The organism is Moorena producens 3L (genome assembly GCF_000211815.1).
GTDB lineage: Bacteria > Cyanobacteriota > Cyanobacteriia > Cyanobacteriales > Coleofasciculaceae > Moorena > Moorena producens.
In genome coordinates this window covers 313,069-358,919 of the sequence record NZ_GL890825.1, presented here as the reverse complement: position 1 = coordinate 358,919, position 45,851 = coordinate 313,069, and the positions used below count along the sequence as shown (strand labels likewise).

36 protein-coding genes (1 of these 36 running past the window's edge) are annotated in these 45,851 nt (G+C 43.8%); 22 read left to right on the top strand and 14 right to left on the bottom strand.

Annotation, left to right across the window (positions count from 1 at the left end; genetic code table 11):
* Positions 1-301 precede the first annotated feature (301 nt).
* Together LYNGBM3L_RS42775 and LYNGBM3L_RS04280 are read left to right on the top strand one after the other, a co-directional pair.
* Entirely contained in the window at positions 302-553 is a 252-nt protein-coding gene (locus LYNGBM3L_RS42775) for a hypothetical protein (RefSeq protein WP_154659672.1), read from the top strand.
* 120 nt (positions 554-673) lie between these two features.
* Entirely contained in the window at positions 674-1,126 is a 453-nt protein-coding gene (locus LYNGBM3L_RS04280) for a pentapeptide repeat-containing protein (RefSeq protein ID WP_008179508.1), read from the top strand.
* 426 nt (positions 1,127-1,552) lie between these two features.
* Here LYNGBM3L_RS04280 and LYNGBM3L_RS04275 read toward each other — a convergent pair whose 3' ends face one another.
* The gene (locus LYNGBM3L_RS04275) at positions 1,553-3,544 is read right to left on the bottom strand and encodes a mechanosensitive ion channel domain-containing protein (protein WP_081431843.1); all 1,992 of its coding nucleotides are present in this window, start codon (positions 3,542-3,544) and stop codon (positions 1,553-1,555) included.
* A gap of 78 nt (positions 3,545-3,622) precedes the next feature.
* On the bottom strand, positions 3,623-4,207 hold the full coding sequence (locus LYNGBM3L_RS04270; RefSeq protein ID WP_008179504.1) for an FHA domain-containing protein: 585 nt from the start codon (positions 4,205-4,207) through the stop codon (positions 3,623-3,625).
* 435 nt (positions 4,208-4,642) lie between these two features.
* On the opposite strand from LYNGBM3L_RS04270, the gene LYNGBM3L_RS04265 reads away from it, so the two are divergent.
* The 4 genes from LYNGBM3L_RS04265 to lnt all read left to right on the top strand — a co-directional run bounded on the left by LYNGBM3L_RS04265 (position 4,643) and on the right by lnt (position 11,182).
* Complete coding sequence (locus LYNGBM3L_RS04265) at positions 4,643-5,560, top strand: branched-chain amino acid transaminase (RefSeq protein ID WP_008179497.1); 918 nt, start codon at positions 4,643-4,645, stop codon at positions 5,558-5,560.
* Positions 5,561-5,789: 229 nt separating this feature from the next.
* Positions 5,790-7,634, top strand: a complete 1,845-nt coding sequence (locus tag LYNGBM3L_RS04260) for a tetratricopeptide repeat protein (RefSeq protein ID WP_008179495.1) — start codon at positions 5,790-5,792, stop codon at positions 7,632-7,634.
* A 385-nt stretch (positions 7,635-8,019) separates the two neighbouring features.
* Positions 8,020-9,252: a glycosyltransferase family 39 protein gene (locus LYNGBM3L_RS04255; protein ID WP_008179494.1), complete on the top strand. Its 1,233-nt coding sequence runs from the start codon at positions 8,020-8,022 to the stop codon at positions 9,250-9,252.
* A gap of 67 nt (positions 9,253-9,319) precedes the next feature.
* Positions 9,320-11,182, top strand: a complete 1,863-nt coding sequence (gene lnt / locus LYNGBM3L_RS04250; RefSeq protein ID WP_008179492.1) for an apolipoprotein N-acyltransferase — start codon at positions 9,320-9,322, stop codon at positions 11,180-11,182.
* A gap of 70 nt (positions 11,183-11,252) precedes the next feature.
* Here the strand turns inward: lnt and LYNGBM3L_RS04245 are convergent, their stop codons facing one another.
* From LYNGBM3L_RS04245 to LYNGBM3L_RS04225, 5 genes are all read right to left on the bottom strand, one after another.
* Positions 11,253-11,909: a YqiA/YcfP family alpha/beta fold hydrolase gene (locus tag LYNGBM3L_RS04245; protein WP_008179490.1), complete on the bottom strand. Its 657-nt coding sequence runs from the start codon at positions 11,907-11,909 to the stop codon at positions 11,253-11,255.
* Between the two features lie 24 nt (positions 11,910-11,933).
* A complete protein-coding gene (locus tag LYNGBM3L_RS04240; RefSeq protein WP_008179488.1) occupies positions 11,934-12,398 on the bottom strand; it encodes a Spy/CpxP family protein refolding chaperone in 465 nt (154 codons plus the stop codon).
* A 21-nt stretch (positions 12,399-12,419) separates the two neighbouring features.
* On the bottom strand, positions 12,420-12,776 hold the full coding sequence (locus LYNGBM3L_RS42770) for a hypothetical protein (RefSeq protein ID WP_008179486.1): 357 nt from the start codon (positions 12,774-12,776) through the stop codon (positions 12,420-12,422).
* 83 nt (positions 12,777-12,859) lie between these two features.
* The gene (locus LYNGBM3L_RS33620) at positions 12,860-13,195 is read right to left on the bottom strand and encodes a hypothetical protein (RefSeq protein WP_008179484.1); all 336 of its coding nucleotides are present in this window, start codon (positions 13,193-13,195) and stop codon (positions 12,860-12,862) included.
* Positions 13,192-13,809, bottom strand: coding sequence for a sigma-70 family RNA polymerase sigma factor (locus tag LYNGBM3L_RS04225; RefSeq protein ID WP_044492254.1), 618 nt, complete (start codon positions 13,807-13,809; stop codon positions 13,192-13,194). Before LYNGBM3L_RS04225 ends, LYNGBM3L_RS33620 begins: the two co-directional genes overlap by 4 nt.
* Positions 13,810-14,569: 760 nt before the next feature.
* On the opposite strand from LYNGBM3L_RS04225, the gene LYNGBM3L_RS04220 reads away from it, so the two are divergent.
* The 6 genes from LYNGBM3L_RS04220 (at position 14,570) to LYNGBM3L_RS04195 (ending at position 24,744) form a co-directional block, all read left to right on the top strand.
* On the top strand, positions 14,570-16,750 hold the full coding sequence (locus LYNGBM3L_RS04220) for a GumC family protein (RefSeq protein WP_229414294.1): 2,181 nt from the start codon (positions 14,570-14,572) through the stop codon (positions 16,748-16,750).
* A 378-nt stretch (positions 16,751-17,128) separates the two neighbouring features.
* The gene (locus LYNGBM3L_RS04215) at positions 17,129-18,802 is read left to right on the top strand and encodes an alkaline phosphatase family protein (RefSeq protein ID WP_008179478.1); all 1,674 of its coding nucleotides are present in this window, start codon (positions 17,129-17,131) and stop codon (positions 18,800-18,802) included.
* 540 nt (positions 18,803-19,342) lie between these two features.
* A complete protein-coding gene (locus LYNGBM3L_RS04210; protein ID WP_008179476.1) occupies positions 19,343-20,590 on the top strand; it encodes an O-antigen ligase family protein in 1,248 nt (415 codons plus the stop codon).
* Entirely contained in the window at positions 20,587-21,681 is a 1,095-nt protein-coding gene (locus LYNGBM3L_RS04205; RefSeq protein WP_008179474.1) for a glycosyltransferase family 2 protein, read from the top strand. Before LYNGBM3L_RS04210 ends, LYNGBM3L_RS04205 begins: the two co-directional genes overlap by 4 nt.
* 617 nt (positions 21,682-22,298) lie before the next feature.
* Entirely contained in the window at positions 22,299-23,189 is an 891-nt protein-coding gene (locus LYNGBM3L_RS04200; protein ID WP_008179470.1) for a sulfotransferase domain-containing protein, read from the top strand.
* A 250-nt stretch (positions 23,190-23,439) separates the two neighbouring features.
* On the top strand, positions 23,440-24,744 hold the full coding sequence (locus LYNGBM3L_RS04195) for an oligosaccharide flippase family protein (protein WP_008179467.1): 1,305 nt from the start codon (positions 23,440-23,442) through the stop codon (positions 24,742-24,744).
* 494 nt (positions 24,745-25,238) lie between these two features.
* Here LYNGBM3L_RS04195 and LYNGBM3L_RS46955 read toward each other — a convergent pair whose 3' ends face one another.
* On the bottom strand, positions 25,239-25,505 hold the full coding sequence (locus LYNGBM3L_RS46955; protein WP_143764187.1) for a hypothetical protein: 267 nt from the start codon (positions 25,503-25,505) through the stop codon (positions 25,239-25,241).
* Positions 25,506-25,784: 279 nt separating this feature from the next.
* On the opposite strand from LYNGBM3L_RS46955, the gene LYNGBM3L_RS04185 reads away from it, so the two are divergent.
* The 7 genes from LYNGBM3L_RS04185 (at position 25,785) to LYNGBM3L_RS39665 (ending at position 33,505) form a co-directional block, all read left to right on the top strand.
* Positions 25,785-27,020 (top strand): glycosyltransferase, encoded by a 1,236-nt coding sequence (locus LYNGBM3L_RS04185; protein WP_044492195.1) that lies wholly within the window; start codon positions 25,785-25,787, stop codon positions 27,018-27,020.
* A gap of 303 nt (positions 27,021-27,323) precedes the next feature.
* On the top strand, positions 27,324-28,247 hold the full coding sequence (locus LYNGBM3L_RS04180) for a sulfotransferase family protein (protein WP_008179461.1): 924 nt from the start codon (positions 27,324-27,326) through the stop codon (positions 28,245-28,247).
* 144 nt (positions 28,248-28,391) lie between these two features.
* Complete coding sequence (locus LYNGBM3L_RS04175; RefSeq protein ID WP_044492252.1) at positions 28,392-29,456, top strand: glycosyltransferase family 4 protein; 1,065 nt, start codon at positions 28,392-28,394, stop codon at positions 29,454-29,456.
* Between the two features lie 340 nt (positions 29,457-29,796).
* Entirely contained in the window at positions 29,797-30,963 is a 1,167-nt protein-coding gene (locus LYNGBM3L_RS04170; RefSeq protein ID WP_229414292.1) for an endo-1,4-beta-xylanase, read from the top strand.
* A gap of 141 nt (positions 30,964-31,104) precedes the next feature.
* On the top strand, positions 31,105-31,701 hold the full coding sequence (locus LYNGBM3L_RS04165) for an IS607 family transposase (RefSeq protein ID WP_008179455.1): 597 nt from the start codon (positions 31,105-31,107) through the stop codon (positions 31,699-31,701).
* Positions 31,702-31,730: 29 nt separating this feature from the next.
* Positions 31,731-33,203 (top strand): zinc ribbon domain-containing protein, encoded by a 1,473-nt coding sequence (locus LYNGBM3L_RS04160; protein ID WP_044492192.1) that lies wholly within the window; start codon positions 31,731-31,733, stop codon positions 33,201-33,203.
* Between the two features lie 29 nt (positions 33,204-33,232).
* Complete coding sequence (locus LYNGBM3L_RS39665) at positions 33,233-33,505, top strand: hypothetical protein (RefSeq protein WP_131826936.1); 273 nt, start codon at positions 33,233-33,235, stop codon at positions 33,503-33,505.
* Positions 33,506-33,524: 19 nt separating this feature from the next.
* Here LYNGBM3L_RS39665 and LYNGBM3L_RS04155 read toward each other — a convergent pair whose 3' ends face one another.
* Positions 33,525-33,755: a helix-turn-helix domain-containing protein gene (locus tag LYNGBM3L_RS04155; RefSeq protein WP_008179453.1), complete on the bottom strand. Its 231-nt coding sequence runs from the start codon at positions 33,753-33,755 to the stop codon at positions 33,525-33,527.
* 948 nt (positions 33,756-34,703) lie between these two features.
* Between LYNGBM3L_RS04155 and LYNGBM3L_RS04150 the strand changes: the two genes are divergently transcribed.
* Positions 34,704-34,901 carry a hypothetical protein gene (locus tag LYNGBM3L_RS04150; RefSeq protein ID WP_008179452.1) on the top strand — a complete coding sequence of 66 codons (198 nt, stop codon included), beginning with the start codon at positions 34,704-34,706 and terminating at the stop codon, positions 34,899-34,901.
* A 391-nt stretch (positions 34,902-35,292) separates the two neighbouring features.
* On the opposite strand, the gene folE is transcribed toward LYNGBM3L_RS04150, so the two are convergent.
* The 3 genes from folE to accA all read right to left on the bottom strand — a co-directional run bounded on the left by folE (position 35,293) and on the right by accA (position 38,473).
* Entirely contained in the window at positions 35,293-36,015 is a 723-nt protein-coding gene (folE, locus tag LYNGBM3L_RS04145) for a GTP cyclohydrolase I FolE (RefSeq protein ID WP_008179451.1), read from the bottom strand.
* A 121-nt stretch (positions 36,016-36,136) separates the two neighbouring features.
* Positions 36,137-36,865 (bottom strand): SDR family oxidoreductase, encoded by a 729-nt coding sequence (locus LYNGBM3L_RS04140; RefSeq protein ID WP_008179450.1) that lies wholly within the window; start codon positions 36,863-36,865, stop codon positions 36,137-36,139.
* A 633-nt stretch (positions 36,866-37,498) separates the two neighbouring features.
* Positions 37,499-38,473 (bottom strand): acetyl-CoA carboxylase carboxyl transferase subunit alpha, encoded by a 975-nt coding sequence (gene accA, locus LYNGBM3L_RS04130; RefSeq protein WP_008179444.1) that lies wholly within the window; start codon positions 38,471-38,473, stop codon positions 37,499-37,501.
* A gap of 515 nt (positions 38,474-38,988) precedes the next feature.
* Here accA and LYNGBM3L_RS04125 point away from each other — a divergent pair.
* Both LYNGBM3L_RS04125 and LYNGBM3L_RS39660 read left to right on the top strand, forming a co-directional pair.
* The gene (locus LYNGBM3L_RS04125) at positions 38,989-39,849 is read left to right on the top strand and encodes a sensor histidine kinase (protein WP_008179440.1); all 861 of its coding nucleotides are present in this window, start codon (positions 38,989-38,991) and stop codon (positions 39,847-39,849) included.
* A 105-nt stretch (positions 39,850-39,954) separates the two neighbouring features.
* Complete coding sequence (locus LYNGBM3L_RS39660) at positions 39,955-40,113, top strand: hypothetical protein (RefSeq protein WP_154659671.1); 159 nt, start codon at positions 39,955-39,957, stop codon at positions 40,111-40,113.
* A gap of 36 nt (positions 40,114-40,149) precedes the next feature.
* Here LYNGBM3L_RS39660 and LYNGBM3L_RS04120 read toward each other — a convergent pair whose 3' ends face one another.
* Positions 40,150-41,073 carry a DUF6208 family protein gene (locus LYNGBM3L_RS04120; RefSeq protein WP_044492189.1) on the bottom strand — a complete coding sequence of 308 codons (924 nt, stop codon included), beginning with the start codon at positions 41,071-41,073 and terminating at the stop codon, positions 40,150-40,152.
* A 195-nt stretch (positions 41,074-41,268) separates the two neighbouring features.
* Positions 41,269-45,851: the 3' portion of a type I polyketide synthase gene (locus LYNGBM3L_RS46355; protein WP_063747918.1), read on the bottom strand. It continues 2,263 nt past the right edge of the window; the window shows 4,583 of its 6,846 coding nt (coding positions 2,264-6,846); its start codon lies off the right edge, out of view; it ends in the stop codon at positions 41,269-41,271.

Here is a 45,851-nt window from a genome sequence, read left to right as displayed (position 1 = left end):
GGCAAATGCGTAAGTCCTAATACTCAGTAAAGTCTGTTTTTTGCGTTCGCGTAGCGGCTCGTACCGAGCATCGCTTTTAGCGTGACCATTCGCGTAGCGTGGCCTAAAGGCCAAGGTCAATCGCAAAGTGCCCCAGAATGCGATCGCATAAGCGCGGAAGCTGAGGCCTTTGGGCCACGCTTTGCGAACGCTTCATCGCGTAGCGTGACAATCATGTCAATCGCTTCCCAACAGAATTCCGTAACTTATATACTACTTATTGAAATACGTAATCTGGGATAAACCTTTACCAAGATGACTCATGTCTGTCTATAGCAACGGGAACAGCGGATCTGGGAACAGCGGATCTGGGAGCAGGGAACAGGGAACAAAAATTCTCACAATTCATTTATGCTCTCAATATCCTTCTCTTGATGCATCGCTATTGCCTATTGCCTCTTGCCTCTTGCCTATTGCCTCTTGCCTCTTGCCTATTGCCTCTTGCCTATTGCCTCTTGCCTCTTGCCTATTGCCTATTGCCTCTTGCCTCTTGCCTCTTGCCTTAAAACCATAAGCAATCTCCCTCAAACCTTGCTGACAATTGCCCTATATTTACCTATTCACAACTCTCACAGAGATTGATATAGTTACCCTTGTCAGCAACTTTTAATCAAAAGGAGGATTAGAGCGATTCATGAAGTACTGCAAGTACTTTCTACACCTGGCAGCCTTTCTACTAGCACTAACTATTCTAGTGTTGCCTCTGCCAGCCCAAGCCCAAAGCGCTGCCACCATTAAAGCTACCTTTGCAAACACTGATTTAAGCGGTCAGGATTTATCCGGTCAAGACTTCCATAACGCTGTTTTTAGCAGTGTCAATTTACAGTCAGCCAACTTGAGCAATGTTAACTTTAAGGGTGCGAACATTACCAAAGTTAATTTCACTAATGCTAATCTACAGGGAGCAGATTTTAGCTATGCATTCATTAATGTATGTAACTTCAAGGGAGCAAATATTACCGGCGCTGACTTCACCTTTGCAATTTTGGATTCTAAGCAATACCGGGAGCTATGCAAAAATGCTTCTGCTACTAATCCCATAACTGATACTGGTGTTGATACTCGCTACTCTTTAGGATGTTATTGAAACTAATTTAAGTATTCAGCGGTCAGCGGTCAGCAGTCAGCGGTCAGCGGTCAGCCTTCAGCGGTCAGCCTTCAGTGGTCAGTGGTCAGTGGTCAGTGGTCAGTGGTCAGCCGTTGGCCTTTGCCTGTAAGTTAAAAGCTAATAGCACCTCAAGTAGCGTGCGCGTAGCGCTAATCGCTGATAGCTAATAGCACCTCAAGTAGCGTGCGCGTAGCGCTAATCGCTGAATGCTGATAGCTGAATGCTGATAGCTGATAGCTGATAGCTGAAAGCGCTAATCGCTGAATGCTGATAACTGAAAGCTGAAAGCTGATAGCTGAATGCTGAAAGCTAGATAGCTGAAAGCTGATAGCTGAATACTGAAAGCTGATANCTGATANCTGATAGCTGACCTTAATTCTCTTCTANATATAAACGGTAAAACAATTATTCATCTCGGAAAGGATGATCATCTGCAACATGATGAATAATACCTCGATTAATCAGTATCTGTCCAACAGTCACTGCGTCTTCCCGAGTAGAATTACACCGTTTTACCAACCAATCTACGGCTTCTGACCCCACAAAACAGCATCCATAGCTATTGAGACGATAGCGACGGTCTTTAATTTCCAACCCTCCTGGTTGACGCATTTCCTCGACCAAGGTTTCAATGTCCAGTGTTACCATATCCTCTTGCAAAGGAGCGGTAGGGTAAGAGTCTAGATCTACCTCATCCATCGGCTCTAGGAAACCTGAAACTAAGGAATCCTGGGTGGGCGGCTCAGACTGATACCCATTAGGAATATAGAGTTGGTTTTCTGGCGGTTTTGGCTGACGCTCCCCCAGCCAAGCCATGAGCAATTTCTCTAACTGAGGCGATCGCACATGGAGGTCCCGTTGAGGAAATGGTATATGGATATCATAGCGACGCAGACTTTTCTCAATCCGGTAGTTGAGGTCACTCTTGATTTTAGGCTGTCGCTTGGGGTCTCCAGTCCAGACCAACAGCTCAAACTTGAGGGAACTCTCACCAAATTCCTGAAACCAAACTTGGGGATAGGGCCTCAGTAACACTTCCGGGTGACTCTTGGCAGCTGCCAAGAGTGCCTTCTTGACCTGCTCCACATCAGAGCCATAAGCCACTCCTACTGGAATCTTGAGCCGGGAAATCGGGTTACCGTGACTCCAGTTAATTACCTCAGTTTCTAAAAAGCGGGCATTGGGCACAATTATTGTGACTTTATCCAACGTGCAAATTTCTGTACTGCGGGAACCAATTTGCTGCACAGTTCCCACTAAATCGTTTACCTTAATAAAATCCCCCTGTTGAATCGGTCGCTCTAGGGTGATAATTAAGCCACTGATAAAGTTGTTAGCAATATTTTGCACACCAAAGCCAATCCCCACCCCTAAGACACTAGCAAAAATGGTTAGGGAACTCAAATCCAACCCAGAACTTTGGAGTATGATAATCATGCCCAAAAACGTCAGGACATACTGGGTCAGGAGAGCAATCACGTCTTGCACCCCTGAATCAGCGCCAGTTTTACCCAAGATGTAATGCCTGAATAGCCTGGTGAGGGCACTAACCCCAAACCATAGCACAACGGTTAATACCACCAACAGCAGCACTTGGATCGCAGAATATTTGCTTTCTCCCGGACCAATTACAGGAGACTTGAGGAAGTTTAACAGTTCATAACGCCAACTGCGAACTTGGGGAAATAGATCACTAATAGTTAAGATAACTGTAGTCCACAGGATAACCTGTAAACCTAACAGGGCTGCCCCGAGAAATAATTTGGCTGGGTCGTGCCAAGGGAAAAAAGGAGAAGCGGGATTCCCTAGCCAGGAGGTCAGTTTCCGCAAGGCAAATTGCCTGAACAAGCGTAACAGCAAGTACAACAGGATTAACAACACCAGCACTATGCTTGTAAACCTTACTGCCTGACGACTATAATCTGGCATGCGCTGTTGTTTGCCCTGCCGGATTGCCCTTTCAATCAGCTTCTCCCATTTCTCGGCTTGCTCAAGAGGATCAGTATCAGGAATTTGATCTGCCTTGGTAATCGTGACTATAATGCGCTCGGTAAACTTGGTACGAAGAATCCCCTCGTTTTGCCCGACATATTCAATGTCCACATATTCAGGTTTTTGTAGAGATTTCACCTCCTTTGCTAACCGCTGATTGATCAGCTCGGCTCGCTCAGTAGCGCTAAAGTTGCCAGCGTTGCCCACTTGAAACAACTCAATACCATCCACCACCACAGGAGCTTTCTCCTTACCATTTGCCAAGAATTCCTGTGCTAAGGTAGAGGCTGGTAATAGGGTGAGCAGTAGGGTAAGTACACCTAGCAACACCAATCCCAAGCAACGCCGAAGCCTAGCTCTTGGGAAAGGGTTAATGGAAAATCGAACATTTAGAAGAGATTCCATAGGTTACGTTCTATTTAGCTCTCATTTTCCATAACTATTGAATCTCATGGCTAAAGTTGAGGTAACTAGTTGAGGTAACTAACTGTTGTGGACTACCCGTTCTAAATTTGTAGAGGAATCGTTTTTCTCATCTTGCATTCCCGGTTTTAACCCCTCCAGCAGACCGCTGACCACGAACCAAGTGCCGACTCCCATTATTAACAGTACCACTAAGCCAATCAACCAAACCACAGGTTTATTCTTGGGCAGAGAGTTGGTGACACTTTTCTCACCTAATAGACTCGTCTGGTCAAAGTTCTGTGCAGTGGCGTTGAGATCATTTTCCCGTTTCAAGGTCGCTGTAATTTTGTACGGACCAATCCGCAGGGTGTCCTTGCTTGAGAAAGGTTGAATACCAGAGCGAATCTTCCGCCCGTTAATAAACGTACCGTTGGCGCTGCGGTCAGTAATATAGAGTTGGGTATTAGCCACTGTGATCAGGGCGTGATACCGGGAAATTTCCTTGTCAAGAAGTACCAGATGAGACACAGATTGACCTGCTAAGTGTTCTGGCAAATGGTCATTTTCTCGACCAACAGCAATTGGCGGTCTCAGAACAGGTTTCTTTAACTCGCCCGTTTCTGGGTCTTCCCAGGTCAATTGAATATAAATCGGTTCAGCCAAGATTTCACTCCTTGTAACTGGAACATCGTGGATCAGTGCGGGTGCATCTCATCTTTGAAAATGTTCTGTAGGGTGCGTTAGGGGAGCTCGCCCTAATTTTCAGCCTCAACGCCCGGGTTAGGTTGCTGCCCGTAACGCACCATCGGGTCAAACAACAAAAGTGAGATGCACCTATCAGTGCTGAGTAGGTCAGTGGTGAGTGCTGAGTTTTGCTTAGCACATGAAAAAGTTTTTGTCAACCATACCCACCGATGCTCAGGGGATGATAACAAGGGTGAAAATTAGATAGGGTGTCCGGTGTAGGGTTTTGGGTAGGTCGTGGGGAGGAGCCAGTTCCTCCTGACGGGGTGACAAGAAGGCTAAACCCCATTGAGACCATGCTGTCAGCATCTCGTTAAACTGAGATAAATTAATCTTGAAGCACTGATTTTAACTATGCCTGATTTTTTGCCCATTGCTTACTTTCAGAACAAGTTTGTCCCTTTCGCTGACGCCAAAATTTCCATTGCTACCCATGCCTTGCACTACGGCACGGGAGCTTTTGGCGGATTACGCTGTCTCCCTGACCCAGAAAACCCACAGCAATGTTTACTGTTTCGGTTAGACCGCCATTGCCAACGCCTAAGTAATAGTGCCCGGTTATTACACTACAATTTACCTCCTGATAAAATCGAGACTATTATCGTTGAGTTTATCAAACAAAATAAACCAACTACATCGTTTTATATCCGCCCTTTTGTCTATACCTCAGATTTAGGAATTTCCCCGAGACTGCATAATATTGAAAAAGACTTTTTTGTTTATGGATTAGAATTAGGAGATTATTTATCTCCTGAGGGAGTTAGCTGTCGGATTAGTTCATGGTATCGACAACAAGACCAAAGTTTACCCTTGAGAGGTAAAATTAGTGGAGCTTATATTACCTCTTCCTTGGCGAAAAGCGAAGCAGTAGAGTCTGGCTTTGATGAAGCCATTATGATGAATTCTGAGGGAAAAGTATCGGAAGCTTCTGGGATGAATATCTTTCTGGTCAGAAATGGGCAGTTGATTACCCCTGGATTCGACCAGGATATCCTGGAAGGAATTACTCGGGATAGTATTCTAACCCTTGCTAAAGACATGGGCTTGCCAACTAGACAACGACCAGTGGATAAATCCGAACTATTTATTGCCGATGAAGTATTTCTGAGTGGAACAGCGGCAAAGATCACTCCAGTTAAACGAATCGAAAACTATCACTTATCTCCAAACAGACCAATAACTGAAAAGCTCAAGGATACCCTAGCAGCAATTACCGAAAATCGGGAACCAAAATACAAAGACTGGGTGTATACGGTTAAAATTAATAAATGAACTAAACGTCAGCATTCAGCCGTCAGCGGTCAGTCGTCAGCTTATTTTATTCAAAAGCACCGATCTAGTAGCGTGGCACAGGCTTCGACGCTGGGACTTTCCCCGTAGCGCATTAGCTGATAGCTGATAGCTGATAGCTGATTGCTTAAAATTAAAATTAAACTCCGGCTTATTGAACCTGTAAACCTGTAGCGACTTCTGGGATAGCGAGTAGAATCAAACCTCAACCATGAACAATCAACCGATAAATTCCGCAAACCCCTTAGGCGGTCGCTACAAAATCATCAGCAAGCTGGGAGCAGGTGGCTTTGGTCAAACGTTTCTGGCACAGGACTTGCACTTGCCAGGAACTCCCCAATGTGTGATTAAACAGCTAAAACCCCAGGTGACGGATCCTGAGTGTTTGGAAATTTCCAAACGCCTATTTGAGCGAGAAGCCCAAGTCCTCTACCAGCTGGGTAACCACGATCAGATTCCCCAGTTGCTGGCGCACTTTGAGGAAAATCACGAGTTTTATCTGGCGCAAGAATTTATTGATGGACAACCCCTCAACCAAGAAATCAGTCAGCCTTGGGAATCAAATCGAGTTATTGCTCTGTTGCAAGACATTCTACAAGTCCTAGTATTTGTCCATGAGCAACGTGTGATCCATCGTGATATCAAACCCCCAAACCTAATCCGCCGCCGCAAGGATGGTAGAGTTGTCATGATTGATTTTGGGGCAGTTAAGCAAGCTAGCACCCAGATTATCGATCCCGAAACCGGGCAAACCAAAACCATTGCTATTGGCAGTCATGGCTACACCCCCAAAGAACAGTTCGGTGGCAATCCCCGTTTTAGCAGCGATATCTATGCGGTGGGTATGGTAGGTATCCAGGCATTAACCGGAATTCATCCCAAGTTCCTGAAAGAAAACTCCGAAACAGGGGAAATCAACTGGCGCGATCGCGTCCAAGTTAACATCCAAGTTAACTCAGAATTAGCGGATATCCTGGACTGTATGGTGCGCTATGATTTCCGTGACCGCTATCCGACCGCAGTAGAAGCGTTGGCAGCAGTTCAGAGGCTAACTGCTGCACCAACAATAGCTATGTCTGCTACAGTTCCGGAAGAGACTGTTTCTGTTTCAGCAACATCAGCACAAACCCAGGCCAGATCAGAGATCATCCCAAGATGGTTAATGAAGCCTTGGTTGATGATTACTGTGTTAGCAGGGATGGGTATCAGTATTGCTGTGATCGGTACTAAGACTTTTCTAGTTCCCAAACCTGTCACTCAAACTGACAACATTAGCGATACCGTTGCGGAAACCTCGACCACCACCTCTGAGTCAAAACCTGCAACTCCAGCCGTAGTTAGCAACACCCCTGAAATTACTACTACCAGCTCAGTCCAAAAAACTATTCCCGAATCGGATACCGAATCAGCTGCAAAATCGGCATCCGACCCGGAAACACAACCAAAGGAAACACAACCAACTGCAACAGAATTAAACAGCCAAGGGGATAGCTTGCGGCAAGCAGGAAAGTACCAGCAAGCACTGATGACTTACGAAAAAGCGATTGGCCTATGGCCACGCTACGCGAACGCAAAGGACTCAAATTTAGCAGAAGCTCATTGGGGTCGTTGCTATAGCTTGAATTCCTTGGGCCGTACTCAAGAAGGACTGGCTGCCTGCGATCAAGCCCTTGCCCTTAAACCTGACTACCCCGAAGCATTGTGGAGTAAAGGTGCAGCTATCGAATCCCAAAATACCCCAACCGCCATAACTCTAGCGCTAACTTTATACGAGAAAGCGATCGCAATCAAGCCCGATTTTGCTGACGCCTGGATTAACCGAGGAGTAGCCCTCCATAAACTCGGTCGCTACAGGGAGGCCATAGAAGCATATAATCGGGCAATTAAACTCAATCCTAATTCTGCGGATGCTTGGAGTAATAAAGGGGCAGCCTTATGGGCCAAACGTGAATACGATCAAGCGATCGATTCGATGGAAAAAGCACTTCAAATCCAGCCGAATCACCCCAATGCTAAGAATCTGCGTCAGCAGGCAAGGGAAAAATTAGGCCGTTGATCACTCGGTAAAAATAAATATTCGATAAAGATCAGAGATTTATTTAAATATCTGATAAAGATTTTGGGTTTTGGTCCTAGAAACTGGAAAATCCTCTACTATTAGTTTTAATTACTTTTAATTGCTATTAAGCATTAGACCGGATAGCCCTAGGGATTAAATAGGAAAACCTAACACTTTAGCAAAGGGAACAGCGGATCACCGGAACAGGGAGTAGGGAATATGGCATCAAAATTATCTCAATTCCTACACGGATTGCTATTTCCCCTAATGCTCAAAACTAAATTCACAGAATACTAGGATTGCGCTCACAATCCCTAATTTTAATTAACTAATATTAGTGAAATCATACTACTTAACTAATTTGAATTAACTGTCCATCACCATGAAACTGAATACACCAGCACTTGGAATAAGAGCCAATTTGCTCCAGAAGTGGATGCCGATCGGCTTAATTTTACTAGTCGCTACTGGGTTGTACCTCTATCAACTCGGCACAGAGAGCTTATGGTACGATGAGCTATTTAGCATTAACAAAACCCAGAGTGGGATATCACTGCCTCCGAAGAATCTGACACGTCCCTTTTATTTCATGATTCTCCACATTTGGATGCAGTTTAGCACTAGCACCGTTTGGTTGCGTGGGCTATCTGTAATTTTTGGACTAGGCAGTATCTTCCTAATCTACCTGCTGGGTCGTCGCTTAGCTGGAAAGCCAGTTGGCTTGATTGCCGCCCTCTTACTAACCCTCTCGCCTCTGTTTATCAACCATGCCCAAGAGGTAAGGATGTACACCCTAATCCCCTTCTTAAGTTTAGGGGGTACCTTAGCTCTAGTTCATGCCCTTGAAAATCCCAGGTTTGCTGCCATCAACTGGTGGGCTGTGGCCAGGTTTCTAGCCCTGGTGACTACTCCCGTTAGTGTGACCTTGTTTGTGCCAGATCTGGTATTAATTGGATGGCAGTTCCGTAATCACAAGCGCCGATTATTTGCCTTTGGGATCAGGCTGCTGCTGATTGGGAGTTGTTGGCTTCCTTTGGTATCAGCAGTTAATGAGTCTTCCACTAAATTCCTCAAAGGTTGGGTTACACAGTACCCAAAACCCAACATTATCTTAATTATCTCTGAAGTCACCCACTTGACAGCTTTTTGGCCATTGAGACACTTACTAGGGTCAGGCATCAGTGCCAACGACCTGATGAAACAGCTCAATCAGCAGTCTATCATGGACTGGCTTGTAGAGCATGTGTTAACGTCAAATCTTGTACCTTTGCTATATTACATGGCATATACAGCCATGGCAATCGGCTTGCTTGCGATCGCTCTATTGAGCAGGCACCCCTCAACAAAACTCTGGTGGATTAAAGTGTGGGCATTATTACCTGCCGGATCTATCTTATTGATATCCTATGTTTCCAGTTCCATATGGAAAGCTCGCTATCTACTAATTGTATCCCCCTATTTCTTAATTCTTCTAGCAGCAGGCTTGATGAAAGTTTGGCGTTGGCAACGTCAGGTAGCTGTTTTAGTAACTCTGCTCTACGCTATAGCAGTGGGTAGTGGTCTAGTGCATTACTACACAACCTTGTATCGTGTAGCAGGTGGTGCGCCAACTTGAGATTTTATTTATATAGTTCATTTTGTCTATACATCGTTTACTATTACCATTAATCGGTGGCATCCTGATGGGACTGACACCATCACCAACAGAAGCTTGGCCCCTAGCGTGGATTGCCCTAGTGCCTCTATGGTTCATAGTAGTCAGGGGTCAGAGTATTCGTGGCAATGCTTTATCTGGTCTGATCTGGGGTATCGGTTATCATGGCTTAGCTCTATCTTGGATTACTGGTATTCACCCGATGGACTGGATGGGGGTACCATGGCTAGCTAGTATTGCGATCGCATTATTCTGCTGGATATTCATTACCCTGTGGGGAGCACTCCTAGTAGCTGTCTGGGCCATAGGAATCTCTATAACTCAATCAATTACAGCAAGTTTCGCCCCCCTAGCCCCCCAACTTTGCGGTGCGACCCGTGGCGAATTTAATTCGCCAACGGAAAGCGCACTGGAGGGGGAAATTGAGTTAAAGTCCCCCAGAATTGGGGGATTTAGGGGGCTTGCAGCTAAAGGTAGTGAGGTCAATTCATCTGAAAACCGCTGTAAATTCCCATCCACCAAAGCTACACAACAACGTGATCTAAATCCTGATCTAAATCGTGATCTAAATCTCCCTACCCCCACTCAAAACTATGTTCTTTTAACCTCCTGCTTGCGGGTTCTAATCGGTACAGGCTTGTGGTGTGGCATAGAAACCCTGCGGAGTATGAGTCCCCTGTACTGGTCTTCCTTATCCTATACCCAAAGTCCCCATAACCTGATAATTTTGCACCTCGGTCAATTATCCGGTCCAATAACAGTTACAGCAGCTATTGTCGCCGTCAATGGTTTAATAGCTGAAAGCGCATTAAAGGTTAGTAGTTTTAAAGTTAGCAGGTTGAACGTTGGCAGGTTGAACGTTGAAAGTGATCACAACAACCTACCCTACGGTAACGCCAAGGGCGAACAATATTCGACTCCTAAAAACCTCCAACATTCAACCCTTTTGGGTATAGCGATCGGATTATTAATCAGCTTACATCTGCTGGGATGGTTACTGTATAGTAAACCGATTGAGCAATCAAATGATTCTGCTATTAAAGTCGGTATTATTCAAGGAAACATCCCCAATGAAATTAAACTTTACTCCGCTGGCTGGCAGCGTGCTATAAAAGGTTACACTACTGGATACCAGACATTGGCAGATCAAAAGGTAGACGCAGTGCTAACTCCTGAAACTGCCTTACCTTTTCTTTGGGAAGAACAGGTTCGCACTCGTAGTTCTTTCTACTCAGCAATATTAGATAAAGGGGTATTAGTTTGGGTAGGAGGCTATGGGCAAATCGGGCGTAGCCTTACCAATAGTTTGTTTACTGTCACCGGTACTGGTGAGACCTTCAGCCGTTACGATAAGGTCAAATTAGTGCCCTTAGGAGAATATATTCCTTTTGAAGAATTCCTAGGACGTTTAATTGACCGACTATCCCCTCTTGATTCTCACTTAGCAGCAGGTAAGCCTGACCAATTATTAGAAACACCCTTTGGTCAAGCAGTGGTAGGAATTTGTTATGAGTCAGCTTTTTCCGAGCACTTCCGCTATCAAGCTGCCGCTGGTGGGCAGTTTATTATCACTGCATCAAATAATGCCCATTACAGTAATAGTATGCCTGCCCAGCACCATGCTCAAGATGTAATGCGCTCCATTGAAACAGATAGGTGGACAGTTAGAGCAACCAATACCGGCTATTCCGGTATTGTAGACCCCCATGGCAAAACAGTATGGCTATCGGGGATTAATACCTATGAGTTGCACGCAGATACGATTTATCGACGACAAACTCAGACGTTGTATGTGCGCTGGGGGAATTGGTTGACTCCGGTGTTATTAGGGTTAGGGGGAATTGGTTGGTTGGTGTTGGGTTGGTTTGGAGTTAGTGTTGGGTTGGAGTAGCTCACCCCTGAACCGACTAACCTACCCGACAAGGGACGCCAAAGGCGAACAACCCGACTAACCCTCAACCCTAAATATCACAAAATTCCCGAACTGCTGCCCAAATCAACGCCATCACGTCCCGCAAACCGTGTTCGCGTAGCGGCTCCAAAGGAGCATCGCTCTCCAATTCAACCAATTGCACCCAAGGGCGGGTACTGGCATAATCACGACTCGCCATGATAGGAATCACCTCATCATCGCACCCATGTAGAATCAGGGTAGGTACTTGTCGCCCTAGCTCCAAACCCTCATAATTACGGGCATCTTCTACAAACTGGTAGTGTAAGGGCAGCGAGCACTTTTCTCGGTAATGATAAATATCTAAATATCCCTCGTTCCGCCACTGATAGAGCTGTTCTGCTTCTAATTTGGGCAACCAATGGCCAAGGAAGCCAAATGCTGGTGCTAGTAGAACCAATCTTTTGATTTGTGGATTGTTTTGTGCTAAGTGTGCAGCGGTAAAAGCACCCAAACTAGAGCCGATTAACGTGACTGGTGTTCCATCTAAGGGCAGTAATGCTGCCACTTGACTAATCTGGCGACTTATGGTTAAATGATTAAAATCATCTTGATTAAGGTCAGGAATTGTTAGAAAGACATTTAGGCTAGCAAACCCTTGCTGTAGATACACCGCCTTGGCTGACTCAGGGCTAGAGGCAAAACCGTGTAGATAAATAAATTTCAAAATCCTTGTCCTTTGTGGTTCTCCCTAATCGGATAGAGGGTTTTGGTTGCGGCGCTGTCTCATGAATTGAGCAAACTCGATGCGTTGTTCAGGAGTCATCACCTCTCGCATCTGCAACATACTCTCAAGGTGTAACTCTCCTAGCTGCTGGTTCAATATTTGAACCTGTTGGTATTGAGTGCGGATAGTTTGTGTGTCAGCTGTACCCACCATCAACTCACCTAATTTATGCTTCGCTTGACTCACTTGCTGGCGAAGATCTATAATGGATTCTTCATACTCCAGCTTAATGGCTTTCAGCTGCTGCCTTTGCACCTGGTTAAGATTGAGTTGCCTCATTAACCTACTATGCCTACTCGATTTTGGGTGTTGTTGACCCTCGGGGCTGGGAATCAATTGAGAGGTTACAGGGTTGGAATTAGCTACAGCAGTGCAGCCAGTCAGGGTAACCATGAGAATTGACAAAATATAACCTGGACGTAACAGCATGGAAGTTACCTATAAATGTCTTTAATTTAAAGTTTGTAAGAAATATTGAAGGTTGTTCCCGTAGCGTGGCCGAAAGGCCAAGGTTGAAAGTTGAAAGTTGAAAGTTGAAAGTTGAAAGTTGAAAGTTGAAAGTTGAAGGTGGGTTGAAGGTTGAAGGTTGAAGGTTGAAGGTTGAAGGTTGAAGGTTGAAGGTTGAAGGTTGAAGGTTGAAGGTTGAAGGTTGAAGGTTGAAGGTTGAAGGTTGAAGGTTGAAGGTTGAAGGTGGGTTGAAGGTTGAAGGTGGGTTGAAGGTTGAAGGTGGGTTGAAGCTTGAAGGTGGGTTGAAGCTTGAAGGTGGGTTGAAGGTTGAAGGGAAAAAAAACACTTTTCCCTTGCCATAGCCTAGGCTAGAGCAAACCTTTTGACAGGTCAAACCTTATCCTCTATAGGTGATCCTGAGGTGATGGTTCCTACTATTTCATTTATTGTCCAGTATTGGCTAAGATCATCCAATCAGCTGGTGGAGTATGAATGACATTGCTCATCGATGTCTCTCCCACAACTCCATGCCAATTTTTCTCTAAGAAAGCTTCTAGAGTGGTTAAATTGTGGGTGCGGTAACCACTCCAAGCCATCAGTAAACCAACAGCGATCGCTGAGGGAAGCAACCAAAGCTCTGGTTTACGAGTAGGCGGTGGGGATTTAGCGATCGCATTGATAACTCGTTCCTCCAAGTCAAATGCTGCTGGTGGAGGACTAGGTCGATGTTGGCGCAGAAATGCTTGCCATTGTTGGTCATCAGGTTGAAACTGAGTCATGGCATCTCTCCTTGTTGTTGGATGATATATTTCCGTAGGGAAGTTCGAGCGTGGAAAAGACGAGACTTAACCGTTCCGAGAGCTATGCCCAAAATTTTAGCAACTTCCTTTTGTGGCAAATCCTCTAAATCATGTAGCACCAGCACAGCACGATGGTTCAAGCTCAGCTGTTGCATACCTTGTTGAATAATGTCCTGATAGTGCAACTGCATCAGATCAGGAGTGTAGGAGGATTTGGCATTTTTGAGGGGTAGATCAGCTGTGTCCTCTGGAAGTTGAAGGTTGAAGGCACGTTGCCGTTGCAATTTGCCCCGCTGATCCGATGCCACATTCCAGCAGATGCGGTAAAGCCAGGTGGAGAACTGTGAAGGTTGCCGTAGTTTTGGTAAGCCTTTCCAAACTCGTAGGAACACCTCTTGTACTAAATCATCAAGAGCATAAGCACCACATAGCTGATAGATAGTTGACCTGACGCGCTGCTGATAGCGTCGGTATAGTTGGCGAAAACTCTGCTGGTTCCCCTGTTGGCACTGCAATACCAACTCTGTGTCTGTGCTGGTTGTTTTTGCAGCAGCAGAATCTTCTTTGGAAGCCTGGGCTGATCTGACTGACAACTCTGGGTTCTCCCTCACCGCTTTGTTTTCCGATGTTATTTAGACTCACTGGCCAACAGAATGGTTCAATCTGGTAAAAGTTTAGCCAGAAATGGAGCCAGCGGGGTTAGGCTGACCGTAAGCATTCAGCTATCAGCGTGTCGCGTATCAGCTAATGCCCACGCTACACCGAACAGCCAAAGGCCTGTGGCCACGCTACACCGAACACTTTATGCCCATAGCGCACGCTGTCTTGATCCAAAGCGCGAGTGGGGGAAACCCCCGTGAGGCCACTGCATCGCTACTGTTCGCGCAGCACCTCAAGTAGCGCAATCGGTGTTTTTGAATAAAATAAGCTGACGGCTGATGGCTGACGGCTGATGGCTGACGGCTGACCGGGTTTGGGTTAAGTCAGAAGATAGAAGACTCAACAGCTCTAGGGATTGCTGGTCTTACTGACACAACAATCGGTCGCAAAACCCTACCCCCGTTGGCCCGATACCCGACACCCGGTCAGCCCCTTAACTTTCTTATGTTCACAAGAATCACGGAAAATTTGCATATATTTACCAACTCTTTAATGTCGAGTGACTTTTGATATGATTAAATTTTATTAGTATTTCCATATATAGGTTGCATCTAACCGATGGCAGGGTTGGTAGCTAATTCGCACCAATACCAAAAATTATTTTATTGTGCAATCTACCTAGGGGGAGCCCCTGAAGAACTTATGGAGTCTAGAAGTTCTATAGATCTCGATCTTAGCCAATACAAACTGCTATTGAAACGTCGTTGGCTGCCAGCAGTTGCTATTTTCCTATTTACAGTTATCTCAGCTGCCTGGTCTACCTTGTTTCTCAAGCCTTCCTATGAAGCTGAAGGAAAACTACTGTTTAAGATAGACCGAACCGCTTTCTTGACTGGGTTGGGGGAGGAAATTGACCAGTTACGCCCTCTGGTTGATGCCCAGAACCCTCTGAGTACTGAAGTTGAGGTGATTTACTCCCACCCGCTTCTGCAACAGATCATTGATCAACTCAACCTCACTGATAACGAAGGTCTACCTTTGCAACCGGAAGCCCTCAAAAGAAAGCTCACTGTCAAAATTGTGGGTGGCACCGATGTGGTTAGGCTTTCCTACAAGGGTAAGAACTCAGAAAAAGGGGCTGCGGTGATCAATCAATTAATGAGGCTTTATATAGAGAATCAGATCCTATCCAAAAAGTCGGAAGCAGCAAAAGCCCGTGAGTTTATTACTAACCAACTTCCTCAAAGTGAAGCCAATGTCAGGCAAGCAGAAGCTGCTCTACGGCAATTTAAGGAACGCAATCAGGTTGTATCCCTCACAGAAGAAGCCCGGTCTTTGGTAGCGGTGATGGCTGACTTAGACAGCCAAATTACTACAGTTCAAGCTCAACTTGAAGAAGCCAATGCCCAAGCTGCTGGCTTGAGAAACCAGGTCGGTCTTAATCCCCAGCAAGCAATTGCTATCAGTGCTCTGAGTCAGTCTACTTCAGTACAGGGCGTACTCCAAGAACTGCAAGAGGTTGAGCGGCAATTAGCGGTTTCGAAAAATCGTTACGGTAAAAATCACCCGATCATGATTCGGCTCACCAAGCAGCAACGCTCCCTCAGAGGTCATTTACAACAGCAGATTAATCAAATACTAGGCTCTCAAAGTCTGGCTGGTACTCAGATACAAATTACTCAAGGGCTTTTAGAAGTTGACCAGCTCAAACAAAAACTGATTAACGATTTTATTGAATCAGAAGTCAAACGTCAAAGTTTAGCAGAAGGATTATCAACTCTTGCTAAGGCTAGAATTGCCTATGAACAACGGGTAAATGTTCTTCCTCGGTTGGAGCAAACTCAGCAGCAGCTCGAACAACGAGTCCAAGCTGCCCGCTTGACCTATGAAACCCTGTTGAAAAATCTCAATGAATTAAAGGTCGCAGAAAACCAAGATACCGCTAATGCTCGCATCATTGAGCCAGCAATAGTCCCTAAAAAGCCCTTAGGTGATAAGAAAATAAAGGTGTTGGCTCTAGGGGTGATGTTGGGGGTCACACTGGCCACGACTGCTGTCTTGCTCTTGGAAATGAGAGACCGCTCTATAAAAACTCTCAAAGAAGTCAAGCAGTTGTTAAGATATCCTGTGCTAGGGGTGATTCCAGTTTTCAAGCACAAGAAGCTCTCCCGTCGTCGGGATGACCTATTTTTCGGAGGGGAATTGCCCGTAACAGAGCAGCCTCATTCCATGGTGAGTGAAGTCTACCGAATGATTCAAGCGAATCTGAAATTTCTCAGGTCTGATCACCCACTTAAAGTTATTGTAGTCACTAGCTCCGTTTCCAAGGAAGGCAAATCTACGGTATCAGCAAACTTGGCCGCTGCTATGGCTCAACTGGGGCGTCGGGTTTTGCTGATTGATTCCGATATGCGTCACCCCTGTCAGCATTATATTTGGCAAGTAATGAATGTGGCTGGTTTGAGCCAGGTACTGATTGGTGAAGTGCCTCTAGAGCTTGCCATCTGTAAAGCCATGGAAAATCTTGATGTTCTCACCGCTGGGGTAATGCCTCCTAATCCTTTGGCACTCCTGGATTCAAAGCAAATGGCTTCCCTGATTCAGGAATGTTCAACCCAATATGACTTTGTGATTATTGATGCCCCACCCTTACTTCTGACTGCTGATGCCCTTTGCTTAAGTCCAATGACTGATGGCATGTTGTTGGTGGCTCGACCAGGTGTGCTGGATTTCGCTAATGCTAATGTGGCTAAACAAATGTTAGATAGTTCCGGTCAGACGGTTTTGGGTTTGGTGGCTAATGGTGTCATTCAAAAAGATGAATCCATTGGTTACTTTTACCAGTCACAGGAATACTTCCATTATGGCTCAGTAAGAAGATTGGTACAGCGTCAAGCCCAGACTAAAAAAACCTCGAATGTTTCCCGGAGATGATTCAAAACTATGAATTATGAATACTCCCTATTCCCTAGACAAAAAAACACTATAAATTAATGATTGAATACCCTGGATCAATCCAGACTATAAATAGACTAAACACCTATTTTTTTATGAATTAATAAATAACTACTTAACTGATGAATATAGTGAGCAATTAAGCATTATTATTAAACTATCAAATCCGGTTAATTACTTACCCAACCAAATAGGATGTTTGGGAATAGGTAATTACTAATCAGTAATCCTAAACTAGATAATCATCAACTACCAATTTACCGATTAGTAATATTGATGATTAGTCAAGCCGACATGATCGTCATGCTTTTATAGATTAGGTTTACTTTTATCTAAAAAGTTATCTAAAAAACTATCATGAAAACCCCTGTAATTGCTATTGGACTGGATGCAGCTGACCCGCTATTGTTGGAGAATTGGATGTCCCAAGGACATCTGAAGACCCTCAACAAAATACGGCAACAAGGAATCTATGGTCGCCTGAACAATACCGTTAACTACAACAAGAAGACAGTTGAATTTTCCTCCACTGAACCCTTGTGGGTGATGTTTTCTACCGGTTGTTTACCAGATAAAACCGGTTTTTGGGATACGATAAAATTTTATCCAGACACTTATAAAGTAGTCTGCGACAAAATTTATAGTGGATACGATTATAAAGAATATAATCCCTTTTATGCCTTAGGGGATGACTACCGGGTTGCTGCCTTTGATGTACCAGTATCAGCACTGTCAGATCAAATTAATGGCTTACAAATTTTGGGTTGGGGGGGACATTATCCCTTTGTGCCAAGCCATTCCCAACCGCCGGAATTATTGCCCAATATTATTGCCCAATACGGCAAAAACCCAGTGCTCCATAAAGATAATGGTCGCTGGTGGGATCCAGTTTATTTTAAATGGATTCAGCAAGCTCTAAAAACTAGTATCTCCACCCGCTCAGAGATTTGTCGGGATTTACTTCAGCGTGAACCGTGGGACTTGTTCGTGACCGCTTTCGGTGAAACTCACAGTGCTGGTCATGACCTGTGGGACCGCAGCCAACCAGATCACCAGCTCTACCCTTACCAGAGCAAAAAGAATGGTAAGGCTGGAGACCCCATGCTGAAAATCTTTGAAGCGGTGGATGATGCGATCGCAAAAATTATCGCTGCTGCGCCTAAGGATGCCTATATCTTGTGTTTCGCAGTTCATGGCATGGCTGCCAATGTTACCGACTTGATGAGCATGATGTTCCTGCCAGAATTGGTCTATCGGTATAACTTCCCTGGCAAGTATGCCATTACTCCCAGCAAAATCGGAGTCACTCCCCCACCACCAATTACTCGTCCAATCCGCAACTCTTGGCCAGGGGAAGTATGGCGACAGATTTATGAACCCAATCCCATTAAGCAGTTGTTCAACACCTGGACCCATAAAGCCTTTTTACAATCTGGCCAGCACGGTTTACTCTCTCCTTATCCCCTCATGAAGCACAGAGTGCAATTGGGTTGGATGCCAGCTACTCTATATACTCCCCTGTGGCCCAAGATGAAAGCCTTTGCTTTACCGGCCTTTGCTGATGGACATATTCGCATCAACCTCAAAGGACGGGAACGAGATGGTATTGTTGAGCCTTCCGAGTATGATGCTCTGTGCGATAACCTAACAGACTTCCTTTATCGCCTTACCGATGGTAGGACAGGAGAACCATTAGTTAAACAAGTAGTGCGCACCCATAACGTAGCCACAGATGATAACCCCAAACTGCCAGATGCTGACCTAGTAGTCGTATGGCACGAGTGTCCCACAGATGTAGTGGATAGTCCTGATGTGGGACGCATTGGTCCAATTACCTATAATCGTCCTGGTGGTCACCGAGCCAGAGGCTTCTTGATGGCAACTGGACCAGGAATAACCCCAGGTTCTAGTTTGCCAGAGGCTCATCCTGTAGATATAGCCCCAACCATCTTGAGGTTGATGGGAGCACCGATTCCTGACTACTTTGATGGCAAATCTCTAGTTAGTCCGACTTTATCCATCTCAGCTTGACATATAAATCAACCCTAGGGATAGGGTTTCATTTCCCTATCTGGGTAATTCCTGAGCCTCTTAGATTCAGCAGGTTTAAGGGTGTAGATTCACTCTTAGCTGGCCAGATAATACTAACTTGAAACAATGCCATCCATTGCCCTAGTTCGCAAGTATAGGATTAACCCATTGAAATCCTATACTTGCAGATTTAGATCAGGTTTTGTATACAGGTTATCTTTTCACTAAAACAATTTTTGTATAAAGTAAGCTTTTGTAGAAAATAATCACTGCTTAATATCAAGTTTAGGAGTATTATTACTCTTAGGTCAGGGTTTAAAAAACCTGTGAAGTCAAGCAATATCATGGTTTTGAAATGCCATAATCGTGGCGAAACTTGCCTATTCCTTCCCCAGCAAGCTTGCTACATTTATATGGCTAGTTTCATTATACCACAAAGAAGCCTCCAAACATGATATAAGTTCTGAATTAGTAACTTTTTGCATATAACATTATGACTACAATAGTATACCTACAATTTTTTGCTATAAACCAAGGTTCATGAGAAAAATTTTGGCATTTTTTGAACCGATTTTCACTACTGTTTCCTTGGTGCTCTATTCAGGAGGAGTACTCACTGTAATTTTATCAGGAGGCAGAAGTGAGGGGGATGTCATACAAGAATTTGATTCCTCCCTCAGTAGATTGCTGTTCGTATTAATTTATCTCGTTACCTTTTTCCTCCTAACACTACGGTGGAAAAAGGTACTTTATGTCCTCAGTAAAGATAGGTGGCTGAGTCTGTTGGTGGGGATAGCAGTAGTATCTGTTTTCTGGTCTTCTGAACCAACAACGACTATCAACCGTGCTGTTGCCCTAATTGGCACAACCTTGTTTGGTGTTTACCTCGCCAGTCGCTACACCATGAAAGAACAGCTAGAAATGCTGGGTTGGGCGTTCGGAGTAGCAATATTGCTCAGTTTTCTGTTTATTGTGGCTCTGCCGAAATACGGGATTATGGGGGGAGTTCATGCTGGAACTTGGCGAGGAATCTACGTCCATAAAAATGTTCTTGGCAAAGTAATGGTGCCCAGTGCAGTCGTATTTTTGCTCCTAGCTATTCGGGGCAAAAAAAATAATTTACTGTTGTGGGGGGGGTTTGGCTTTGCCGTAATTCTTTTACTATTTACAACTTCAAAAACTGCACTGGTTAGTCTTATAATTATGTTATTATCTCTATATCTATACCGGATGTTACGGTGGCGATATTACTTACTGATTCCGGCTATATTTGCCATGACAACATTCGGAGGCAGCGTCTTAATCTGGTTGCTAGATAATGCAGACGCTTTGCTAGGTGCAATCGGTAAAGATGCTACCTTAACCGGTCGTACAAAGCTATGGCCCTTCGTGTTGGACATGATTGAGAAACAGCCGTGGTTCGGTTATGGCTATGGTTCATTCTGGAATGGCTTGAATGGTGAATCTGCCTATGTCTGGCGTGCAGTATTGTGGCCAGCTCCCAACGCCCACAACGGCTTGCTCGACCTATGGCTAGCTTTAGGAATCTTGGGAGTATTAATCTACCTAATTGGATTTAGTTTTAGTTTACTAAGAGCTATTGCTTGGCTTCGTGTAAGTAAAACATCAGAGAATCTCTGGCCATTATTGTTATTAACCTATACCGTGTTAGCCAATATCACAGAGACATCAGTGATGATACAAAACAATATCTTTTGGGTGCTATACACATCTGTAGCTCTTTCGGTGCTTATTCCATTAGAGCGACAACAAAACCTATTGAAATGAATGAAAACTGTCAGTTATTAGTCAGCATTGTAATCAACAACTACAATTACGGTCAGTTTCTACCTCAAGCAATTGACAGTAGCCTGAGTCAGACTTATCCAAATACCGAAGTCATTGTGGTGGATGATGAGTCCACTGACAACTCTCAGGATATTATCAATAGCTACGGTGAGCAAATTACTCCTATCCTCAAAAAAAATGGTGGGCAAGCATCAGCGCTCAATGCCGGTTTTTATGTCAGCCGTGGGGAGATTGTAATTTTTTTAGATGCTGATGATTACTTATTCCCTAATGCGGTGTCCGAAGTGGTAGCCGTTTGGAAACCAGGGGTAGTTCAGGTGCAATATCGTTTAGAGTTGGTCAATGCCCTTAGTGAATTTATTGGTATCCATCCAGCTCCAGACATAACATTTGATAGTGGCACCGTTTGGCCAATTTTGTTGGAGAAGGGAAAGTACAGCAGTACTGTAACCAGTGGCAATAGTTTTGCACGGTCAGCACTAGCTCAAATTTTTCCTATACCCGAATCTGATTTTACCATAGCTGCTGATGGTTATCTAGTCACCCTGAACCCATTTTATGGGCAAGTGGTATCGATTGAAAAACCCCTTGGGGCATACCGACAACATGGGAAGAATTTGTGGGCTTTTTCTAAGGGAACCATTCCCATTGAACGGTTTCGTCGGTCTATCAACCATGATTTTATCAAGTATAACTATTTAGTAAGCAAGGCGACTGAGTTCGGCTATCACGTATGCCCGGATTTGAGCTTTCGTGACCCCAATCATTTGATTCACCGTATCGCTTCTTTACGACTAGATCCTCACCATCATCCTTTTGCTTCTGATTCCCCTGTAGTCTTAGCTTACAAAGGATATTGCTCAATCTGGAAATATTCTAAATTTAATTGGAAAAAGAAGCTACTCTGGAGTCATTGGTTCCTGTGGGTAGGACTAATGCCCTATAGTCTTGTAAAACCAGTAATTTATTGGCCCCTTAGTTCAGCATCTCGTCCTAAAATTATTCTCTGGCTAGCAAAAATAATCCGCAGAGTTATACGCATCTTGACTTATCAACAAGTTACGGATTAACTCCTCAGGGTAAACGCATCGAAATTTGTATCAAAACTTACAGTTAAAAAGTAAACAATAGTATCAAAAATCTAGAATCACCCTGGTTATTATCAATAAGCCCAATTTATTCTCAATTATTGGCCGTGTTATCCAAGGTCGATTTGAGAGTACTCTACATTCTGGTTGCGTACGCAAATCCGACTTTGATTTTTGTTCAAAGTCAACGAATTTTCCGCTGACTTTGAACAAAAAAACTGATTTAGGATGGGATTTATGGGAATTTACCCAAAAAATTGAGTTAATGATATTTTTGTCTGTTACCATTTATACCAAATTAGATGCGTTTACCCTGATTAACTCCTGGTTAATATATCTTAAATAATTGGTAGGAGCTGGGTAGTAATAATTACCCAAAAGTATACTAGTTAATAGTCTTATATAATAAGGTCATGATTTCTTACTCAAATTATTCTCTAGTTAGGGAAAATAATCCGTATTAATACCTAAATTTGCGTAGAGATAATCAGCTAAATTACTTAGGATAATCAGCAATATAGTCAATTGTTTTATAGATTTTAATCTAGGTATAATTAACAACGGCGAAATAGCAGTTCGATATTACGAGACAGTTTTTAGTGACTTTACCGAACTTTTTAATCATTGGAGCCCAAAAGGCTGGAACTACCTGGTTAGCCCATAATCTCAGGGAACATCCTGAGGTATTTATACCTGGAAATGAGATTCATTACTTTAATAAGACCTATAATCTCAATCAAGGTATTGAATGGTATAAAAACCATTTTGCTGATGTTAATGGAGAAAAAGTTATTGGAGAAAAAACTCCTAATTACTTATGGATCGATCCATTGCCTGATGCCCAGGGTAAAGTCTACTATGACCCCCTCGAAGAAATTCCCTATTCCCATCGGCTGATCTACGAAACATTGCCTGAAGCAAAGCTTATTGTAGTCCTAAGAAATCCAGTTGAACGAGCCATTGCTGCTATAAATCACTTTATCAAAAATGGAGCTATATCTCTCAATGATGACCTTGATGAACTATTAGTTGGTGATCAACAACCCCTAGTTGAGCGCTATGGCATCATCGACATGGGACGATATTATCGCCAACTGCAAGGCTACTATGACTACTTCGATCCTAAGCAAATGCTAATTCTAGTCTTTGAAGAAGACATTGCTCAAAACTCAGACGATTCTCTGAAAAAGGTTTGTGAATTCCTTGAGATAGATTCTTCGTTTGATTTTAGTAAAAAGTATAAAAAAGTCCATAAAAGCACTAGTTCACCAATTGCTCGTTATCTCGGAACCCGTTTCCCATTTATGCGTGGCTTGATTAATCGTGTTGATCAGCGCTTACCCTTACAACACCAAAAGCTTCGACCCAGTCCATCAGCGATTCAAAAACTCTACACTATCTATGCCAATGACAATCAAAAGCTCTTCAAATTATTAAGGCGGGAGATATCGGCATGGCACAGCAAAGAATTAGTGGGATTAAGCAGCTAGTCAGCCTAAGGGTGAGGATAATAAAAAATTAGCCATATAAGTAGGGATAAATCAGATAATATATAAGTTGCCTTCAGAGATATTATGATGCTAACTTTTAGAGTAATATCTTCGATGGCAACTTGGTATAAGTCATACCAATAATTCGCTGATTGTCTTCTTAGTCTGGGTAATCAGAGATGATTTTCGATCAGTTACCAACTTGGCAGATAATCCTGGCAGCAAAAAGGTATGATCCAAACTACTTGATATGAATTTTCAATCCCTCAAATCCAGGCTCATTGGCATATTTCAGAAATCCCTAGTACGTAACACCTTGTGGATGCTATTGGCTAAATTTCTGAAGATGATTGTCCAAGCGGCCTATTTCGTGATTATTGCTCGTACCCTCGGTGCTCAACAGTATGGTCTGTTTGCTAGTTTGACGGCTTTAGCGGCGATTATATCACCTTTTGCTACCTGGGGTAGTGGAGATGTTTTAATTAAAAATGTCTCTAGAAACCGAGCCTTATTCAAGGAATACTGGGGCAATGCGCTGTTGATGGTTTTTACCTCTAGTTTGGTGCTAATTGCCTTAGTTATGCTTATAGCTCCAGCTATTTTACCTCAAGGAACGTCGCCCCTGCTAATATTTTTGGTATTTTTGTCTGACTTACTCTTTTTGAAAATTTTAGCCACCGCTGGTCAGGCATTTATCGCGGTCAGTCAGCTTAAGCACACCGCCCAGATTCATTTTTTACTCAGTCTAAAAAACTTAGTGGCAACACTTTGTTTTGTCAGCTTCTTTCAGACATCAGATATTGTAGTTTGGGCAGCTTTATATCTGGCTAGTACAGCAATAGCAGCTGGGGTTGGATTTCTGATGGTACATCGGATGTTAGGAACTCCTAAATTGGCAATATCAAAGATCAAGCCGGAGATGCTTCAGGGATTCTACTTTTCTGTCAACCTTTGTGCTGAAACGGTTAACAACAATGTAGATAAAACCATGCTGGCGCGTCTTTCTACATTACAAGCTACAGGTATATATGCTGCTGCATACCGTTTAATTGATGTGGCATTTGTCCCTGTACAATCTCTGTTAGCCGCTTCCTATGCCAAGTTTTTTCAGAAGGGAGCCGCTGGCATCCGGGGAAGTCTCAATCTGGCCAAGCGTCTATCACCAATTGCTGGTATGTACGGAATAGCTGCTGGTATCGGGTTGTTTATCTCGGCTCCAATGGTACCCTACATCATAGGTGAAGACTATAGTGAGGTAGTCAATGCCTTACGTTGGTTAGCACCGATACCGTTTTTTAAAGCCATGCAGTTTTTTGCGGCGGACACCCTAACTGGTGCTGGATTTCAAGGGTTGCGTAGTAGCATACAAGTAACGGCAGCTCTGTTGAACTTTTCGTTAAACCTTTGGTTAATTCCTCTGTATTCATGGAAGGGAGCTGCCTGGTCAAGTTTAACCTCAGATTCCTTGAGGATGCTCAGCTTATGGCTATTAGTGTTTGTCTTATATCGGCAAGAGGTGACTAGAAGCAAGCGCCTTCAAGAATCGGAACATTAATCTTTATCCCCTTTCTCTAAGAGGGATGCAACATAACATTCTTGGGTAATTGCTCATAGCTAATTGCTCATGGGTAATCGGTAATCGGATCACCATTACTCATGACCTTGGCTGATTTTTACAAAAAATTTGCTGTTACTTAGGATGAAATTTCACTTTCTTTAATAAAGCTTTACATAATTTTTACGGATATTCTCTTACAATCAACTAGAGCTAGCAATAAGTCTCTGGCAAAGCCAATCAGCACGTTGCCTTGCTTTTAATTCCTACCTCGGACTTCTAACTAAAGTCTGGGTAAAATGCTATTGCTCGTGCTTTTGACAAATCTCGTAAGGAATCAAAGATAGCCAGTGATCAACTAGACCGCCCTACTATGGCAGGTAGGAGTTAGGTGAATACTTAGTCTACAAGACTTTGCCTACTCCTGTTCATCAAGTAGTTCCTCCAGTGACTCTAAAGTATTTATAGTGTATGACTAGCATCACCAAAATTCCTCAATTCTTGATGCAGTCGCTCATGGTTTGGGTTCTGTGTGCGGAACCTGCGTCCGCACCTGTCTTGATGCAGTCGCTCATGGGGGAAACCCCCAAGACCGCGCTGCATCGCTGTAAGCCCCGTGGAAACCACGGCAGTTGCTCATGGGGGGAACCCCCAAGACCGCACTGCCTCCCCAAGACCGCGCTGCATCGCTTCCAACCCCTGACTACTATATTGCTCCGATTAATACAAAGGGTTATATTGCCGACGGATTTCCGATTCATATCTTTTCAAAATCTGAACTACTCAAATCCTTGGATATTGCTAACAAAAAAATAATTTGTATTTAACTAGTGCTCTCGATATATTTTGTCAAGATCAAGTGGGAAATTTCCCTAACTATTATTGAGCATATATCTTGATAATATAGTGAAATTATACATTAGTTTAAATCTGCTTAATTTATGAAAAATCTAGGTTATTGAATAATTCCAAGTCACTGCTGATAATTATCATGACTAATTCTATAGGAGCAAACAACTGAGAGGAAGAGTAGCGCTATTATGAAGATTACATTAGTATGCCATGATATTCCCTATCCGCCCATCCATGGGGCGCGATTAGACATGTGGCGAAGGATAAAAGCTTTCTCTAATTTAGGGACTGATATACAAGTTATCTGCTGGTGTAGCCATACTCCAAAACCAGAGGAAGTCCTGGAAATTAGGAAGTATGCCAAGCAAGTTTTTTTTATAAAGTTTCCAAGGACAGTCGGTTCTTTTATTCGGCGGATAATTGACTTACTCAAGTATCCTTTGGAAGTTACATCTAGAATTGTTAGAGGTAAAGAATTCAAGCTATTACTGTCTGATGTGGCTGGGTTTAATCCTGATGTTATATTCCTGGATGGTATTCACGGTGGAGAAGTAGCAAATCAGTTAAGTCAACACTTGAATCTGCTGCTGGTTATTCGCTCTCACAATATCGAGCATTTGTACTATAAGCGAAAACTTGCGTCTGCCAAAGGGTTAAACAAGCTCAAACGATATTTATCACTGTCTAACTTGGAAACCTATGAAACAAATTTACTAAAAAATAGTACTTTATTTTACGATATCTCCCTAGATGACCTAAATTTTTGGAGAAGTCAAGGATTGACCAATGGTCGCTACTTACCGCCTCTGATTGAGTTTCATGAAGAGAATAGGGAAGCAATATCCAGAGATAAACTAAGCACCAATCCTGTCTATGATATCGTTTTTTTGGGTAACCTCTTTTCGGACAACAATGTAGCGGGAATAATCTGGTTTATTACCCAAGTTATGCCGATGATACGTTTGGCGTTACCAACATTTACTGTTTTAATAGCGGGTTCAAATCCTGTCCAGCACGTTAGGCAGCTATGTGAGGAAACTGCAGAAGTTGATCTGAAAATAAATCCAGTGTCTTCTACAGAAGTATACAAGTCCGGGCGCGTTCTCATTAATCCAGTTTCAGCTGGGAGTGGCGTTAGTATAAAGTCCCTAGAAATGCTGGTTTCTGGTAGACCGATTGTTTCTACACCACAGGGAATAGCAGGTCTACCAGAAGAGGTTCATCACTACTTTGAAATTGCTGTAGATAAGTCATCCTTTGCAGAAGCAATTATCAGATTTTTGTCCCATCCTTTTAGGGATAATGTTAATCCAGGTGTGCTTGAGGACTTATTTGGTTATAAAGCAATAGAAGGCGTTATTTCGGAACTAGATTGTCTGGTTTCACTTTCAAAGTCTAACCAGTTAGCTCAAGCTAAATCTTGATCTAGCAGTTCTCAATTGGGTGAGGTACGAAGCCCTTGGGTTTAATTGGACTATGGACTAGGAAGTAGGGGTTAGAAAAATTTACTTTACCTCATAACTATGAGAAACACTATATCGCTAAAAATTGATAGTTTTTCTACTATTTTAGTGTTTAGTGGTGATTAAATTTTAGTTAGCCTTTTAGTTAGCCTTTTAGTTAGCAGACTTGAGCAGTATTTCGAGGTTTATATAAAAAAACACCACTAAACCTCTGATTGCTTGAGTAAAAATCAAAATATTAACTGTCAATTCAGTAAAAGATAAATGAGGAAACAACGTTTAATTACTAATACCAGCTACTATCTTACCTCGTGGTTTTTGAATCACTGGCAAGTTGGTAAACGCCCAATTTTGATTTTAGGTCATGGTCGCAGCGGTACAAGTTGGGTCGGGAAAACATTGTCCACCGCAAATCGTGCTATATACTACTACGAGCCATGTAATCCAGAGATTACTGGAAAAGGTAACATGGAAACATGGTTCCGATATACACGACCTGGTGAGCGAGATGACTTGCTTGAAAATGCTTTTGATAATGTCTTCAAAGGTCTACCTTTTGGAGGCGCTTGGTACCGAGGTTTCTGGGCTAGAGCACTGCCTAATTATCAAATTATCGTGAAAGATGTAGCATCTCTGATGTCCATCGAGTGGGTTTTCAAGCGCTACAATCCAAAACTATTGGTAATTGTTCGACATCCTTGCCCCACCGTATTATCAGAAATTAACAAAGAAACTCCTGCTGAGCTTTCCCGAGATACTCTATTAGATCAATCTAGCTTATTTGAAGATCATCTCGAACCCTACCGCTCAGTGATAGAGCAAGCAAAAACGCCCATAGAAATCTTTGCAGCTATCTGGGCAGCAAGACATCGTGTTGTAGCCGATGCATTGTCTCGAAATCCTGAATGGTTATTGGTCTTTTATGAGGACTTATGCTTAGACCCTATTGGTAAGTTCAAAGAGCTATTTGAGAAGTTTGAATTGCCATGGAATAGGCGGGTAGAAAACCATGTACTCCAGAGTTCAACTAACAATATACCTGGTCGTTATTCCAAGGTACGTATAAGCACCCAACAAATAAATAAATGGAAACAAACGATGACCCAATCTGAAGTCGATGTTGTGCGTAATTATGTTAAAATATTCGATATACCATTTTATCAGTCTGATCAATTCTGGTCACTATAAACCTGAGATCGTTTAGGTTTTTTTAAAGCTATGAAGTAGTTGGCGGTAGACACCTTGACTGGTACTGGATTTCAAGGTTTACGTAGTAGGTTGCAAGTAACGGCAGCTCTAAAGTTAACCAAAGCTCAATGGAGTAGGTGCAATATGAAAATTCTTGCCCAACCAGCCTTTAAAGATCGTGACAAAAACCCTTATACGTGGCTAGTTTACACCCACCTGGCTACTTTGGGGGTTGATGTCCATGAGTTTTCTCCTAAAAAATTGCTGATAAATGATTATTCTATCTGGCATCGGCACTGGCCAGAACGAAACTTAAATGAACCTAACTTCTTCAGAGCGATCGCAAAAACGTTAGCTCTATTCTTCTTGATGATTTTGGCTCGCTGGCGGGGTACAAAAATTGTCTGGACAGTACACAACTTAGCCTCTCATGAACAGCTTTACCCGCAACTAGAGGCTTGGTTTTGGAAAGCCTTTACAAGGCAGTTGGATGGTTACATTAACCTTAGCAAAACTGGGATGAAATCTGCCCAAGAGCGCTTCCCTCAGTTAAAGAATATTCCTGGTTTTGTAGTACCCCATGGTCACTACCGAGGGCAGTATTCTAATCAAGTCAGTTCTCAAGAAGCTCGCCATTACCTAGGAATTCCAACTTCGGCGAAAGTATTGCTTTTGTTTGGTAAAATTAGACCTTACAAAAATGCTCCTAAATTGATGCGAGTTTTCCGACAGTTTTTTGACCCAGAAGCCATACTCTACATTGTGGGTAGTCCAGAATTTCCTGAATTAGCAGCAGAAATTGAAAGGGAATCCGCCTTAGATAAACGAGTCCGAATTAACCTAAATTTCATACCCCAAGACCATATGCAATGGTACTTTAGTGCTGCTGACTTAGTTATTTTGCCGTACCGCGAGATTTTAAACTCTGGTAGTGCTTTCTTAGCCCTCTCTTTTAACCTACCCATATTAGTTCCTAAAATTGGCGCTCTCCCTGAAGTTCAAGACCAAGTTGGTGAAGAATGGGTCTATACCTATACAGGAGAAATTACTGATTATGACATTGAAAACGCTTTAGATTGGGCGTTAAACACTCCCCGTCCAGAACAAGCTCCCCTAGACGCTTTTGATTGGCAAGAACTAGCCAATCAAACGATTAATGCCTACAATGAAATTGCCAACTACTCCATAAAAAGAATGAATAAATCGTAATAGCTGAACTATAATTATCAATTTCATTGATGCCTGAAAAATTCCTGTGCTATCTCACTAGATCAATTAGTTTTTTGGGGTTAAAAAAATCGGTTTAAAACCGTAAGCATGAGCTTAAAGCACCTCAAGTAGCGTGTGCGTAGCGCATATGCTTACGGTAAGCTTATCATGTTTATTGGTCTTATTGAGATAACTAAACCGATATTTTTTTACCATAAATTCCGGCATTTTTTACAAAATAAGCTTTTTAGGCTATTTTGTCACCCCCTCAGCGATAAATCACTGAAATAATGAAAGCTAGGCATATTAGGTGATGATTCCTAGGAGTAAAAACAAGTTAATGATTGGACGACGTGAATTATTACTGGGTTTAGGTAGCTTAGCCAGTGTCGGCCCTCTGACAAGGTGTAAATCTATCAGACAAAGTAACTCAATTCAAGCTATTGATGACCCGAAGCGAGACTTTGCAGTAGCTCAAGGAGCTTCTTTAAAAGAGCGTGCAGCAGCAAAAGGATTAATTTATGGAGCCGAGAGTCGATTCCCAGACCTATCCTCAAACCCAGCCTTAGGTACCCGTTTTGCTCAAGAGTGTGCCATGCTGGTTCCCGGATGGGGACTCAAGTGGTTTGTTTCTACTCCTTCTTCCCCTCCCCTGTGCCCTCACCCCCATCAGTTTGACTTTACGGCTGGGGATTGGATGGCAGACTTTGCCAAGACTCATGGATTGCTGTTTCGGGGACATACCCTAATTTGGCACATCTCGTTACCCCCTTGGTTTGAGGAGACAGTAAACCGCCAAAATGCTGAACAGTTCTTGGTTAGACATATAAAGACAGTGGCTGGGCGTTATGTTGGACAAATGCACTCCTGGGATGTGGTGAATGAAGCGATCGCTACCTTCCAAGGACGGGCAGATGGTTTACGCAAAACGCCATGGTTAAAATTTTTAGGTCCGAAATACATTGACCTAGCCTTTCGCATTGCAGCTGTTGCTGACCCCAAGGCAATGTTACTCTACAACGAGTATGGACTGAGTTATGATTCGAGTGATGAGCAAGCCAAGCGTAGGGCTGTATTGAAGCTACTAGAGGGGTTGAAGTCTCAGGGAACCCCCTGTCATGCCCTGGGAATCCAGGCTCACTTGCGAGGGAATAAACGGATTAACCCCCACAGCCTGCGGAAGTTTCTCCGAGATGTGGCGAGTATGGGTTTTAAAATCTTGATTACTGAACTAGATGTCAGAGATGACAAGTTACCAAAGGATGTGACTGTACGCGATCGCATGGTGGCTCAAGCTTATGAAGATTATCTGTCTGTTGTGCTTGATGAGCCAGCCGTGATTGCAGTAGTGACCTGGGGATTTAGCGATCGCTACACATACTTAAGTAGCTTCCATCCCCGGTCAGATGGTGCCCCAGTGCGACCTCTACCTCTCGATGCAGATTTCCAGCCCAAGTTAGCCTGGAATGCGATCGCTCGTGCTTTTGATAATGCTCCTAAGCGTTGAATCATTAGACCTTTGGGGAAATTAACTTTCAGCTGAGATATCAATTGGGTTAATGGTTCATTTTCACGCCTATGTAGCCTCACGTTCAGACCCCTTAAAAATGGGATAATATAGGATATATCGGTATCAATTAGACATCCTATGGATCTCACTCCCATAGAAGCCCAAGATAGATATGGCTATAACTCAAAGACTTTATCTAGATGGGCAGACGCAGGCAAGATTGAATGTATTAGGTCTCCCGGCGGGCACCGACGCTATTTGGCCAGTTCCATTGAGCGCTTAGTAGACGGAGAGGATTCACGTTCCGTTATTCTCTATGCCCGAGTGTCTACCAGGTCTCAGTCGGATGATCTTGCGTCTCAGGTTGAGTACTTGGGGCAGTGTTATCCAGAGTGTCGGTGCTACTCAGAGTACGGTTCTGGATTAAATTTCAAGAGACGTAAGTTCATCCAGTTAATGGAAAAGGTTGCTGGTTCACAGATAAAGACCATAGTCGTTGCTCACAAAGATCGACTATGCCGATTTGGTTTTGATTTCGTGGAGTGGTTTTGTTCCCTGCACAAATGCCAAATCATAGTATTGAATCACACCTATAAGTCTCCTCAACAGGAACTGATCGATGATTTTATGTCCATAATGCATTGCTTCAGCTCTAAGCTCTACTTCCTTCGTCGGTACGAAAAAGAAATAAAAAATACCGTCAAAGAAGTAGACAGATTAGACAAATTAGGATAAAATAGACGTAAGACGACAAAGACCTAACGATGCCAAAGCAGTCAACAACAAACAAGAAAATATCGACTCAAATTGTCCCCGTAGTGGGGATGACCAAGTCGGTTGAAAATGAGTTGCTAGCGACTATGAAAAACCTTGGGATTGTTAGGTCTGAATCTGATCACAAATTAGGGAGTATCAATCACTGGGGAATCGACTGGAAAAAGTCCTACCCCGAGGTCAGAACCTTCAGGACTCCTGATTCACTAGGTCTGCCTTCTAAATTGATGGAATGGACGGTCAGTGATGTGGCAAAAGCTATCACTGCTCAACAAGCGGCCTCAATTGATGCTGTTGTCAAAAAGGTTTATAAAAGGTTTCCTGGAAAAGCCAATCTAAAGGTCAGGAAAGACCAATGCCTACAACTGAAGACCTTGGCTTTCATGGACAGTCCACTGCTCCATAGGTTGGTCAGAAAGGAGTACCAAAGAGGGCATTCTTGGATCCGAAATAAAATAGTCTACCAACAAGGCGGCTACAAGTGTAAGAGAGTATCTCGAAACACCTACCAACTGGAATTAGCTGGTCTCAAGAGAGGAAAAAGGAACAAGGTACTAGTCAGATCTAACCGCAAGATCAAAGGGCAGATCCGACTAATTCACAACCAGTTGCTTCAGCGTTTTGAAGTTCATTTTCTGGTAGATCATGGAAGAGTTGACGTTCCTTTGGAGCGTCCATCTATCGGAATTGATAAGGGGTACACAGAGGCTTTCTTTGATTCGGAAGGGAAAGCTCATGGCAAAGGTCTGGGCAGGTTGGCGTCAAAGAAATCAGATCGAATATGCGCAAAAAACCGGAACCGAGGAAAACTTTGGGCACTGCACAGAAAGCTGGAAGAAATTGATCCGGCTAAGTCTGCTCGAATCCTGGAGAACAATCTTGGCAGAAAGACTGAGAACCGCCGTTACAGGAAAGACCTTGGTGAAATACTCGCCGTTATTGGCCAAGCCTCCAAGTCACTACTTGGAGGAAAAGCATTAAAAGTTTTTGCAGAAGATTTAACACAACCAATTACGAATAAGCGCCAGTCCAAGGCCATGTCTCGCAAGCTTAATAGCTGGATGATTGGACTGATGCGAGATTCCTTACAAAAATGGGCTAATTGGACTGGATCGGTTGTCACGGAAGTTCAGCCTAGCTACACGTCGCAAATTGACTCTAGGAATGGAACCCTATTAGGGAAAAGGACTGGGGACAATTTTACCGGATTTGATGGGGTCGTGTTGCAGGCTGACCACAATGCTGCCAAAAACATCCTTGCTCGGGGTACGGACTTCGAAATTTCTCGGTTCTCTTCGAGGGCTGAGGTTCAGGCAGTGTTGTTGCGTCGTACTGCGCGTTACTTGAAAGGGTTGGGACTGAGTTTAGCTAATGCAGTCGAGCTTGGATGGCTTGACTCTAAACATACTAAAACTCAGACTTTCAAGCAGCTCCTGGCCGGGATGTCAGGAACGTCTAAATAGTGAGTGGCAGGTTTAACTCCAATTACTGTATGACCACTCCTCACTTAGACAACAATAAAATGCACCTTGACCGGATTGTACGGGCTTGTCCCAATTTCTCCCGGTTTAAGAGTCTCCCTATGTATATATATAGGTTTATATATAATAGCAGTTCTCAATTGGGTGAGGTAGAAAGTCCTGGGTTAATGAGAGTCGGGAGATCGGAGTCGGGAGATCGGAGTCGGGAGATCGGATGCAGTGCGGTCTTGGGAGTCCCCCTCAAGACCGCACTGGCTCCCTTTGAACACACTGGCTCCCTTTGACCGCGCACCCGTCGCTTTACTAACGACGTTGTTTTGCTTGGTCAAAGGCTTCACAAAGTTCCTCGAAAGAACAACCCAGTATTTCAATCAGGAGCCTGACGTGCTTTAAACGTGGTTCGGCTTTGCCATTTTCCCAGTCACTAATCGTCGTAATGCTGACACCAACAGCAATGGCTAATTTCATTTGAGTCAGATTGACATGTTCCCTGAGTTTTACCAGGGTTAGAGGTTGATCTTCTTGGCTTTTCATAATAAATTGTTATTGTTCAAGAAAACTTGAACGGTTTGCTTAAATAGGGCTTGCGGATGAACTCTACATGTAGTGTTATTGTTACCCTCTAAAACCTACATGTCCTGTGTCGATGGCTAAATTGCGTAAGCCCTAATTAAAATAGGGCAGTTAACTTTGTTTTCTGCCCTTTTCTTGTTTGCCAGACAGCAGCAAGCAGTTTGGCGACCTCACATAGGGTTATTAGCTAGTTCAGTAAAATACCTTACCACTAACCATACCGTAGATAAATTTTCTGTAAAATGTTTGCACCAAACAGCTAATATTCCCCAAGCTATGCCAAGCTAGAGGCAAATCATCGCGCAATCGAAAGTAAGCCGCTTCAACACCTGCAGACTTGCCTCATCAGGGCAATCTAACCCGCAACTAATTACGGTGACATTTACCAAACCTCTCTATCGATAGGTGTAGGCTTCTCGCCAACCCCAGCCATCGCTATTTCCTTACAGAAACGCTTCCGTGTTCGGGTATAAGGCAAGCTTTACTTCTGACGGGATGCCCCACCGTCAAATTTCTGATTTTGATTGCTTTATCCACAGGAGGTTTGATTTCCACTGTCCTTAACCAGTGCATTTTCGGCTTTGGTCATCAACTTTAATAGACTTTAATTCACCATTACTTGCTCGTCTATTATAACTGATTAGACAAAAAGTGAGAAGAATTAGACAAAAAATCAGCAGAACTGTCAGGCTGCGTTCAATTTCACCCCCAAATTAGTACATATGTACTAATAACCCGGTCATCAATCCTGCCCGCTCATGATGAGGGGCTGTTTCCCTAAGTAAGCGTCCGCACATGGGTTACCCCATGGTACGAGCTTCCCAACGTCTAAGATGGGTCGCTGATGGTAGTGGAAGCTAATTTGGCTCCAAATTCAAGTGTCTCAAGGAAAACCTATAAGGAAAACCTATGTTGAATTATAGAGAAAAGCTCAATCCCTGGATCATTGTCCTTTTGCAACCCAAGCTCAGCAATATCACCGTTGGCCGATTCAGACGGCGCGGCAATGCTGAAGAACATCTACGAGTTTTAAAGCAGATGATGCCTGAGGCAAAATTTTCCATTATGTTTGATGTGGAGACTATTAGGGAGGATGTTGTTAACTAGTGGCTAAGGTAAGTCATTAGTCATTACTCATCTGTCGTAAGCATTCAGCCGTCAGCTATCAGCCGTCAGCTTATTTTATTCAAAAGCTGTTCGGTGTAGCGTGCGCTATGGGCATAAACTGTTCCGGTAGCGTGGCGAAAGGCCTTTCGCTGTTCGCGTAGCGTGCGCGTAGCGCATTAGCTGATACGCGACACGCGCTATAGCTTACCATCTGTCATCAGTAACTACAGTTACTAATGTATGTTGTTCACATTGGACTAATAGAACTCTGGTGAAAATCATGCCTCTACTCCTTGTCATGTCTGAGCTAAACGTTAATTTTCCCAGAGTTCTAATCACTAATGACTAATGACTTTTTGAGTAGGATTAGTTAACCGTTTAAGTCAAACCCCTAAAAGAAATTCGGCTGATGACGAATTAGGTTTAGAAATTCCTCACGAGTTTTTTGATCCTCTTGAAAAATCCCGACCATCGCACTGGTGGCGGTCCAAGACCCTGGTTTTTGCACACCGCGCATCACCATGCACATATGGGTAGCTTCCATAACCACAGCCACACCCTTGGGATCTAGGACAGCTTGAATGGCTTCGGCAATCTGGCGAGTCAGCCGTTCCTGGACTTGCAGTCGCCGTGCATACATCTCGACCACACGGGCTATTTTACTCAGTCCTACCACTTTTTGGTTAGGGATATAGGCGACGTGAGCCTTACCCATAAATGGCAACATGTGGTGTTCACAGAGGCTAAAGAAATTGATATCCCGGACGAGTACCATTTCATTGTGACCTTCGTCAAAAATTGCCCCGTTGACTATTGCCTCTAAAGACTGGTTGTAACCACCAGTCAAGAATCGCATTGCCTCGACTACCCGCTTAGGGGTTTTGAGCAGTCCCTCTCGTTGCGGGTCTTCACCAACACCCAATAATATAGTGCTTACAGCGTTGATCATCTCCTGGTTCAGTTCTTCCAAAGGAGGTTGTAAATTGGGCTGGTGACCATTCTGGGTATTGCGGTCAGGACGGGTCTCTAGCTGATTGTTCTCATTACCATTGATACTTTTAGCAGTTGAAACAGATTCAACACGCTTGAAACCATTGGAAGAAGCAATAGTCATGATTAATCTGATTAGATTGTAAACAAAAATGAACTTGATATTGCCAGACCATAGGGACAGGTTAAATTGACACAGCAATAACCTTTCAGTTAACCAAAAGTGTGCTATTATTACCTATACCCTAAAGAATCCCGGCACTGGGCATCAGAGTCAACGACTCGATCACAGCCTGTTGTGGTAGCTGGACGGTGTGCAAAATTGACTGGGCAACAATTTCTGGGGTCAACATCCCTGACCGATTTAATTGCACCTGAACTGTATCTGCATCCCATAAAGGGGTATTGACTGCACCTGGACAAATGCTTACTACCCGGATACCATGGCGGCTTTCCTCCGCTGCTAGAGTCTTGGACAGGGCAATCATACCTGCCTTACTAACGCTGTAAGCCCCCCATTCCGGCAAGGGTTGCTTAGCAGCAATTGATGCCACGTTAATGATCGTGCCTTGGTGCTGGGCACGCATAGCAGGCAGAACCCCCTGGATGCACTGAAACACACTGGTCAGATTAAGGTCAATTAAGCGCTGCCAATCTGATAGCGGTGTCTCACTGAGATATCTAGTGTAAGCCATTCCCGCATTATTGACGAGAATAGTGATCGGAGCAAAATCTGTTGTGATTTCTTCTATCCAAGATCTAACCTGCTCCAGCTCAGCTAAATCAAATGGATAAACCTTAGCTTCCACCCCAGCCGCCCTAGCAGCAGCAGCAACCATCTCTAAGTTCTTCCGGGAACGGCTGACTAAGGCTACATCGATTCCTGCCTTAGCAAAGGCTAAAGCTGTTTCCTTGCCAATACCACTACTCGCCCCAGTAATTATGGCGCGTCGCTCCACAGTCGTCGATGTCATCAAATTTTACAAGATTTTGTTACAAATGCTTCTCTACGGTCTGGATAAAACTCAGGATTGCTCCGAAGCAAATGCCCACATAAGGCAGGTATTTGGTTTAAATCTGCTAGCTTTAAATTCGCTAGGTCAGCTACCAGGTCACCAGAGGTTGACCCAGTCGAATTAAGCTTAGGTTTAGTGAGTTGGTTAGGCACCGAGATTATAGACACGCCCTTAGGGCAGTTAATCTCCAAAGGCACAGCTAGGTTTTCGGTGTGTCCGAAATTGTTTAGCAAACTGACTAACTACCTTAGAATATTGTGAACATTTGTTAATTGTATCATCATCGGCAAACTATTGAGCTACCAAGTGGGCTGTCAATAATAAACTTTGACGATAGAAAAATCGGGATAGGGTAATTGGTAATTGGGCTACCAAGGTAAACATCGGAGAAAATGGCAAGCATGATTAGCTCAATGCCCCAGAGGATGAGCCCCTTGCTATATATAGCTATATCACTTGTCACGCCTTAAGTTGGTAGCTGTAATTGCTAACGAACCTAACTATACTTGAGATCATCAACAGTTGAGCAGCAACGCCTTGGCCACTTGGCAGATATACATCTGGCCCCTTTACCTGTTCACTCCTTCAAGACTAACTTTCTACAAAAATACCCATATTTCGGAACTTCTGATAGCGCAAATCCCGGCGCTGTTGAGCCGTTAATTGAGTTAGTTCTGCCAGGTTTTCCAAGAGGGCATCTTTGAGGATAGAGGCTGCTGCCAAGGGATCCCCATGAGCTCCCCCTATGGGTTCCGATAAAACTTTGTCAATAATCCCTAATTCTTTGAGGTCCCAAGCGGTAATCTTTAACGCTGCTGCTGCCTGCTGTCCTTGGCTAGCATCTTTCCAAAGGATGGCGGCACAAGCTTCTGGGCTAGCTACAGTGTAGACAGCGTTTTCAAACATCAAAACCCGATCACCAACACCAATTCCCAAAGCACCGCCGGAACCTCCTTCACCAATAACTGTACACATAATGGGGACATCCAGACGAAACATTTCTCGGAGGTTATAAGCGATCGCTTCTCCTTGTCCGAGTTCTTCCGCCTTCACACCAGCCCAAGCACCAGGGGTATCAATAAAGGTCAAAACCGGCATACCAAAGCGATTAGCGTGTTCCATCAGCCGCATCGCTTTACGGTAGCCCCCAGGGGAAGCCATCCCGAAGTTGCGAGCTACATTATCTTTAGTATCCCGACCTTTTTGATGTCCTAATATTACCACAGCACGACCCGCCAAAGAGCCAATCCCTCCTACTAGGGCTGGGTCATCATAACCACCGCGATCGCCATGCAACTCAAACCACTGATCAGTAATTGCCTGAATATAATCGAGGGTACTTGGACGCCTAGGGTGACGGGCTAGCTGTAGCCGTTGCCCTGGTGATAAACTATTGAAAATTTCCTGACGCAGTTGGATTGCTCTTGTCTCGAGTTGGCGGATTTGGTCAGAAACATCGACATTGTTTTCCTCTGCGAGTTCCCGAATTTGCTTAATTCGTTTTTCCAGCTCAACCAGTGGCTTTTCAAAGTCGAGACTAAAGGTTCTGTTTTTTGCTGGTGACATAGTTACTGGTCATTAGTCAATGGTCAGTGGGTTTCTGGGTCAGATTACAGGCCATAACTCAAGATTAGCTTACCATCAAAATGAGATGCGAATCCCACGCTTCTCTTATATCAAATCTCGTAGCATTAGAATTTTTGACAACTTGGATTTGCCTCAATTGACGCTCTCCCCATCCCACCATCTCTCCATCTCCCCATCACTGTTTACAATTGACGATGTAAACGGCAACGATATTATTAGTAGGCGTAGGGCTAATCTCGTGCAGCCTTGGCTTAATCCCCAAATCTAGACATACTGTCATTGCTATTGACCGGAAACTTTCCCAGATTGGTGAATTACTGGGGAAAATAGAGATCTGAACAAGAGGATGGGGAAGATTGGGATGTAATACCATTGAATATCCACATCATAAGAAGCTGACGGGGAATAAATACCCCGGCTCGTTTTTCCGCCCCGGTCTCTCATTTCTCTTCCCCGGTCGCCCATAGGCGGGGTTTCCACACTCCCTGGGATTTTTGATCAGGAAAATTCGTGACACTGCTATACCTTCCTTTTTTCAAGCACTTTCCAAGGAACGTCAGTCGGATTTCTTTACCTTACTAGAACGGTCGAGCCAACAAACGACCCCTTTATCTACTCGGGAACAACGTCAAATCAGAAGAGCCTTGACTGGCCAGATGACATCCCACTCGATTGAGAAAGCAGCAAAACTCGCCAATATTTTAGTGGGAATTGGGGTTTCGGATGACCTAGAGCCTTTGTTGCCCCTTCTCAAAGACCCAGAGGGAGAAAAAATTTTACAAACTGCCTATCAATTTGCTAATCTCCAAACCAGTACCCGTAACATTGTTACCGCTGCTGAACGAGCTGCTAAAGTGGTGTTTGCCCTGAAAACTTATGCCCATGATGATTCTAGTGGTAACAAAATAGAAGCAAATATTATTGAAGGGATTGAAACTATTTTAACTCTCTATTATAATCAACTAAAATACGGGGTCGAAGTGATTAGAAATTATGACTATTCCTTGCCTGCTATTCTTTGCTATTCCGACCAACTTAATCAAGTTTGGACGAACTTAATTCATAATGGCATTCAAGCTATGGATAGTAAGGGAAGCTTAACCATTGATGTTAGAAAGGAGGATGATCAGATAAAAGTCAGTTTCACTGATAGTGGTAAAGGAATTCCCCCGGAGGTTATACCAAAAATATTTCAGCCTTTTTTTACCACTAAACCCCCTGGAGAAGGGAGTGGTTTGGGGCTAGATATTGTTAAAAAGATTGTGGATAAACATCAGGGTCAGATTTTGGTGGAGTCTGTGCCAGGAAAGACGACTTTTACAGTAATGTTGCCGATCGAGCTACTCTCAGAGTAATATCCTAAATTCTATAGGGCATCCCTTTAACTATTAATCTATAATCCTGAAAAATTCCTTATAATTATATAGTTATCAATAAAGATTATCGCGTTTATCGCACTTATGAGGTACATTCAATTTTATTACCGCTACTCCCTACTCCCTACTCCCTACTCCCTACTCCCTACTCCCTACTCCCTACTCCCTACTCCCTACTCCCTACTCCCTACTCCCTACTCCCTACTCCCTACTCCCTACTCCCTAAAACCGAAGACTTTGTAGCTCACCCAATTGATAACTGCTATAGTAGGTAATACTTCAAACAACGGCTATCTTCACCCAACTATTTTCAAATAAAGCGTTTCGCTCAAATTTCGGATGAATCCGAACAATATAAATAGACTTCTGCTCACTAGCAGATGTTCTATGTTCCCCTTCAGTAATTTTGTACCAATCTAGCGGAAAGCATTCACGGCTGTACAAGCTGTAGTAAAGATCATGGCTTGTTAACAAGGATGGTGCTAGTTTAAATTGAATCGATTCTCCCTTTTTCAAGGCACCATAGTAAAATTTGGTTTCTGGATTCGGTACAGGTAAGAATACTTTTTTAACAAATGCCTGGGGTAACCATTGCTTAAAGTGCAACAGGTTGAAGACATAATAATTTAACCAGACATGAAGCCAATTTTTTCGTTTAATTAGGTCACGGTAAAAGCTGTTGATATCAGTAGGGGCGTGAATTTGCTTGGCATCTACGACTTTAACACCATCTGCTTTAACAGTAGGTTGCTCTACTGTCTCTGACCAGTGATAATACCGCAAACCTAATAAGTATTTACCTGGTTTTAAGATCACGGATTCCCATTGGTTTTCTCCGGATACGGTCAGGGAGCTGATATTAGTGATGGTTTCAAAATCTGGTAGACTGTAAACTACTAATGTCCAGGATTGGGCTGATTGTTTAGCTGCACTGGCATCAAAGCTAATTAGCTCTTTGACCTGAATCGGTCCAACTAGAGAAATAATAGCGTGAAGATTCCAACGAGCTCGACTCATTGCCCAAATTAATTTGATGGGCTTTTTTAAAAACTCGGCTGATACGAGTTGCCACTGGAGATTTTTAGTGTTTTTTTTGGAGGTAAAGTATCCTCCGATGGTTTGCATCACAAATCTTAGGATGCGGGAAAATATGAAAGAGAGTATGGATAAGGGTATTTCCCAGAAAAGCTCTAAATTAGTCATTTGTTAGTATAGCGGAGGGAGCAGGGAGCAGGGAAGAGGCAATAGGCAAGAGGCAATAGGCAATAGGCAAGAGGCAAGAGGCAATAGGGAAAAAATAATGTGTACCTCATAGCTATGAAAAATGCTATAGTTGGTAATGGATATTGTTAAATTTAGCTGTTACCTTTTACCTGTTACTTGTTACCTTTTCAATTTTTAATTTTTCAGGTTTAATCGCTTTTCGGCGATAATTGCAACTATAGCATCTGGTGCATCGACATGGAGGTTATGTCCTCCTGATAGTTTGACTGTTTTAGCGTGAGGTATTGCAGCTTGTTGTAAGGCTAGGTCTTCGGGTCGGTTAAAGTTGCTATTATTGCCATAAACTAAGGTAGTGGGAGCTTTAATTTGACTCAGTAGCTGTGTGTATTTATCCCGATTAAAACCTGTTCCACTTAAACCAATTCCCGTACGAATTTGCAGTCTTGGATCCCAGCGCCAACGTACACCACCATCAAAAGGTTCGGTAAGTCGCTGAGCATGTTTTAAAGCTAATTCTTCAGAGAGGTTGGGGGTTAAGCGGCGCAGACGATTAGCAGCAGCTTCGATATCCGCAAAGACCTGGTGTTGGGGTGGGGATGCTAGATAATCTAAGTGGGTTGCTATATTTTGAGCGGTTTGATCGTCCTTCTGTTCTCCTGGTAGCACGGGCTCCAGCAATAGTAAGGATTTGACCTTTTCCGGTCTGACACTGGCAAAGGTGGCAGCAACTACAGCCCCCATGGAATGACCGACTAGAATAAATGGCTGGTCTGTCAGTGCCTTTGCGTTCGGCTCTGCCGTGCCAAAGGCGATCGCATCCAAATCCCCTAAGTAGTCAATTAATTGATAAGACCCTCCCATACCTACATGCTGGGAAAGTCCATGGCCTCGCTGGTCAGGTGCAACGACTCGATATCCCATACTTGCTAAGGGACGGGCAATTTCTTCCCAAGCCGCTCCATGTTCTAACACACCATGGACACATAGGATTAATTCTCCATCCGCCGGACCCCAACTACACAGACAAAGCTGTAAACCCCGCACGTCTAGATAAGACTCTTGCATCGGTTCAAGTTCTTCGCGTAGCGTGGCCTTTTGGCCAAGGTTAGGAGGTTGAAGGTTAGAAGGTTGAAGGTTAGAAGGTTGAAGGTTAGAAGGTTGAAGGTTAGAAGGTTGTTCGCCCTTCGGGTTCGAGTCGGGTAGGTTGGCTGGTTGGGCTGAAGGTTCAACCAGTAACGGCAATTGATAATCTAACCGTGTCGCCACCTCTTCCGCAAATTTCCCCAAAGGCCGGGGCAACTGGATTTGCCGCCAAACTTCTCCCAAAGTCGAATCAATTTGGTTATGGTTGCGGAAATTGGGGTCATCTACCGGTAGGGATTGGGGATGAACGCCATCGGTCATCCGCTGACCTTGATAGGGTTCTAAAACCGCCTCATCAAAAGGAATACCCAGAAACTCACACAACTTTGCCATCACCAAAGCAGGTTGCTTGACTAGTTCCTCGTAATACACTAAATGATGATTAGATGGTGCAATTTCCTCGAAGAAGTCTAGGATATTACGGTTACAGGTTGTCCAAACTTGCTCTGCTAGCCAATAAGGGTCCACCTCATCAAAACCAAGGATTTTATCCATCCGATTTTTCACGAACGAATCAATTACAGCATAGGGATGACGTACCAGATGAATATACTTCGCTTCTTCAAATAAATCTTCCGCGTGCCTTAGGGTTTCCAGACTGCCAGCATAGGTAGGAGACTTATCCACAAGAGTACGTTTACCCGTTAGTTCCTGTAACCTGCCATAAACCTTCTGAATTGACCAATCTTGCTCCGTTATCTCCTCTACCAGTGTTGTACTTGCTTCGGCATCTAGGTTCATGATTTCCATGAAAGCTCGCGCTAACCCTTCTCCTAAGTGAGTTGAACCTAGGGATTGATTGCGCTCAGCCATAGTGTCAAAGGGCAATAGGTGTAATTCTGGTGGACAGAATAAATCCCGATGACCAGCTAGCATCACCCGCAGTAACGTAGAGCCTGACCGAGGGCTACAGAGCAAAAACACCATGCTCCGATTGCGCTGGCTGGGTTTGGTAAAATTGCGTTCGCTATTGTTATTCCATGCCCAAGGATTAGCCCAATTCTTAATATCTGAGAGACTAGTAGTGGTCAATGAGGTTTGGGTTGGCTGGGGCTGATGAAGCCGTTCCATCTCCAAAGCCAAGTACTCAGCTAGAGCCGTAATCGTTGGTCGCTCATAAAACTCCCTAGGATAAAGAGTTATCTTCAGGTCTTTCTTACAAGAATTGAGTACCTCTACAATCATTAAGGAATCAGCACCCAAATCCATCAGGTTGCTCGACCCTGAGATTTCCCGACTTATCCCTAAAGCCTTAGCAATCTGTTGCTTAAGGTAATCTTTTAATAACTCTTCCCGTTGGGTTGTTGTACTGGCGAGCAGTTGATCAAAAATCCCAGAATTGTCGTTTTCCCCATCCCCCTGAGGCGGTAGTGTTTCTGTTGTGATTACCTCTGATAGGAATAACGGTAACTCTATCGGTAGTCGTTCTTTTAACTTTGACCACTCCACCGGTAATACCCCCACCTGAGCCCCATCTTGTGCCAGAAGAAGTTGTTCGAGTATCTGTAATCCCTGTGGTGCTTGAATTGGCTCGATTCCCAGCATTGCCATCCGTTTACCGACGCCAGCGGCTAAACCCATCTCAGCCCAAGGTCCCCAATTAATACTTAAAGCTGGGCTACCTTGGCCTTGTCGATAATGGCTTAGGCTATCTAAAAATCCGTTAGCTGCGGAATAGTTTCCTTGACCAGGGGTACCTAGGATAGAAGTAGCCGAAGAAAATAGTACAAATAAGTCTAGGGCTATATCCTGAGTCAACCTGTGTAAATTCCAGGCTCCCTCAACCTTCGGTTTCATCACCTTGGCAAATTTTGCCCAATCTTGATGCAGCAGCACCCCATCCTCTAGGACCCCTGCACCATGGATAATTCCTTTGAGGGGGGGTAGGGAAACCTGAATTCTGTTGAGACAGTCCCTAACTTGTGCTTCCTGGGATACATCCACCTGCTCCAGGACTACCATCACACCTTGTTCTTCTAATTTCTTTATTATTTCTGACGCCCTAGGATTTGGTTGGCTTCGTCCTACCAGTACTAAATACCTTGCGCCCTTGCCTACCATCCATTCAGCTACCTTTAACCCCAGTGACCCCAAACCACCAGTAATTAAATAGGTGCTATCTGGTTTTAGCTGCAATGGTGAGCTAGCAAGTTGGGACTGTTGCTGTTGATGAATCAGTCGAGGCACATAGGTTTGTCCATCCCTCAAAACCAATTGGTTTTCTCCCTCTGGCCGTAATATCTGCTTGAGCACCATTAATGATTGCTCTTGGTAGTGCTGCTCAGTGCTCAGTGCTGAGTCTTGGCTTGGTTCTAGGTCTATTATCCCTCCCCAGAGTTCCGGATGTTCTTGGGCAATAACAGCACCTAAACCCCATAGGGGAGACTGGGCAATCCGTAAGGATTTTTTTGTCTTACCTGCCGGTTGGGTGCCCTCGGTAACTAACCACAGACGGGGGGATTGAGCTAATTCTGCTTTCACCAAAGCTTGCAGCAGATGCAAGACACTACCACAACCGTTTTCTAAGGTTACATCTAGGGGAAATGTTTGGAATCCGTCCAGTGCGGGAGTATCTAAACTCCACATATGAACCACAATCACAGATGTTGCTGTTAGGGATTCGACTTCTTGAGCTAACAGACGCTGAAACTGTTGCGGTTGCGCTGGGTTAATTTGGTAATGGTTTGCTTGTAATTGTTCATAGCTTGAACCACGGGAAATTAGCAAAACCTTTTGGCATTTTGCTTCCAGCTGTTGAATTAATGTTTCTCCAAATGTTTCTCCAAAGCCGCCTTGATCAGCAAAAATCAACCAAGTTGTACTAGATGTAGATATATCAGTAGATACATCAGATGAATCTACATCCTTAGGTCGCCATGCTATCTCATACAACCAATCCCCATAGGAGGGAGTGGATAGTTGGCCATAGGAAATCGGGGATAATGGTTTTACTGAAGTGGTATCTAGCCAATACCGTTGCCGTTCAAAAGGATAAGTGGGTAGGGAAACTAGACGACCGGGGTTATGCTGATGGAATCTTCCCCAGTCTACTGATGCGCCATGTTTATATAGGCTTGCCAAACTTTCCAGCATTTGCTGACTATCTGGTTTTCCTGGGCGCAAACTTGGTATAGCTGTGAGCTTTCCTTTCGGTAAGCAGGCTTTGCCCATTCCCAATAGGCTAGGCTTCGGTCCTACTTCCACACACAGATGATAACCCTGTTGATACAGGGTTTCCATGCTCTGGTAAAATTTAACGGACCCACGGACATGGTCACACCAATACTCGGTCGTAGCGATCGCGGCAGTAGCTAATTTTCCAGTTAGATTCGAGATTATCTCTATTTGCGGGGGATGTAAGGATATTTCCGATAATACCTGGGCAAAATCTGCCACCATTGGTTGCATGAGGGCAGAATGGAAGGCATGAGAGACTGGCAACTTTAGTGATTTGACCTTTTGAGAGCGTAGTCGGGCTATCACGGTTTGAACCGCCTCACTTTCCCCAGAAATCACAATATTTTCCGGACCGTTAATGGCAGCGATTGAGACTTTGTCGGATAGGGCTTGAATTGCCTCAGTTACCTGCTGCTCATTGGTCAACACCACCGCCA

Excerpts from the sequence above, each read along its gene's own strand:
- LYNGBM3L_RS04210 (WP_008179476.1), top strand. The coding sequence starts at position 19,343 with ATGAGAAAAATTTTGGCATTTTTTGAACCGATTTTCACTACTGTTTCC.
- LYNGBM3L_RS04150 (WP_008179452.1), top strand. The coding sequence starts at position 34,704 with ATGTTGAATTATAGAGAAAAGCTCAATCCCTGGATCATTGTCCTTTTG.
- LYNGBM3L_RS04165 (WP_008179455.1), top strand. The coding sequence starts at position 31,105 with ATGGATCTCACTCCCATAGAAGCCCAAGATAGATATGGCTATAACTCA.
- LYNGBM3L_RS04175 (WP_044492252.1), top strand. The coding sequence starts at position 28,392 with ATGAAAATTCTTGCCCAACCAGCCTTTAAAGATCGTGACAAAAACCCT.
- LYNGBM3L_RS04120 (WP_044492189.1), bottom strand. The coding sequence starts at position 41,073 with ATGACTAATTTAGAGCTTTTCTGGGAAATACCCTTATCCATACTCTCT.
- LYNGBM3L_RS04240 (WP_008179488.1), bottom strand. The coding sequence starts at position 12,398 with ATGCTGTTACGTCCAGGTTATATTTTGTCAATTCTCATGGTTACCCTG.
- folE (WP_008179451.1), bottom strand. The coding sequence starts at position 36,015 with ATGACTATTGCTTCTTCCAATGGTTTCAAGCGTGTTGAATCTGTTTCA.
- LYNGBM3L_RS42775 (WP_154659672.1), top strand. The coding sequence starts at position 302 with ATGTCTGTCTATAGCAACGGGAACAGCGGATCTGGGAACAGCGGATCT.
- LYNGBM3L_RS04275 (WP_081431843.1), bottom strand. The coding sequence starts at position 3,544 with ATGGAATCTCTTCTAAATGTTCGATTTTCCATTAACCCTTTCCCAAGA.
- LYNGBM3L_RS04160 (WP_044492192.1), top strand. The coding sequence starts at position 31,731 with ATGCCAAAGCAGTCAACAACAAACAAGAAAATATCGACTCAAATTGTC.
- LYNGBM3L_RS39665 (WP_131826936.1), top strand. The coding sequence starts at position 33,233 with ATGACCACTCCTCACTTAGACAACAATAAAATGCACCTTGACCGGATT.
- LYNGBM3L_RS33620 (WP_008179484.1), bottom strand. The coding sequence starts at position 13,195 with ATGACTCAGTTTCAACCTGATGACCAACAATGGCAAGCATTTCTGCGC.
- LYNGBM3L_RS04180 (WP_008179461.1), top strand. The coding sequence starts at position 27,324 with ATGAGGAAACAACGTTTAATTACTAATACCAGCTACTATCTTACCTCG.
- LYNGBM3L_RS04140 (WP_008179450.1), bottom strand. The coding sequence starts at position 36,865 with ATGACATCGACGACTGTGGAGCGACGCGCCATAATTACTGGGGCGAGT.
- LYNGBM3L_RS04255 (WP_008179494.1), top strand. The coding sequence starts at position 8,020 with ATGAAACTGAATACACCAGCACTTGGAATAAGAGCCAATTTGCTCCAG.
- LYNGBM3L_RS04185 (WP_044492195.1), top strand. The coding sequence starts at position 25,785 with ATGAAGATTACATTAGTATGCCATGATATTCCCTATCCGCCCATCCAT.
- LYNGBM3L_RS04260 (WP_008179495.1), top strand. The coding sequence starts at position 5,790 with ATGAACAATCAACCGATAAATTCCGCAAACCCCTTAGGCGGTCGCTAC.
- LYNGBM3L_RS04195 (WP_008179467.1), top strand. The coding sequence starts at position 23,440 with ATGAATTTTCAATCCCTCAAATCCAGGCTCATTGGCATATTTCAGAAA.
- lnt (WP_008179492.1), top strand. The coding sequence starts at position 9,320 with ATGGGACTGACACCATCACCAACAGAAGCTTGGCCCCTAGCGTGGATT.
- LYNGBM3L_RS46955 (WP_143764187.1), bottom strand. The coding sequence starts at position 25,505 with ATGAATCGGAAATCCGTCGGCAATATAACCCTTTGTATTAATCGGAGC.
- LYNGBM3L_RS39660 (WP_154659671.1), top strand. The coding sequence starts at position 39,955 with ATGAGGTACATTCAATTTTATTACCGCTACTCCCTACTCCCTACTCCC.
- LYNGBM3L_RS04215 (WP_008179478.1), top strand. The coding sequence starts at position 17,129 with ATGAAAACCCCTGTAATTGCTATTGGACTGGATGCAGCTGACCCGCTA.
- LYNGBM3L_RS04265 (WP_008179497.1), top strand. The coding sequence starts at position 4,643 with ATGCCTGATTTTTTGCCCATTGCTTACTTTCAGAACAAGTTTGTCCCT.
- LYNGBM3L_RS04170 (WP_229414292.1), top strand. The coding sequence starts at position 29,797 with ATGATTGGACGACGTGAATTATTACTGGGTTTAGGTAGCTTAGCCAGT.
- accA (WP_008179444.1), bottom strand. The coding sequence starts at position 38,473 with ATGTCACCAGCAAAAAACAGAACCTTTAGTCTCGACTTTGAAAAGCCA.
- LYNGBM3L_RS42770 (WP_008179486.1), bottom strand. The coding sequence starts at position 12,776 with ATGGCAAGGGAAAAGTGTTTTTTTTCCCTTCAACCTTCAACCCACCTT.
- LYNGBM3L_RS04280 (WP_008179508.1), top strand. The coding sequence starts at position 674 with ATGAAGTACTGCAAGTACTTTCTACACCTGGCAGCCTTTCTACTAGCA.
- LYNGBM3L_RS04205 (WP_008179474.1), top strand. The coding sequence starts at position 20,587 with ATGAATGAAAACTGTCAGTTATTAGTCAGCATTGTAATCAACAACTAC.
- LYNGBM3L_RS04155 (WP_008179453.1), bottom strand. The coding sequence starts at position 33,755 with ATGAAAAGCCAAGAAGATCAACCTCTAACCCTGGTAAAACTCAGGGAA.